This is a genomic window from Epibacterium sp. Ofav1-8, assembly GCF_022348185.1.
Taxonomy (GTDB): Bacteria; Pseudomonadota; Alphaproteobacteria; order Rhodobacterales; family Rhodobacteraceae; genus Epibacterium.
The window spans coordinates 56,208-110,952 of the sequence record NZ_JAKRFD010000005.1 but is presented as its reverse complement, the minus strand read 5'-3'; the positions used below and the strand labels follow the sequence as shown (position 1 = coordinate 110,952).

Here is a 54,745-nt window from a genome sequence, read left to right as displayed (position 1 = left end):
AGTCCTTTGGGGTTGGTGAACCCCGAAAGGGTGAACTGGCCCAGAAGTTCCGCTTCCACCGTATCGCTGAAATAGGCGTAGAGCTCGCCTTCGGCATTGATCGACAGCGATGTCGCGTCCTCCGGCACGGTGACCTCTGGCGAAACCGGGTAACCGTCGCTGGTCACCACCAGACCTTCGGCAGAGCGTTTGAACGAACCGTCGCGGGTATAGGCGGTCTCTCCCGACGGCAGGGTCACTTCGAAGTAGCCGTTGCCGTCAATCGCCAGATCCAGGTCATTCCCGGTCTGCGACAGGGCGCCCTGGTTCAGATAGACCGAAACCGCCGACGGACGTACACCCAGGCCAACCTGGACACCGGTCGGCAAGACCGTGCCGTCAGATGCATTGACGGTGCCGGCGCGTGAGACCTGCTGATAATGCAGGTCAGCGAATTCGGCCCGCCGTGCATTGTAGGCGGTGGTGTTCATATTGGCGAGGTTGTTGGAGATGGTTTCGACGCGCAGCTGTTGCGCGCTCATCCCCGTGGCGGCGATTTTAAGTGCACGCATGATGATCTCCTATGATTTCATAAGGTTGTCGATGGCCGCGCGGATGCGTTTATCCTCGTGGTCAAGAAAGCTCTGTCCCATTTCGTAGGCGCGCTGCACCTCGATCATGCGGGCCAGCTGGTGAATGGTGTTGACGTTGGACCCTTCGAGGAAGCCTTGCAGCACCTGGGCCCCGTCAGCCGGAATGGTCTCGCCTTCGACGCGGAACATCACCCCGTCTTCGCGCAGGATCTGAGCCTCTTCATCCGGCTGGAACAGGCCGATCTGGCCCAACTGCCGACCATCCGCACTCAGCGTGCCGTCGGCGCCAAAGGCAATGGATTCCGCGTCACCAGGGACAAACAACGGCGCTTGTCCGGCATCCAGCACGCGGTAGCCATCCGCCGTAACCAGGTCCCCTGCAGCGTTTGGTGTGAAGTTCCCCGCCCGTGTCAGGCGATTGCCGGCCGGGGTCTCCACCATGAAGAACCCATCCCCTTCGATGGCGAGGTCAAAGCTGCCGTTTGTCTGGCTCAGGGTGCCCTGTTCCAGTGAGGTGTTGCGAATGTTCGCCCGCCCCATCGAAAGGCTTTCCTGACCCGGGGCAGATTTTACATATTCCGAAAAGATCAGACCTTCGGAGCGATACCCGGTGGTGGCGGAGTTCGCGATATTGTTGGCCACGACCTGCATTTCGTTCAGCAGGCCGGATTGGCGCGACAGGGTCGCATAACCGATGGAGCCCATATCCTATCCTCCTTGAATCAGCGGAATGACGTGGCCGCTAAAGAATGCGACCAGCGTTTGTGTCATGATGCCCATCGTCAGCCAGACGACGATGAGCACCCCGGCCAGTTTCGGCACGAAGGTCAGTGACATCTCCTGGATCGAGGTCAGCGCCTGAAACAGGCCAACAACGAGACCAATGACCAATGCGGCTGCCAGGATCGGCATGGCCATGGAAATGGCGGCGAGGATCGCCTGACGCAGCGTGTCGTAAAAGAGACCTTCGGTCATCATGGCTCAGACCGGCATCCGGAGGATTTCCTGGTAGGCCTCGACCACTTTGTTGCGCACCGTTACCGCGGTTTCCACAGCCAGTTCGGTCTGGGCCAGGGCCTGTACCAGCGCGTGCGGATCTGCGCCTTGGGTCATGGCCTGCACGGACACCTGTTCGCTGTTTGCGAGCGTGTTGGTGAAATCCTCAAAGCTTGTCTTGGCCTGCTCCTGGAAGGTGCCGGGAGTGTATTCCGGATCAACCTGTGTGGCAGGGCGGGCGGCTGCATAGCCGGAGGTGGCGTTGATAGCACGAATATCCATTCTGGATCTCCATTCGTTTCAGGTTAGCGACGCAACAGATCCATCAGTGAGGCCGACATTTGCCGGGTCTGATCGAACATTTTCAGGTTTGCTTCGTAGGTCCGCTGCGCCTCACGCGCATCGGCAACTTCGATCATCAGATCGACGTTCGACCCTTCGTAGTGACCGGTTTCATCGGCCATCGGGTGCGAAGGATCATAGACCTTTTCCAGTTCGGTTCTGTCCAGCGACACGCGACCGACCCGGACCTGGCTCACATCCGTCTCCAGATCGCGCACGGCCTGAAAGGAAACCGTCTTGCGGCGGTACCCAGGAGTATCCGCGTTCGAGATGTTTTCCGACACATGGGTCAGACGTGCGGCTTGGGCCCGAAGGGCGCTGGCGGTTACAGCCAGGGATTTGGAAAAATCACTCATGGTTCAAACTCCGTCGATCAGCTGCGACCAAGACTGGCGCGTAGGATGTTCATCGATGACCTGTAGATGGCGAGCGCGCGGTCGTGCTGGCGCTTGGCATCCACACCGTTGAGAATCTGCTCTTCGATCGAAACGGAGTTGTTGTTGGGGTCGACAGACGATTCATTCGTCGTCACCGCCCAGTCAAATCCCGAGCCGTCCACACCATGCATGTGTGAGCCACGGGAGGACATCATGTCCCCCTGCGCTTCACCTGCGGCAAAGACTTCCTTGAAGGGTTTGATATCCTTGGCGTGATACCCGGGGGTATCCGCGTTTGCGATATTTTCCGAGACAAGCGCCTGACGCTTGCCCGCATGAGTCGCCATGGAATAGGCGATATTAAAAACATTCAGTCTTTCGAACACCGGGGCTTCTCCCTCGATCAATTTCAATCAAGGCTTAACCCTGATTCCTTTAGAAATTGTTTTCAGAGGAATGTTGGAGAACCCGCAGATGATGAAATCGATCCAGGCGCTCAGTCAGGAACTGGCCACTACACGTCTCGCGGCCCCGATGGGGCGGGTAACCGGAATTTCCGGCGGCGAGATTGAGGTTTCTGGACTGGAAGGGCAGGCCCGCATCGGCGACCGGCTGCTGTTGCGGCGCGGCAAGAAGGACGATCTGCATGGCGAGGTTCTTGCGATCGGCGGTGACCACATCCGCATGCTGCCCGATACCGCGCCCGAGCGCGCCTCGATCGGCGATGCGGTGCTGCTGTTTCCGACACCGGAGTTTGCACCCGACGACAGTTGGATCGGACGGGTCATCGACCCATTTGGCGAACCGCTGGACGGCAAGCCGATGCTGCGTGGCGTGGACAGTCGCGATATCATGGCAAGCCCACCAAAGGCCGCGGCACGGCGTGGGCTTGGCGCGCGTTTGTCCACCGGGCTTGCGATTCTGAATACCGTTCTCCCGATCGTGAACGGTCAGCGTGTTGGTCTCTTTGCGGGGTCAGGCGTTGGTAAATCCACCTTGATGGCCCAGCTTGCACAGAACATGGAGGCCGATGTCGTCGTCATGGCGCTGATTGGCGAACGTGGCCGCGAGGTCAATCACTTCGTCAAGGAGGTGCTCGGTCCGGAGGGGATGAAACGCGCCGTCGTGGTTGCTGCGACGTCAGACCAATCGGCACTGGTGCGGCGGCGATGTGCCTGGGCGGCGATGTCCGTTGCAGAGCATTTCCGCGATCAGGGGCTAAACGTCTTGTTCATGGCCGATTCCATCACCCGATTTGCAGAAGCGCATCGTGAAATCGCGGTGGCCTCGGGAGAAGCCCCGGCTCTGCGCGGCTTTCCTCCCTCCGTGACGCCGCTGATTACCGGGCTTTGCGAGCGTGCGGGTCCGGGCTCTGATGGGCAGGGTGACATTACGGCGGTCTTCAGTGTGCTTGTCGCAGGGTCCGATATGGATGAGCCGATCGCGGATATTTTGCGAGGTGTCCTGGATGGTCACATCGTTCTTAACCGTGAAATAGCGGAGCGCGGCCGCTTTCCGGCGATCGACGTGTCGCGGTCGGTGTCGCGCAGCCTGCCCGCGGCGGCCAGCAAAGATGAGAACGAAATGATTCTGGCGGTGAGGAAATTCCTCGGTGCCTACGAGCAATCTGAAGTGATGATCCGCGCGGGGCTCTATTCCGAAGGCAACGATCTTGTGCTCGACCAGGCCGTCAAGGTCTGGCCGGAACTTGATAGTTTCTTCGGGCGAGCGGAAGTGGACGGCATCAAAGGCAGCTTCAATCGTCTTGCATTGTTGCTGCGCCGAATCGGATCCGGTCGCTGAGGCTAAATGCCATTGCAGTAACCGATCATGATAAGGCTGGCGGTGTCGCGCCAGCCGTGTCGCTGTCATGTAGATGAAAGCGCGGCCTGCCTCGCCTGTGGGAACAGGATCAGGCGATCAGGCGCTGCGACCTGCCTGCGCGATGGCATATCCCCAAGTAGGAAGAGAGAAAAACGCTCGCGGTACACGCTGGGTCGTCGGAGGCAACACAACGGCGTGCGGAAAGGGCAACGGTCATCACTCGAAGAGCGTATCTAAGTGATGACCATTCGCTCTTTCAAACCTAGCTGCGCAACATCATCAGCGCGGCGTTGCCGGAGCTGTAACCGCTGTTGATCGAATTCATCTGGGCGCGTGTCAGGTACAGGTTCACAAGATCATCCATCTTGTCGCCTGCAATGAATTCGGATGGTTTGTCAGTGCCCAGGACATCCTTGGCCTTGCGTTTGTAAACCTCGACAGCTTGGTCAATATCCATCTGGCCCACTTCCTTGGGCAAGCCGAGTGCGACCTGCATGAAGTCGGTCATGGCCTGTTGCCCCATGATCGTGAACCACTGCGAGCTGGCGCTGGGCCCGTCATCTTCGTCATTCATGGTGCGCAGCTCTTCCAGCGCATCCTCGAACTCCTGCTCCGCATCCGTGTCATCGGTCTGGAACAGAGTGTTCAATTCCCGCTCTGCAATCTGCGTGTAGTAGGTGATGAAGAACTCGCTCTCACCAGCAGCCTCTGCGTTGGTCCGATACGCGTCGCTGAGTGCGCCCATTTGATACGGGCCGGTCAGCTCGTTCAGATCCTCGGTGCCAAACAGTTCGGTCGCCTTGTCTTTGTAGATGGTCAACTGTTCGTCGATGGTCAGGTCGTCAAACACCTCCCCTGCGTCGAGCGCCGAATTTACATCCAGAGCGGTTTGCAGGAACCGGGGGACACCGGTTTGCCCCATGATACTGTACCAGCCGGCATCAATTTCGGCCGCTGCGGCTGCATTTTCCCCGTCCTCATCGACCACATCGGTGGAGTCGAAGGAAAATTCAAAGATGGTCTCAACCGTTCTCAGGTTGGAAGAGATTTCGCTGTTGCGCATGCCGGCGGCAGAGGCTTTTTCCCGATAGACCGCAAGGGTTGCATCGAGCTGATCGCTGCTGGCAAACACGTTGGGATCATCGGTGCCGAATTCCTCGATCGCCTTCTCGCGATAAATTCGCATGGCTTCGCTGGTGGGACGTTCGGCGATGTCATCGGGAAGATCCAGGGCCACCTTCATGAAGTCGGCCAGCGGATCCTGCCGGGAGATAAAGTCCCATTCCTCGTTCAACGCAGCGTCCCGTGATACCAACTGGTCCAGGATATTCTCCGCGAGAGTCGCAGTCTTTGCGATATCTTCGCTCAGATCACCATCCACCGTTGCACGTGTTTTATAGCCGGAGATGATTGTCGCCTTGTTGTCCGCGGAAAAGAACACCGTGGGATCGTCGCTGCCAAACACGATCATCGCCCGATCCCGATAGGTCTGGATCAGTTCGTCCTCTTCCAGCCCCGCAGCGGCAGGCGGCAGTCGCAGCGTCGTGTTGAAGAAATCGGTCAGCACGTCCCGCTGAACGATGTCTTTCCACTGATCCTCAACCGAGGTCACCCCCTGCGGGCCATCTTCAGCGCCGTTGATTTCCTTCAGGGTGAGGTCGAATTCCCGCAGCGCGCGCTCTTTCACGCTCAGCTGGGACACATCGTCCTCGTCCGGCTCGCCAAAGACCTCGAGCATGGCCCGTTTGGCAAACAGGGCCGTGCGCATCGTTTCATCGACTTCGCCCACGGCTTCTTCGAAGGAAGCGGATTGGAACTTGTCCATGACGGCTTGCATGGCCTTTTTGTCGCCGGTCATGGGCGATTGCCCCGGACCAAAGCCGAAGGCCTCGGAGAAATCCACGTAGCGCTCGTCATTCATGGTATTGGCGAGCGCATCATCCGCCGACGTCCCTTCATTCAGCGCGCGCTGAAGCAAGGCCCGGTAGTTGATTTCCTCTTCCAACCCGAACGCCTTGACCGCCACCTGAAGCAGGCGGCGGTCATTGAGCAAGTCATCGCTGGAGGTCACTTTGCCGATATTCTCGGCAAAGTATTCGCTGTCGTTCTTTAACTGTCCGGACTTGATGAAAGCATCGTATTGCCGGTCATAGGTCGATTGCAAAAAGTTCCAGCCCGCGACCCCCGAAGACGGAATATGCGGTGTGAAGCTCATTGCGATCTGACGGCCATCAGCCGCTCCTCGCGAGGCAGCAAGGCCCGCAAGGCCTTGAGGCAGCGATAGTGGTTGTTGCTGATCACCGCCTCCGTGGCCTCCGAAAGCGCCGCACGGCTATCCGGGTCGGTAAAGACCTGGCTCAGCTCTTCGATACGACGCAGCATCGGCAGGCGATCTTCTTCGGGGTCGACGTCGCCGGACAGGACCAGCTGTGCAGCATAGCACACACGGCGCACCGGCGTATTCGCTTGTTCGGGGTGGATCGCATCCCGCAGGCGCAGGATATGCGCATCAGGGGTGACGATCGACAAGCGACTGCGGCGATCTCCGTTTTCGATCACGGCTCCGTTGACCAGGACGCGCTCTTTGGGCGCGAGTTTAAGGACCAATCCACTCATGTTCAGGTCGCTCCGCTTCTGAGGCCACGCATGATGGCCGTGTTGATTTCTACCAGCGGCTGGACCGAAGCCTTGCGGGCGAGGACCTTGCTGCTGTGTTCACGCGTGAAGCGGGCCAGATGAAACAGACGTTGTTTCAACTCGGTTGGCAGTTTGTTGCCGTCCTTGGCCAGATCCGAAGTGAAGAGCGTCCAGAGTTTTCGATTGTCGGAAACAGCTGCGACGAGCTCCTTGAATCCGTCCGAACCCTTGCTGTTTGCCACGATCATCCGATGCGTGATGCGCGCAAGGATCTCATATTCGGTGTTCCGTGCTGTACGGGTCGGGGCTTTTGCCGCCGCGTAGGCGCTCTTCGCCTTTAGAAGGGCATTCACGTGTTATCCTAACGTATTATTGTTCACTGATTCTCAGAGAAGTAAGCTGGTTGGGGCGCTGGAGCGCCCCAACCAAAAGGCGGTTAGCGGAAGAGCTGCAGCAGCGAACCCGGCGCCTCGTTGGCGATGGTCAAGGACTGCACCGCGAGTTCCTGCTGGGTCTGCAGGGCGCTCAATCGAGCCGACGCTTCTTCCATATTGGTGTCGGTCATCGTCGACACACCGAGGGTCATCGAGTCCACCAGGTCGGCCACGAACATGGACTGATCCTCCAGTCGTGCGGCAGACGCACCCAGGGCAGCAGCGCCGGTGATGGCAGCCTGGAGGTAGGTCTCGATTTCACCCAGCGCGGATGCCGCGGAGGTGGTATCGGTGATCGAGGTCAGGCTGGTGCTGAGGTTCAGGCTGGATTCGAAATCAACGGTCGCGATGGTGATTTCCACGGCAGACACGGCGCCGCCGGCGCCAACGCGGTCAAGCGATGCAAGAACGCCCATCTGCGTGGTGGTGTTGCCGTCGATATCGGAGGCCAGGAGGTTCGCACCGTTGAACTGGGCCGCGGAAATGATCGCTTCGACCTGCTCGACCTTGGAGGTGATGTCGGTCTGGATCTTGCCGTGGTCCACGTTCTCGGACTGAGCGGAGACGATCAGCTCTTTGATTTCGGTCAGTTTTTCCACGATCTGTTCGGCACCGGCCGAGGCCACTGCGACGGTCGCTTCGCCAACGGCGAGGCCTTCTTCGATGGCTTCGAAACCGGCGATGTCGGATTCCATGGTCTTGGAGATCGCCCAGACAGCGGAGTTGTCTTTGGCGGTCCCGATTTCTTTACCGGTGGAGATGGCGTTTTGCGTGTCGGTCAGGTCGTCATTCACAGACTTGAGGGTCTGCAGAGCAACCATTGCACCATTGTTCGTCAGAATGCTGGACATAGCATGAGTTCCTTTGATTTAGGGCAATTTAGCCCCTGATTTGGTAATCCCAACCCCGTCACCGGGGCTCTCTCTGTCGTCGTTCTGACCGTGCTTCACCTTTCGGTTTCCGCGCCACCTCGCTTGAGATGCAAGGCGACATTGGCGTATCAGGTGCTAAGAGAGTGCTAATGGTGCAATTTGCATTTTTAAAATTGTCCCGACCTCCGCAGGGCTTACGCGCGCTTCTCCAGTTTCAGACTGCCGCTGGTTGTGTAGCTGGTGCGTTGACCGGACCGGTTATAGACCTCGAGCCCCTTGCGCACCTTGCGCAGCTCCGCCATTCGCGTTGCCACAGCCTTGATCCCCTGCATGGCGCTGCCCAGCAGCGCCTGGTTGCGGGTGACCTTGCCGTGGACGTCGTTGAGGCTCTCCTGTTCCAGGTCGGAAATCCGGTTCAACTGGTCAAACAGCGTTTCCTTGCGCTCCAGAATGTCTTTGAGTTTGCTCAGTTCCCCTTTGGTCAGGGCGGCGCGTTCCTCTTCCAGCAGCGCGTCGAGTGCATCGATAAGGCTTTGCGGGGATTGATCGCTAAGTGTGCTCATTCTTGAGAGTCCTTCAGAGAGTTGTAGATGGATTCGGCCAGGCCGATGCCGCCAGCTTCGGCCATGGCGCGTGCTTGCTCGTTTACGAGGAGGCCGGAAAACTGGTCCTCTCCCGCGCCGCCACCAAAGGCTTCGGGGGATTTGCCGAGACCGGCGGCTTTCAGCATTTCAGATAGAAAGGAGGCTTCGAGGTCGATCGCTGCCTCGCGCAACGCGGCATCCTTCGGATCGGCAGCGTGCTGCAAAGAAGCTGCCGCTGGCGGCAGGGAAACACTTGGTATGGGCATTTTGCCTCAGTCCTCTGTACTGTGTCGAATTCTTCGATTTCTGCACTTTGAACAAAAACCGGTTAAAAATGCCGTAACCGGTTTGCGATATTCATGAGTCACACGAGATAGAACATCCGGTGGATCATGATTGTGAACATCCTTTCGACTCAGGCAGTTGGCTCAGGGCCAGCCGAGTCGCAGCGCTCCGAACCGTCCCGTCGACAAGGTGATTCCTTTGAGTCCGTTCTTGCGCGCGGTACAGATCAGCAAGACAAACCTGCGGAGCAAAGCGAGGCGACGGAAGACACCTCAGCAGAGGTGGAGCAGGCCGGTGCCAGCACGGATCAGCGTGCAGACACCGACGGGCGACGAGAGAGCGCTGATGCTGTTGAAAGTGAGGAGGAGACCCCGGAAGCGGAGTTGGTCGCGCTTACTGATTCTGCTCAGGAAACCAAGTCGACAGTTGCTCCACAGGCGGGCGGCGCGGCTGACGCCTCTGGCAAAGCGGATGCGACGCCCAATCCCGCTGCGGCAGGAGAGGAACAGGCCGCGGCGTCACCTGCTGCGAAACCGGATGGGTCCGCAGGTGCAAAAGCTGACGCCAACGCGTCTGCTGACACATCGCGTGGCACTGGCGGTACCGCTGCACAGCAAAACACCGCAACTCCCGCTACCTCTGAGGCTGGCGGAGTCCAAACCGCCGTTGCTGCGGGTGAAGGCAAAGAGAGCGGAACGGGGCCGCGCGCGGACAAGGCCGATCACCCGATGGCCGCCGTGCGGGCGGATCAAATGGCGGCGCAGGAAACCCGCAATGCAACCTCGGTTCCGCTCGAGCAGCACCGCGATATGCAACGGCGCCAGGTTGCCGGCTTGAGCGGGCAGCCGACGGATATGCCCGCGTCGCCGCCAAAGACACGCAGCGCGCCGCAACAGGAGGCGGCGATACCGGGGCTGATCCCGCAACCGACTGCGGACAAGGATGCGACGCCGCTGCGCCTGCGTGACATGCCGCTCACCGGGCAGCAGGCTCAGTTTACATCAGCCACGCCTCCGATGCGCGCGAATGTGACGCCGGCGTCGGCCCGGACCGCAGCACCGTCGATAACCGGATCAACGCCAGCGGGAGGGGCTCTGCAGTCCCTTTCTGGCACGTCTGTGCTGCAAACACCGTCCTTTGTCGTAACAGGTGTTTTCGGAGCCAGTGACAGTGCGCGCGTCGGAGAGGATGTGCTGACACAACGCGGCGCGGAGAGCTTTGCCCTGCCGCAATTGCTGGCAGAAGCATCTGTACGTTCGGGGGCCGCAAACTATCGCGCCGAAACCCCACGGCATGTGGCGCAGCAATTGGCCGAAGCCGTGGCCACGGCAGGGCGTCGCAACGTGGATGTATCACTCAACCCGCGCGAACTTGGTCACGTGAATATGCGCCTGGTCACGACCGATGTCGGGGTGACCGTGACCATCAACGCGGAACGGCCCGAAACCGAGGACCTGATGCGGCGTCACATTCAGGATCTTGCCCGCGAGTTCAAGGAAATGGGGTTCAGCGATATCTCGTTTCAGTTCGGATCGGATACGCAGGCCGGTGATACCGGAGAGGATGACGGTGCCTCTGCCTCCGGCTCTGGCGGACGCGGTTCGGATGATGACGCGGGCGCAAATATCGACGAGCGGGCAGATCAGCTGCCGTCCCAACAACTCAACATTGCAGCCGATGGGCTGGACATGAGGATATGAAAAAATGACCACACCAGTATCGAGCTTTGGAACCCAGCAAGCCACCGGGGGGAGCGGCAGTGCAGCCGCCAGCCAGTCCGCCACCAGCGCACTGACCTCTGATTTTGAAACCTTCCTGAACCTCATGACCACGCAGGCCAAATATCAGGACCCGCTGGAGCCGATGGATTCCTCCGACTATACGGCGCAGCTGGCACAGTTCTCCTCGGTCGAGCAGCAGGTGCTCACCAATGAGACCCTGTCCAGCATGCTGTCGGCGCTGTCCCTGGGCAATATGTCCCAGCTGACCGGCTGGGTGGGCAAAGAGGTCCGCGCGCAGGCCGCGGCGCATTTTGATGGCTCCACACCGGTGGCGGTTGCACCCAACCCCGCTGCGGTGGCGGATGAGGTCAAGATGGTCATCTATGATGCCGAAGAAAACGAGGTCGGCCGGATCGATCTGCCCGTCTCGGCCGAGCCCTACCAGTGGTCGGGTGAGGACGGCGATGGCAACACACTCCCCGAGGGATCTTACACATTTGTCGTGGAAAGCTACTCCAATGACGAGGTGATCCTGTCCGAGGTTGCAGAGGTCTATGGGCGCGTTGAGGAAACTCAGAACGTCAATGGTGAAGTGGCCTTGATCATGGAGAGCGGAAGCGCCATCCTTGCCTCTGCGGTCACCGCCCTGCGGGATCCCGAAGGAACCTCGGGGAACTCCTGACCAATTGGTGCCGGTCCCTATGGATGCCGGGGAGAAGGGGCGATCCGGATATCGGAGTCCTGATCCTGACACTGGACACCTTGCAGATACAACCAGCCCTGTTTCGTCATCTGGCGCAGCAGGGCTGGTCGCTTTCAGAGCCGGTCCCTTTGCACGGGGGGCGGAGCAACCACGTCTGGCGCGCAGGCGATGTGGTGGTGAAACTCTATCGTCGACAGCGCGCCAACCCGCTGTTTGCAAATGATCCTGAGCGAGAGCGGGCCGCGCTCCTGACGCTGGGCGGGTCCGGCATTGCGCCGCGCTTTCTCGGACACGGCCGGTGGCAGGGTCGGGACTGGCTGATCTATCGCCATGTTTCAGGGACCCCCTGGCGAAATGGCGCCGCTCAGGTGGCGCGTTTCCTCGGCGTGTTGCACCAACAGGCTGGCTTTTCCGGGTTGCCGGCAGGGTGCAACGGCTCGCAGGAACTGGCGGCGCAAACCGGGGCGATACTGGCCGAATGCGCGGCGCCGGACGATCTGTACCAAGTTGCTCCTCGTGGAGCGGTGCCGCCCACCCGACATCTTTGTCTGATCCATGGTGATGCCGTACCCGGAAACTTGGTTGTGCGTGAGACCAGATTGGCGCTCATTGACTGGCAGTGCCCACAACGGGGAGATCCGGCAGAAGACCTCGCGCTGTTCCTGTCCCCGGCGATGCAGTTTCTCTATCGGGGTGCGGTGTTGTCACCGGACGAAGAAACAGAGTTCACCTCCGCGTACCCCGTGCGCGAAGTTGTGGCGCGGTATCATGCCCTCAAACCCTGGTTTCACTGGCGCATGGCGGCCTATTGTCAGTGGCGGGGGGATCTGGAGGCGCGGGATCTGGAGATGGCGGCGCTTCAGTCCATGAGCCCGAGCAGCCCGTAGGCCGGGGGCATCAGCAAGCGCCTCGCACGCCCCAGCGGGAAGCGGGGCAGGCGCTGCATGACCTTTGAATACGGCATGTCCGGTGTGCTTCCCTGCACCAGCTGCGCCAGAAGCGCGCCGGAATAGCTGCCCATCGCAACGCCATTGCCATGATAGCACAGCCCTGCAAACAGGCCGGGATGGTCTGGAACAGCGCCCACAAAAGGGACCAGGTTGCGCGACAGGCACACCATTCCGGACCAGTTATGTGAGGTGTCCACATGCCGCCAGGCCGGAAACAACCGTTCAAAATGGCTGCGCAGCACAGCGCGAATCCTCTTCTCTGCGCGGGGTGAGGACGTCAGCCCGCCGCGCATGCCAAAGAGAAATCGCCCATCCGGCATCAGGCGGAAATAATGCAGCATATGTCGGGTGTCATAGGCCATCTGCGCTGAGGTCCAGCCTTGCCGTGCCTGTTCATCCGGCGTGATGGGGCGCGTGACCATCACCGTGGACTGGGCCGGCATGTAGCGGCCTGCAAGCCAATCGGGCAGGTTTTCGCTGGAATACCCATTGGTCGCGATGACCATCCGTGAGGCGCGCAACCGACCTGTTGGCGTGACAGCGTGCCAGTGTTTGCCGTCATGGTGCAGGCTGATCGCAGGGCTGTTCTGATAGAGATCTGCACCTGCCGTCTGCGCAGCATGTGCCAAACCAAAGAGGTATTTGCGTGGGTTGAGGGCAAAGCCCACAGGTGTGGTGAGGGCACCGTGGAATGCTCCACCAAGACCCTGTGCAGCCAGTTGCGGGGCGTCGATGAACTCGGCCTGTTCATTTTCGGCCTCTCGCATCAGGGCGGCGCGGGCCTTGGCGGAATGCGCCATGACGGTTTCGCCCTGTGAATGTGTATCCGCATCGATCCGATGGCGGGCGATCAACTGTTCCACCAAGTGGACAGCGGCCTCCTCGCCCGCCTGATAGACCTGTGTTTCGGTGCTGCCGTAGACGCGCGCCATGGCGCGCGCGCCAAGTTTGGCGCCGCCGAGGCAACAAAATCCGCCATTGCGCCCTGATGCACCCCACCCGGGTGTTTCGGCCTCCAGAACCGCAACATTCAGCCCGGCCTCCGACATATGCAGCGCAGCTGAAAGCCCGGTGAACCCGCCACCGATGATCGCCACATCAACGGTCTGATCCCCCTGAAGCTCTGGCCAGATGGGCGCAGGGCAGGTCTCATCCCACCAGCAGGTGCTGCGTGGACCTGCCCCATAGGCGTAGTCGGAAAAGATGCGGTGCATCATGCGGTGCGCACCGCTTCCTGTTCTTCGCGCCGCTGCTTGACCAGCGCCCGTTTGCTGACGAGCGATGCGCTGATCACGCCGACAGTTACGATGCCGATCATAATGGTCGAGAGCGCGTTGATCTCCGGGCTGACACCGAGACGCACAGCCGAGAAGATCTTGATCGGCAGGGTCGTGGCGGCCGGACCGGTGGTGAAGGAGGCGATCACCAGGTCATCAAGCGACAGGGTGAAGGCCAACAGCCAGCCGGAGACCACAGCCGGCGCGATAATCGGCAATGTCACCAAGCGGAAAGCCTGCGCCTGCGAGCAGCCCAGATCCAGCGCCGCTTCCTCCAGTGAACGATCAAATGTCGCCAGTCGCGAGGAGACCACAACAGAGACATAGCACATGGAGAAGGTGGTATGTGCCAGCACAATCGTCAGTACGCCGCGGTCCAAGCCGATGCCGATGAACAGCAACAGCAGGGACAGGCCGGTGATCACCTCGGGCATCACCAAAGGCGCGTAGATCATGCCGGAAAACAACGTCCGGCCCATAAAGCGCCCGCCGCGCACCATGACGTAAGCCGCCATGGTTCCAAGCACGGTCGCGATGGTCGAAGAGAATACCGCAACCTTTACCGTGACCCATGCGGCCTGCAGCATGGCCTCGTTCTGCATCAATTCGGCATACCATTTGGTCGAAAAGCCCGCCCAGACCGTCACCAGTTTGCTTTCATTGAAGGAAAACAGGATCAGGATCAGCATCGGGATATAGAGGAAGGCAAAGCCCAGCGTCAGCGAGACCACATTGAATGCGCTCAGACGTTTCATGCGTCGCCCTCCTGTTCTTTTTGCTGATTGCGTTGGAACAGCACGATCGGCACCACGAGGATCAACAGCAGGATCACCGCCACCGCGCTTGCCACCGGCCAGTCGCGATTGGAGAAGAACTCCTCCCACAGCACTTTGCCGATCATCAGCGTGTCAGATCCGCCGAGCAGCGAAGGGATCACGAATTCGCCCATGGCAGGAATAAAGACGAGGAAACAGCCCGCGATGATGCCCCCTTTGGACAGGGGGATGGTCACCAGCCAGAAGGCAGACAGACGCGAACAGCCCAAGTCCTCGGCCGCTTCGATCAGGCTGTCGTCCATCCGTTCCAGCGCCGCATAGATCGGCAGGATCATGAACGGCAGATAGGTGTAGACGATGCCGATATAGACGGCGGTGGTGGTGTTCAGGATCTGTAGGGGTTCGGATACAAGGCCGGTCCACATCAGGAACTGATTGAGGAAGCCTTCGTTCGACAGGATGCCCTTCCACGCATAGACGCGGATCAGGAATGAGGTCCAGAACGGCAGAATCACCAACATCATCAGCGTCGGCCGCCATTCTTCGGGCGCGCGCGCCATGCCATAGGCGATGGGGTAGCCCACGATCAACGTCAGCAGAGTTGAGGTCAGCGCGATCTGAAGGCTGCTGAGATAGGCTTTCCAGTAGAGGTCATCCTCGATGAGCCATGTGAAATTTTCAAAATCCAGCTCAGCAAGAAACGCACCAATGCCTGCGGCCCAGTCGAACTGCGGCAAATAGGGCGGGCGGGCGATGGCCGCATCCGACAACGAGATCTTCAGGACGATGACGAAGGGCACCAGAAACAGTGCCAGAAGCCAGACATAGGGGACTGCGATCAGAAAGAAACGGCGCATCACTCACCCAGCAAGACGCCGCCGGTGGCTGTCCAGGACAGCCAGACGGTGTCTTCCCATGTGTAGGCACGACGCGAAATGCGGCGGGTGTTGGCGGTTTGTGCCTTGATCACATCGCCGGTGGGCAGTTCCACGTGGTAGGTCGAGAGGTTGCCGAGATAGGCGATATCCAGGACCTTGCCCTGGACCACGTTGTCAGCGCCCTCGGGTTTGTCGGCGCTGATGGTCACCTTCTCCGGGCGGATCGCCAGATGCGCGGTTTGGCCATCAGAGATTGTGTTTGGCGATTTAACGACCAAAGGTGCGGCACCCTCGCGCCAGTGCAGCGCGTAGGTGGCTTCGCCGGTTGCGGTGACCGTGCCCTTGATCAGGTTCACGTCGCCAATGAAATCAGCGACATAGACGGAATTGGGCGCCTCGTAGATATCTGCGGGTGTGGCGACCTGCATCACCTTGCCGTTGTCCATCACCGCGACCCGGCTGGCCACTGTCATGGCTTCTTCCTGGTCGTGAGTGACGATCACAAAGGTGGTGCCGGTCTTTTCCTGAATGTCCATCAGTTCGAACTGGGTTTCCTCGCGCAGCTTCTTGTCGAGGGCGCCGAGCGGCTCATCCAGCAGCAACAGTTTGGGTGCTTTTGCGAGACTGCGGGCCAGTGCCACCCGCTGGCGTTGTCCGCCGGAAATCTGATGCGGTTTGCGACGGGCGAATTTTTCCAGCCGGGTCAGGCGCAGCATTTCTTCGACGCGGGCGCTGATCTCGTTGCGGGGCATGCCTTCGCGCTTGAGCCCGAAGGCGATGTTTTCCCAGACGCTGAGGTGAGGAAACAGCGCGTAGGACTGGAACATCATGTTCACGGCGCGCTGGTTTGGGGGAACGGGTGCAATATCTTGCCCGGCAAGGAAGATCTTGCCCTCTGTGGGGGCTTCGAACCCGGCGAGCATCCGCATCATCGTGGTCTTGCCGCAGCCCGACGGCCCCAGTAGCGCAAAGAACTCGCGCTCGAAGATGTCGATGGTCAGGTCGTCGATCGCGGTGAAATCGCCAAAGCGTTTGGTCACGTTCTGGAACTGGATCAGCGGCTTTGCCTGCGGATCCGTCCAGGGTTCAAATACCGGTAATGCCAAAGTGTGCCCCCATTCGGGCGGCTCGAAACCTGCCCGTTATCGTCTGTCAGTCGGGGCAGGGCGCTTGGATGCGCCCTGCCGGAAGGGTCGGCCTGATGGGTCTCAGGTGCCGGATTTCACACGGGTCCACAGGCGCGTCACGACACGCTGGACCTTCTGCGGGTAGGGGCCCTTGATGTAGGTGTTGTCCAACGCCGCGGGGGTCGGATAGATCGCCGGATCTCCGATCACGTCCTCGGCGAGGAACTCCTGCGCGGCTTTGTTGCCGTTGGCGTAGTACACATAGTTCGACGCGGCGGCCATGTTCTCGGCGTCAAGGATGAAGTCCAGGAACTTGTGCGCAGCCTCCGGGTTCGGCGCATCCACCGGGATCGCCATCTGGTCGAACCACATCAGAGCACCCTCAGACGGCGCGTTATAGGTAATATTGACGCCATTGTCGGCCTCGGCAGCACGGTCGCGGGCCTGGAGAATGTCGCCGGACCAGCCGAAGGCCACGCAGATATCACCATTGGCGAGCGCGTTGATGTATTCGGACGAATGGAACTTTTGAACATAGGGACGCACCGCTTCGAGCGCATCGGCCGCTTGTTCCAGGTCATCCTTGTCGTGGCTGTTCGGGTCAAGCCCGAGATAGGTCAGCGCGGCAGGGATCATCTCATCCGGAGCATCGAGGAAATGCACGCCGCATTCGGAGAGCTTTTCCATGTTGGCAGGGTCAAAGACCAGCGCCAGGCTGTCGATCGGGGCGTCCTCGCCCAGGGCTTCGCTCACCTTGCCGGTGTTGGCGCCGATTCCGGTGGTGCCCCACATGTAGTTGATCGAGTAGTCGTTGTTGGGGTCAAACCGGGCGGTGCGGTCCTGGATCACATCCCAGACGTTGCCGTAGTTTTCCAGCTTGTCCTTGTCGATTTTCTGGAACACGCCGGCCTGGATCTGACGTTGCAGGAACGAGCCGGTGGGCACGACGACATCATAGCCGGATCCCCCTGCGAGCATCTTTGTCTCCAGCAATTCGTTTGAATCGAAGACATCGTAGATCAGGTCGATACCGGTTTCCTGCTCGAATTTCTCCAGCAGCGACTCGTCGATATAGTCGGACCAGTTGTAGACGCGCACCTCATCTGCCGAGGCGGCTGCCGCGCTGAGTGCGATGGCGGACACGATGGTGGCCGTTTTGAGTGTCATGAGAATCTCCCCTGTGCATGCCGGCGTCTTTCTGTCCGGCTGTGGGCTATTTTGATCAAGTTTTGCCTCATCCGGCAAGACACTTTATGTTTTCATCTGCATTTCGTTGGTGCAAGCTGCCCGAAAATGAGAAGGATCCAAGTTCGTTGAATGTGCCAAATCCGCCATCCGGGCCCCCGTCGGAAGGGGGGGCAAAACTGCCCGCTCACGAGCAGGTCTACCAGCGTTTGCGGGCGCAGATTTTGTTCGGGGAACTGGCCCCTGGACAGGCGGTCACGATACAGGGGCTGGTGGAGGCGCTGGAGAGCGGCATGACACCGGTGCGCGAAGCGATCCGCAGGCTGATTTCGGACGGGGCCCTGGTGTTTCAGGGCAACCGTCGCGTATCGGTGCCCGAACTTCGGGCCGAGGATATAGATGAGCTGGTTTATGCAAGAAAAACAATAGAGTGTGAGCTGGCGCGTCGCGCGGCAACACGCATGCCTGCGCCCAAGGTGGACAAGTTGGAGGCGTTGGATCTGACATTGGACAAGGCGATCTCCTCCGGGGATGTGGCGGGCTATCTTGAGCTGAACTACCAGTTCCACACCGCCTTGAACGCCCATGCGGGTGCGCCCATCCTTGCTGATCTCGCTGACCGGCTTTGGCTGCGCTTTGGCCCCTCGCTCCGGGTGGTCTGCGGACGCTTCGGAACGCAGAGCTTTCCAGACCGTCACAAGGACATCCTTGAGGGGCTGCGTAAAAAAGATGCGGATCTGGTGGCGCTGGCCATGGAACGGGACGTGTTGCAGGGCATGGAACAGGTCCGGGCGGGGCTGACGCCGATCAACTGATTCGATTGACAGTGTGATTTTTGATCATATTCTGGACGAAAGCTTTCCGTTCAGGAGTGTCCCCAATGACGACGATTACCAATCATCTGCCCACCGCAGAACTGCAAGCGCTGGATGCGGCGCATCACATGCATCCGTTCACCGCAAACGGCGGTCTGGCGCAGAAGGGCGCCCGGGTCATCACGCGCGCCAATGGCGTCACCCTGACCGATAGCGAAGGGCATGAGATTCTCGATGCCATGGCGGGGCTGTGGTGCGTCAACATCGGCTACGGCCGTGATGAGCTGGCCGAGGTGGCGGCGCGCCAGATGCGCGAGCTGCCCTATTACAATACCTTCTTCCAGACGACACATGTGCCTGCCATCGCGCTGGCCGCCAAGATCGCCGAACTGGCGCCGGGGGATCTGAACAATGTGTTCTTCGCCGGTTCCGGGTCCGAGGCCAACGACACCAACATTCGGATGGTGCGGCATTACTGGGCCATGAAGGGCAAGCCGACCAAATCCATCATCATCTCGCGCAAGAACGCCTATCACGGCTCTTCGGTCGGGTCCGGGTCTCTGGGTGGCATGTCGGCGATGCACGCACAGGGTGGCCTGCCGATCCCGGATGTGCACCATATCAACCAACCGAACTGGTGGGCCGAAGGGGGGGATACGAATCCCGAAGAGTTCGGTCTGGCGCGCGCACAGGAGTTGGAAAAAGCCATTCTGGAACTGGGCGAAGACCGTGTGGCGGCCTTTATCGCCGAGCCGGTCCAGGGGGCCGGGGGGGTGATCGTGCCGCCCGCAACCTATTGGCCCGAGATCCAGCGTATTTGCGACAAGTATGACATCCTGCTGATCGCGGATGAGGTGATCTGCGGTTTTGGGCGCACAGGCAACTGGTTCGGCTCCGAAACCATGGGTATCCGACCTGATATCATGACCATAGCCAAGGGGCTGTCCTCGGGCTATGCGCCGATCGGCGGTTCCATCGTCTCGGACGAGGTGGCCGGTGTGATTGCACAGGACGAATTCAACCACGGCTACACCTATTCCGGTCACCCGGTGGCGGCTGCTGTGGCGCTGGAGAACCTCCGCATTCTTGAGGAGGAGAAGGTTCTGGAGCACGTCCGCGACGTCGCCGCGCCCTATCTCAAGGAAAAATGGGAGGCACTGACGGATCACCCGTTGGTCGGCGAAGCCAAGATCGTCGGGATGATGGGCTCCATCGCGCTGACGCCAAACAAGGCGACCCGCGCAGCCTTTGCATCGGACGCGGGAACGGTGGGCTTCATTTGCCGCGAGCGTTGCTTTGCCAACAATCTGGTGATGCGCCATGTGGGCGACCGCATGATTATCTCTCCGCCGCTGGTGATCACAACGGAAGAGATCGACACATTGATTGCGCGCGCAACCAAGTCGCTTGATGAATGCTACGCCGAACTCAAGGCGCAGGATCTGCTTTCCGAAGCGGTTTGATCCGGTTGTTCACCTGATTCGAATCATCAAAAGGGACCGTTAGCGGTCCCTTTTTTGTGCGCATGCAAAAAAAATCATCGCGTCAGCTGTTGTGCTTAGGGGTAAAAATGTCCAAAAATGGCGCAAACAAGCAAGTAAAGGTCGCAAAGCGTCTGGGTTTGCGATCCATTCCTCCGGGAGAGTTGAGAAACCCACCGGGACGCCGAGCCGGAGCCGATTGATCCGGTTGCACAGTGGAGTGCCGCTGTGCTTACACTAATGAACAAAGAGCGGATCAAAGCCGCCGGGATAAGAACATATACGGGGAGCCTGATTTGGCCGATGCGTCGAATACTGACGCGTTCGTTGAATTCGAACGCGTGCAAAAGAGTTATGACGGTGAGACACTCGTCGTCAAAGACTTGAACCTCACCATGCCCAAGGGCGAATTCCTGACCATGCTTGGTCCGTCGGGGTCGGGGAAAACCACTTGCCTTATGATGCTGGCCGGCTTCGAGACCGCCACTCATGGCGATATTCGCCTCGGCGGTGTCTCGATCAACAACATCCCGCCGCACAAGCGTGGCATTGGCATGGTGTTCCAGAACTACGCCCTGTTTCCGCATATGACCATTGCCGAGAACCTGAGCTTTCCGCTCGAGGTGCGTGGAATGGGCAAATCCACACGTGAAGAAAAAGTCAAACGTGCGCTCGACATGGTTGAGATGGGCAGTTTTGGCGGCCGTCGCCCGGCGCAGCTGTCCGGTGGCCAGCAGCAACGTGTTGCGCTTGCCCGTGCCCTGGTGTTCGAGCCGGAACTGGTGCTGATGGACGAGCCGCTCGGCGCGCTCGACAAGCAGCTGCGCGAAAAGATGCAGTTCGAGATCACCCATCTGGCGCACCAGCTCGGGATCACCACGGTCTATGTGACCCACGACCAGACCGAGGCGCTGACCATGTCGGACCGCGTCGCCGTGTTCGACGATGGTCGCATCCAGCAGCTGGCGCCGCCGGATCAGCTCTATGAAGAGCCGGCAAACAGTTTCGTGGCCCAGTTCATCGGCGAGAACAACACGCTGGAAGGCGTGATCAAGGAAATCTCCGATGGCCGCGCCCTGGTGCAGCTCGACGGTGGGGAACTGATCGACGCCATGCCCATCAACGTGTCCGAGGTGGGACAGCGCACACGAGTATCGATCCGCCCGGAACGGGTGGAATACAACAAGGATCGCCTGCAAGAAGGCGTGCACACCCTCAAGGCCGAAGTGCTGGAATTCATCTACATGGGTGACATCTTCCGCACGCGCCTGAAGGTCGCGGGCAACGATGAGTTCATCATCAAGACCCGCAACGCGCCGGATCAGGTTCGCCTTCAGCCCGGACAGCAGATCGAAATCGGCTGGCTGCCCGAGGACTGCCGCGCGCTGGACGCTTGATCGCGACCGGTTGCGCATAGGAACCCCCGGCGGTGCTGAATGGATCGGGGGGCCAAACACATGAATAATCAGTGTCTCAACAAGGAGAATACGAATATGAAACTGCGTAAACTGACGGCACTCGCCGCCACGACCGCTCTCTGCGCGCCGATGGCTTTTGCCGCGGATATGGCGGATGAAATGACCATCGTGTCCTGGGGCGGAGCCTACTCCAACTCTCAGCTCAAGGCCTATCACGAGCCCTACGCCGAAAAGACCGGCGTCAAGATCATCAATGACGAAAGCTCCAACGAGGCCGTCGCCAAGCTGCGTGCAATGAACGAAGCGGGCAATGTGACCTGGGATGTTGTCGACGTTGTGGCCGCGGACGCAATGCGTCTGTGCGACGAAGGTCTGGCGATGGAAATCGATCCCGATGAGCACCTGGCGGCTGCGCCGGACGGCACCTCTGCCGAAGAAGACTTCGGTGAACTGCTGGTGTCCGACTGCTTCATCCCGCAGATCGTCTATTCCACCACCTTCGGCTATCGCACCGATCTGGTCGGTGACACCCCGCCGACAAGCGTTTGCGACGTGTTTGATCTCGAAGCCTATCCGGGCAAGCGTGCGCTGGAGAAGCGTCCGATCAACAACATGGAATGGGCTCTGCTCTGCGACGGCGTCGCCAAGGACGAAGTCTATGACGTGCTGGAAACCGAAGAAGGTCAGGAGCGCGCGCTGGCGAAGCTCGACACCATCAAGGACAGCGTGATCTGGTGGTCCGCCGGTGCCGACACGCCGCAGCTGCTCGCCGATGGCGAAGTTGTGATGGGCTCCACCTACAACGGCCGTCTGTTCTCGGTGATCGAAGAGCAGGATCAGCCGGTGGCGATGCTCTGGGACGCACAGGTGTTCGACCTGGACGGCTGGATCATTCCGGCAGGTCTCTCGGATGAGCGCAAGGCACGTGCCCTGGACTACATCTATTTCGCCACCGACACTCAGCGTCTGGCGGATCAGGCGAAATACATCTCCTACGGCCCGGCGCGTGCCTCTTCCGCACCGCTCGTCGGCAAACATGCCGAGCTTGGCATCGAGATGGCGCCGCATATGCCGACCGATCCGGCAAACGCACAGAACACGTTCCTGTACAACTACGAGTTCTGGGCTGACTATCGCGACGACATCGACGCGAAGTTCCAGGCCTGGCTGGCCAAGTAATCGGATCTGATGATGCCGATGCCGGAGAGCGGTCTGCGCTCTCCGGCTCCCTCTCCGGCGCCGCGTCCCCAGGGCGCCGCCGCGGCGGAGACCTCCACCCCGCAGATTTGAAAAACGCGGGAAGACAACAGGGACAATCATGAGTGACACAACTCAAACCGGCCCGGTCCTAGCGGCTGACGGTACGCCGTTGAAGCGCAGCCTGGCCCGCGCGTTGAGGATGCAGAAAATGCGGGCCTTGATGCTGATCGCGCCGCTTCTGGTCTTCATCCTCCTCACCTTCATTCTCCCGATCGCGGACATGCTGTTCCGCTCGGTCGAGAACCGAATCGTGTCAGACACGCTTTCCGAAACCGTGGTGACCCTGAAAGACTGGGATGCCCTCGGTGACGAGGCTCCGGGCGAAGCGGTGTATGAGAGTCTCTATTACGATCTCTTCGTTGCTGCCGAAGCCAAGGAACACACCAAGCTCGGCACGCGCCTGAACTATGAGGAGACCGGGATTTCCTCTCTGTTCCGGGGCAGCGGGCGCAAGGTTGATGATGTTGGTGAGGACCACGTCAAGGCCATCGAACGCGCCAATGATGGCGCTCTGAAGGATGAGGCGCTCTGGTTTGAAATCATGACCGGGGGCAGCAGCGCCGAGGGCAACACCGGCCTTCTGGACGCGCAGCGGGCCAAGCTCAGCCAGCTGACCGGTGACAGTTTTGCCGGCGACATTGGCTTTGTGCCAGGCGCCGAGATCAGCGCGCTCTTCCCCCGCATGGCGACAGCCTACACGGATTTTGCTCTGTTCACGGCAATCGCGGAAGAGGATGTCGTCGCTGAAGAAGATCCCTGGGAAACCGTTTTTGTGGCCTTTGCCACCGCCGTTCAGTCGGCTGGTGGTGCGGAAAAGCTCGCTAGCTACACGGGCCCGGGCGCAGCCGAGTTGACGGCCGCAGCCGAGGCACTGGCGGAGTTGGAGCCGATTTCCTTCAAGGCCGCCTTTCTCGACATGGATGAGGATTGGGGCGATCTGGGCAACTGGCGCACCATCCAGACCTACAGCCCCAATTACACCAGCGGGTATTTCCTGAACTCCATCGACATGCAGAAAGGCCCCGAAGGCGCAGAGCCGCGGCCCGAGAACCAGCAGATCTATATCACGCTGTTCCAGCGGACTCTGGTCATGTCGCTGGTGATCACCGGGTCCTGCATTCTGCTGGGCTATCCGGTTGCCTGGATTCTGGCCAACCTGCCGACACGATCGGCCAATATCCTGATGATCCTGGTGCTGCTGCCGTTCTGGACCTCGCTTCTGGTCCGGACATCGGCCTGGAAGGTCATGCTGCAGCAACAGGGGGTTATCAATGATGTGCTGGTCTGGCTGGGACTGGTCGATGACGCGGCGCGGCTGGTGATGATCAACAACCAGTTCGGCACTATCGTGGCGATGACCCACATCCTGCTGCCGTTCATGATCCTGCCGATGTATTCGGTGATGCAGACCATCAACCCGTCCTATCTGCGCGCGGCAAAGTCGTTGGGTGCGACCAACTGGACGGCGTTCTGGCGGGTGTATTTCCCGCAGTCGGTCCCGGGGATCGGCGCGGGGTCGATTCTCGTCTTCATTCTGGCGATCGGCTACTACATCACGCCCGAGATCGTGGGCGGCACCAAGGGGGTCTTTATCTCCAACCGGATTGCCTATCATATCTCGTCCTCGCTCAACTGGGGCTTGGCGGCGGCGCTCGGGAGTATCCTTCTGGCGGTCGTGCTGCTGCTCTACTGGGCCTATGACAAGATCGTCGGCATCGACAACGTGAAGCTGGGATAAGACAAATGGCACTGACACCTGTTCAAAACCAAACTCCCGCCTTCACCGCTGCCGTGTCCGCTGCCGCAGGGGGCTTCTTCGGCCTCTTCGTGGGCACGGCGCAGGGATCGGGCCTGCTCGGGCTTGTGATCGGCGCGGTTCTCCTGGGCGCTATGGGCTTTGTGTACTGCAACCTGCTGGCGCAGGAGAAACCCGTGCGTTGGGCCACAGTCGCCGTGTTTGCAATCGCCGGGTTCCTGCTCGGCGGTCTGCCCGCCCTTGTGGTGGGGGCACTGTTCGGCTGGTTCGCGGGCTGGTTCATCTTCTGGCTTGCCACGTCGAGCTATCGCAAGCACCTGCCCCCCTATCTGACGCCCGGTCAGGTTCTGTGGTACTACAGCTTTCGGGTGATCTGCGGCGCGATCTTCGTGTTTCTGATCACGCCGATTCTGGTGGTGATGCCGCTCTCGTTCAACGCCGAGAACTTCTTTACCTTCACACCGGAAATGCTGCGGTTTGACCCGGAAGGCTATTCCCTCAAGCACTACCAGGATTTCTTCAGCAACGATGACTGGCAGCAGGCGCTGTGGAACTCGCTGCGGATTGCGCCTATGGCGACCTTCCTGTCGGTGAGCTTCGGCACGCTTGCGGCGATCGGCCTGAGCCAACCGCATGTGCCGTTCCGCCGGGCAATCATGGCGGTGCTGATCTCGCCGATGATCGTGCCGCTGATCATTTCGGCTGCGGGCATGTATTTCTTCTACAGCCGTATCGGTCTGCAGGGGACGTATTTCGGGGTTGTCCTGGCCCACGCGGCCCTCGGTATCCCCTTCGTCATCATTACGGTGACTGCGACTCTGGTGGGGTTTGATCGCTCCCTGACACGTGCCGCGGCGAATATGGGGGCCGGGCCGATCACCACTTTCTTCCGGGTGCAGATGCCGCTCATCCTGCCTGGCGTGATTTCCGGGGGGCTGTTTGCCTTCATCACCTCCTTTGACGAGGTTGTGGTGGTGCTCTTTGTCGGGTCTGCGGGACAGAAAACACTGCCATGGCAGATGTTTACCGGCCTGCGCGAACAGATCTCGCCCACCATTCTGGCGGTGGCGACGATCCTTGTGGCGATCTCGATCTGTCTGCTGACCACGGTTGAGCTTTTGCGTCGCCGCAGTGAGCGTTTGCGCGGCATGAGCCCGAGCTGATCCACCATATGACAAGAAAAAGCCCCGCCATCGAGCGGGGCTTTTTTGTGTGCAGGAGCTGAGCGCCCTGAGGGGTTATGGGGTGTTAGCGTAGCTTCTCCAGCAGTGTCAGCGAGGCATAGCCGTCCGGCATCAATCCCTTGGCGCTCTGATAGGCGCGCACAGCGGCCACGGTCTTGGGTCCGATGCGCCCGTCGATGCCATCGGTGCTGAAACCGGCGCGTGTCAGACGTTGCTGCAATTCCTTACGCTCGGCAAAGGTCAATGCGCGATCTCCACGCGGCCAGCCGCCCTTGATCTTGTCGCCGCCGCGCAGCCGGTCGCTCAGGTGACCGACGGCGATCACATAGGCATCGGCCGTGTTGTAGCGCTCGATCACAGAGAAATTCTTGAAGATCATGAAGGCAGCACCCTTGCCGCCTGCCGGCAGCAGGATCGAGGCCTCACCATGGTTGGGCACCGGCTGGCCATTCATCGCACGCACACCAAGCCGAGCCCATGCCTCCGGACTTTTCTTGATCCTGCGGTTGGCCAGCGTGAAGTCGAAGGTGTCGGGCAGCGTCACTTCCACCCCCCAGGGCTGTCCGGAGACCCAGCCGAATTTCTTCAGATAGGCCGCGGTCGACGCGAGGGCATCCGTCGGGGTATCGGACCAGATGTCCCGCTTCCCGTCACCGGTGAAATCCACCGCGTAATCGAGGTAGGATGTTGGGATAAACTGCGTGTGTCCCATTGCGCCGGCCCAGCTGCCGGTCATCTCCCGGGGCGCCACATCGCCGGATTGCAGGATCTTCAGCGCGGCAATCAGCTGCTCTTCGAAAAAGGCGCCGCGCCGACCATCAAAGGCGAGCGTTGCCAGGGAACGGATGATGTCCATATCTCCGCGAAAGCTTCCATAGCTGCTTTCCAGACCCCAGACGGCAACCACCACTTCCTTATCGACCCCGTAGTGCGCCTCTATCCGTGCCAGCGTATCCCGGTGGCCTTGAAGGGCCGCCTTGCCATTGCGCACACGACTGTCGGAGGCAGCACGATCAAGATAATCCCAGATCGTTCTGGTGAACTCGGACTGGTTGCGGTCCCGCTCGATGACGGAGGCGTCATAGGTGACGCCGTCGAGTGCGCGGTTCAAAGTCTCCGGCCGAATGCCCTGTGCCTGCGCACGGGAGGCGAAGTCGCTGAGCCAGGTTTTGAAGTGTACGTCTTTTTTTTGGTCCGAGCGGGAGGCTGACAGCGCAGCTTCCGTCGTGGCGGCGACGCTGGTGCGTGCCACCGGACGAAGTGTGGTGGCGGTGGCGAGCTGAATGCGCGCCGCGTGCGCCTCGGGACCGGCGGGGCGCGCCTGTGGCCGCGGCGTCTCCGTGAGGATTTGTTGTTCCGAAACGGCTGCTTGCGCCATCCATGCCGGGAGGGTGAACCCGACACATAGCGCTCTTTTAACCCAACTGCGCATTTTGAACCTCAACACCTGCTCTGTTTATTGACAACAACTGTAGCGTGACTGCGCCGCGGGCAAAAGAACTCAGGCAGGCGTCGCCGCTCCTCAGCGTTCCTCTGCCTGTGGGCCGCCCTCAGCCATAGGCCTGGTTGCGAAGATGGTCGAGTGCGGCGCGGTAGAGCCGAACACGATGCGGGCGAAAGGACGTCTCCGTCACCTCAAGCCCCTGCATGCGATCCAGGCGAAACACCCGAAAGTCCCGACGCAGGAGGCACCATGCAATCAGCACCGAGGAACTGTCGAAATAGACCAGTCCAAGCGGTTTCACCTGTCGCCATGTGCTTGCCCCTTTGGCGTCCACATAATCAAACCCCACCTCCCGCTCGTCCCACGTCGCCTGTCTCAGTTCGGCTGCATCCACCGTCGGGGCGTGCGGCGGGGCAAAGCTATGCGCAGAGAGGACCGCGTGCTGCAATCGGTCGGCCTGGCTCTTGGGCAAGCGGGCGCGCAGTTTTTTCAGGGCAGTGCGGGCCGCATCTGCCAGATCGGGATCGCCCTTCTGCTGAACCTCGCAAAGGCCCAGCACCAGCGCCTCCAGTTCGGTGGCTCCAAACCCGAGCGGGGGCAGCGTTGCATCCTCGACAAGCGTGAAGCCAAATCCCGCGGCCCCGTCGATCACGGCCCCCAAGGCCCGGAGCGCGTCAATATCGCGATGGATGGTCCGACCAGAGACAGCAAGATCCTGGGCGAGCTGTTCAGCCGTCACCGGTGGCGGTAGCTGGCGCAGGGTCTGCATCAGGCGAAAGAGGCGTTCTGTTCTGGTCATACCCTGCGTGTACCTTCCCCTGATGACAAAAACTGACAACAGGCCCGTATAGCACATCCTCATCACATCCCAAATGGAGAGAGACGATGTTGACCCTATTGACCCACGGCGGTGGCGACGGTTTTTACAGCTACAGCATGTTTTGTACCAAAGCGGCGCTGCTGCTGCAGATGTCTGGTGAGGACTGGCAGCGGCAGGATGTGCACGACCCGGCAGAGCTCGCCCGCATGCCGCACAGCAAGCTTCCCGTGGTGCGGGACGAGAACGGTACCCTGTTCCCCGACAGCGAAGGCATCCGTGGTTTCCTCGAAGACCGGGGCGCAGGGTTCGATACGGGCCTCAGTGCTGTGCAAAAAGGTCAGTCACGCGCGCTCATCCGCATGGTGGACGAGTCGCTGTGGTTGCAGCTTATGTGTGCCCGCTGGCTCGAAGATGAAGGCTGGGCGGGGATGTTACAGACGGTTTTCGCCGGTGTACCAGAAGAGCCCGTCAACAGCTTTCGCGCCAAAGTTTTGGACGGTCTGCACTTCACGGGGCATTCGCGGTTCGACCGGGCGGAGCGACTGCAGCGGTTGGAGCAGGATTTAACGGCGATTGAGAATATCCTGGGCGATCAGCGTTTTTTGTTTGGGGATCAGATGACCGCCGCTGATTGCTCTGCCGCGCCGATGATTGAGGCCCTGTCCCGTGCGCCCGCTGCGCCGCAGGTGGTGGCGGTGACACAGCGCCACGGGAACCTCTTGGCCTATGTGTCCCGTGTGATGGAGCAGGGCGCTCTGACGCTCCCGCAGGCGGCGTAGGTTTCGCGCAGTTGATGACCCCTCAGAGGGGCCGGGGAGCTCCCGCGCGTCACCTTTGCATTGAAATGCAAGGGCGCCCCTTGGGCCGGGGGCAGGCCGCGCCGAAGGCGCGGCCTGCCCCCGGCGATCCGCAAAGCGGAGCGCAAAACCTCTGGCGCGAACCCCGGAGGCGCGCGACGTGACCGGGTTATTTGCGTTTTCGGGTCACCTTGCGTTTTACCTTGGCCGCCTTGTGCTTTGATTTTGCGGCCCTGCTGCGAGACACGGTGCGGCCCGCAGGGCTCCGACGGCGACCGCCTTTGCCGGCATCGCCGCGCCCTTTTGGCAGTTCCGCATCTTCAAGGGCCAGCAATTCCAGCTCCAACCCGCCGGTCACCGGTGCAGCCTGGGTCAGACGCACCGTCACCCGTTGACCGATGGCGATGATCAATCCGGTGTCAGACCCCATCAACGTGCCAGCCTGCGCATCAAAATGGAAATACTCCCGTCCGATCGAGCGCACTGGCACCAGCCCATCGGCCCCGGTTTCATCCAGTTTCACAAAGGCGCCAAAGCGGGCAATGCCGGAGATCCGACCGGTGAACTCGTTGCCCACGCGTTCCGCTAGATAGGACGCAAGGTAGCGGTCCGTGGTGTCGCGCTCCGCCAGCATCGAGCGCCGCTCGGTCGCGGAAATATGGGTCGCGGTGTCCTCCAGCCGCTCGACCTCGTCAACCGAAAGCCCGTCCTTGCCCCACCCATGAGCCGTGATCAGCGCGCGGTGCACGATCAGGTCGGCATAGCGGCGGATCGGCGAGGTAAAATGCGCATAGTTGCGCAGCGCGAGACCAAAATGGCCGAAATTCTCCGGGTAGTAATAGGCCTGCTGCATCGATCGCAGCGTGGAGATGTTGATCAGCTCCGCATCATCGGTTCCCGCGGCGGCATTCAGCAATGCGTTCAGGTGCCGCGTTTGCAGCACTTGTCCTTTAGCAAGGTTCAGACCCGCCGCCTGTGCTGTGTCGCGCAGCGCGTCAAGTTTGTCCTGAGCGGGTTCTTCATGCACCCGGAACAACAGCGGCTGGCGCTTCTTGATCAGGGTTTCGGCGGCGGCCACATTGGCCAGCACCATGAATTCTTCGATCAGCCGGTGCGCATCGAGGCGGTCGCGGAAATTGACCGAGGCAACCTTGCCCTTGTCGTCGAGCACGATCTTGCGCTCTGGCAGGTCGAGATCCAGCGGCTGGCGCGCGCCACGGGCGGCTTTGAGCGCTTCATAGGCGGCATAGAGTGGTTTTATGACGTCTTCCAGGAACGGTTCCGTGCGCGCGGTGACGCGACCATCCACGGCGTCTTGCACCTCGCCGTAGTGCAAGGAGGCCTGCGATTTCATCAGGCCGCGCACAAAGCGGTGCGCGATCTTGTTGCCCTCGGCGTCGATCTGCATGCGCACCGCCACACAGGGACGTGGCACACCCTCGTGCAGAGAACAGAGATCGCCTGAAAGCCGGTCCGGCAGCATCGGTACGACCCGATCAGGGAAGTAGCTGGAATTGCCGCGTTTGCGTGCTTCGCGGTCCAGCGCCGAACCGGGCGTCACATAGGCCGCGACATCGGCGATCGCGACCCAGATCACATGGCCACCGGGGTTCTTCGGGTCTTCATCCGCATGGGCAAAGCAGGCGTCGTCGTGGTCGCGGGCATCGGCAGGGTCGATGGTAATCAGCGGCAGGTCGCGCAGATCTTCGCGCCCCTTGAGGCCCATTGGTTTGGCGCTGTCAGCCTCGGCAACAACCGCATCGGGGAAATGGTCGGGAATGCCATGCTGGTGGATTGCGATCAGCGACACCGCCTTGGGGGCGGACGGATCTCCGAGCCGTTCGACGATGCGCGCTTTGGGCAAACCCATGCGGGCCTTTGGTCCGGCAAGCTCGGCCTCGACCAATTCGCCGTCCTTCGCGCCATGCGTGTTTGCTTCGGGCACTTGCCACTCGTTGGAGCCCGCCTTGTCGATGGGAACAATACGCCCGCCTTCGGACCCCTGGCGATAAATACCCAGAATGCGCTTCGGGTTGGTCCCGATGCGACGGATCAGGCGGGCCTCATAGTTGTGATCCTCTTCCTGCACCACGGTCAGGCGCGCAAGGATACGGTCGCCCTCGCCCAGGGCCGGATCAGACGCACGCGGGATCACCATCACGATGGGTTCCACCCCTTCGCCATGCCATTCCAGCGGCTGGGCAAACAGATCGCCATTGTCATCGGGGGCTTTGACCAGCAGCACCGTGACCGGCGGCAAACGATCCGGATCGGTGTAACTGCGCTTGCGCTTTTCCAGATGCCCTTCGGCCTCCAACTCCTTCAGAAGGCGTTTGAGGTCGATCCGCTCAGCGCCCTTGATGCCAAAAGCCTTGGCAATGTCACGTTTGGAGTTCTGGGTCGGGTGGGCGGAGATCCAGTCCAGAATCTCGGCCTTTGTGGGAATACGCGCCATAGATCTGCCGTAGCATGGCGCGCAGGGAACGTCATGCTGAAAACACCAAACGCCAGGCGGCGAAATATGGACCAACCTTTTTACCAGGTGGCACCTGCTGAGTGCCCTATAGCGGTTTTACCATATCCCGGTGATCTATACCCGCATCGAGGTAAACAGGCCCAAAGGCCTCAAAGCCAAGCTTCTCATAAAAGCCAATGGCGTGGATCTGCGCACCGAGCTTGGCCCGGGTGATCCCCTGCCGCTCTCTGGCAACGTCGACGCAAGCCTCGATCAGCCGTGCACCAAGCCCCGTACCCCGCGCGGATTTTACCACACAGACCCGCCCGATCTTGGCAATATCGCCCTGAAACACAATCCGCGCGGTTCCCACGGGTGTGCCATCCTGCGTCGCGAGAAGATGCGTGGCAGAGTCATCGAGCGTATCGCGCTCTTCCTCCGGGGGAACGCCCTGCTCTCGTACAAACACCTCGAAGCGCAGCTCCAGGCAGGTGTCGAGATCTTCCGTTTCCACGATCAACAGGCTCATGCGAAGTAATCCGTCAGAATGCGAGTGTAGATGGCCTTCAGTTGATGGATCTGGGCGACCTCAACATTTTCATCGACCTGATGCATGGTTTTGCCCACGAGACCGAACTCCACCACCGGGCAATGCGCCTTGACGAAACGCGCGTCGGATGTGCCGCCGGTGGTCGATAGTTCTGGCACTTGGTTGGTTTCGGTCTGTACAGCCTGGGCCACCAGATCGGACAGGTCACCCGGGGGTGTGATGAAGCTCTCGCCAGAGATCTTGACGTCCATGTCGACCCTGAGACCGAACTCTTCGGCCACCTTGTCCGCTTCCTCTTGCAGCCAGTTGGTGAGCGAAGCGCCGGAATGCAGGTCGTTGAAGCGGATGTTCACCGCCGCGCGGGCCTGGGCGGGGATCACATTGGTTGCAGGATTGCCGGTGTCAATGGTGACGATCGCCAGGGTGGAGGCGTCGAAATGCTCGGACCCGTCATCAAGCTGATGGCTGCCGAGGCGATCCATCAGGCGCGACAGGCCATTCAAGGGATTGTTGGCACGATGCGGATAGGCCGAATGCCCCTGCACGCCGGTTACCGTGAACCATGCGGTCATCGAGCCACGGCGGCCGATCTTGATCATCTCGCCCATGTGATTGGGGCAGGTGGGTTCACCCACGAGGCAGACGGACATCTTCTCGTCCGCCTGATCCATGTACGCGAGCAGGGCCGTGGTGCCATCCACGGCGTCGCCTTCCTCATCGCCGGTGATGGTCAGAACCACGGCGCCGTCGGGCGGTGTCTCGCGCACAAAGTCGATGGCAGCAGCAGCAAAGGCCGCAACGCCGGATTTCATGTCGGTGGTGCCCCGACCGTACATCACCCCATCGACCACGTCGGCGCCAAAGGGATCGTGGGTCCATGCGGCCTCGTCACCGACGGGAACGACATCGGTGTGGCCGTTAAAGCCGAAGGTCTTGGCATGGCCCTTGTCGCCCCAGCGGGCAAAGAGGTTGCAGACGCCTCCGCGATCCACCCGGGTGCAGGCAAAGCCCGCATCACTCAGCAGTCGTTCCAGCAACACCAATGCGCCGCCCTCGACGGGTGTGACCGAAGGGCAGCGAACGAGGTCCGCGGTCAACTGGACGGGATCGGTGGCGGTCATGCGGGGTCCTCCTGAAATCATCGACAGTGACCTAGCGCGAATTGCGGAGGCGGTGCAATTGTCATCGCGCCTTGCGCGGACCTGTGGCCGAAATGCTCGGGCAGTCGCATCGTGGGCAATCGTGCCCTGACAGGGCGCGCCGCGCGTGCTAGGATGGAGGGAATAACAGACCGAGGCATGGAACGGGACGGCGACAAGATCGCCCGGACGTGCGACGAGCAGGACTACCAAAGCGAACAGAGGCGGACCGTTGGATCACCTGATTCACCGAACCCGATTGTCGCGCTGTGTCATCCTTCTGCGTCGCGTGGCGTCCCTGACCGGGAACATCGGGACTGAAACTGAGGGACGCCCCGGGCACCAATAAGGCCGACGCATGCGCCACCCGCCCGGGGCACGACATAGATGCGCTGCGAGGTGTGGATGGCAGGATACAGACGGCACGATGTTGGTGCTCCGACTTGGGGGCATGCATGAGCTGGCTGGGCCTGTGGCACAATCAAGCGCAGGTGTTTGATCCTGCCGGATTGACACCCGAAGGTGCGCAGCACTGTCTGCTGTTGCGTGAACCGAACGCGCTGCTGGCGACCGGCGCGCTGGTGCTGGAGATCAGCCTGCCGGAACTGCGCAAACCCGAACCGCTGGTCCTGTTCGAACGCGGCGGCGATTGGCCGGTGCGCTTCCAGGTCTCGGCGGTGCCTGGCGGCGGCATCAATCTGGTGCTGGAGCAATATGGCGCCGTGCTGCACAAAACCATGAACCCGACCAGACGGGGCCGCACCGATCAGGTGCGGCTGACCTACAGTTGGGATGCGCCAGCCTTTCGCGGTCAGCTGGCGCTGGAACATCTCGACGGTGGGCGGGCTGACATCATGCCGATCGACGCCCCGCGCCCGTGGCGGCTGGAGGATCTCCGGGCCCTGATGAGCGGCACGCCACAGTGCTACATTGCCCCTGATGTCGACTATATCGCGCTGTCAGATTGCCAGGAGCCGGTTGGCCCGATGCCGGGCCTGACGCCGGAGACGCCGCTGGCGACAGACACCGGGATGCGTCCGGTCCGGGATCTGCGACGGGGCGATCTGCTGCGCTGCGCCAGCGGTGCGCTGGTGCCGGTGCTGCATGTGATCCGCCGGCAGGTGCCTGCGCTGGGCAGCTTTCATCCCGTGCGGGTGCGGTCGCCCTATTTTGGTTTGACGCAGGACATTGTGGTCGCGCCGTTCCAGCGCATGGTGCTGACGGGGTCAGATGTGGACTACCTGTTCGGCTGCGAGGCGGTGCTGGCGCCGGCCGAGACCCTGGCGGGCACGCGCACGGCGCATCCCGAGCCCGCCGCCGGTGCTTTGGCAACCTATATGCAGGTCATCTTGCCGGGGCATGAGGTGCCGATGGCGGCGGGACTGGGGATCGAAAGCCTGTTCCTCGGCCGGATTCGCCGTGATCGACCAGCACTCGCCGCGAGCCTCCTTGCGGATCTGGATCGCAACAGCCTGCCGGAACATGCCCACCCGCGATATCCCGTGGTGCGCGCGTTTGATGCCGCAGTTCTGGCCGAACAGCGTACCGCCTGAGCGCTGGGGCTTGAGAATCACGGCGCAGCCCTTCTAAGGCAGGTCGGACATTGGATTCGAGACCTAGATCATGACCCTGCGTTCCCTTTGGTTCTGCCTGATAACAGTTCTGATGAGCCTGCCCGCGCTTCCGCTGCGTGCGCAGGAGCAGGTTGTTGTCAACACAATCACGCGCCCGCCGTTCTCGATGCAGGTCGGAGGGCAGGACGTCGGCTTCACCATGGACCTGATGCGAGAGGTCGCGCGGCGCCTGACCTGGGATATCAAAATCAACCGTGTCGACAGTTTTGTGCAGATGCTCGAAGAGGTCGAGCGCGGCGAGGCGGACATGGCGGCGGCCAATATCTCGATCACGGCGGGGCGCGAAGCGGTCATGGACTTCAGCCAGCCCATCTTTGAGAGCGGCCTGCAAATCATGCTGCACGAGGATGACATATCAGAGCCGAGCCTGATTGCGGCGCTGTTGTCCTGGGACCTGTTTGCCGCCATCGGCATCGCCTTTGTGATCCTGCTGGTCGGGGGCATGCTGATGTGGGTTTTCGAACGCCGCGCGCAGCCCTACTTTGATCGCCCCTTGAAAGAGGCATGGTTCCCGTCGTTCTGGTGGGCGCTCAACTTGGTTGTGAATGGCGGCTTTGAAGAACGGGTTCCGCGCAGTTTCCTCGGCCGCATCTTTGGCGTGCTGCTGGTGTTGTCCTCGCTGTTCGTGGTCTCCGTTTTCGTGGCCAAGATCACGGCCGCAATGACGGTCGAAGCGATCAACGGATCGGTCAATTCCGTCAACGATCTCTATGGCAAACGCGTCGGGACCATCCAGGGGTCGACCGCAGCGGGCTTTCTGGACCGGCGTGAAATCGACTATGTCGCCTTTCCGGGTCTGGGCGAGCTGCTAAAGGATTTCGAGGCCGGCGAGACCCGCATCGTCGTGTTCGATTCGCCCGTTCTGAACCACTATGTAAAGACCGATGGTGCGGGGATCGGGCATGTGATGGGGCGCAAGTTTCTGACCGAATACTACGGTATCATCTTCCCGCAGGGATCAGACCGGGTCGAGGCGGCCAATCGGGCGCTTTTGTCCATGCAGGAAGACGGCACCTACGAAACGCTCTATCGCAAGTGGTTTGGCAGCCGGTCCTGAGCGCTCAGCAGTACTGGTCCGTCACCGCAGCCGCCCTGAACTTCAGTGCAAGGCGTCCGTGTCGCTGTCGTGCTGCAGTTCGTCCCCAAAAAACGGGGTCATCTGCGCGACGATCACCGCGTTTTCATCCAGCGCGCGCTGCATCAGATCGCGTTCTTCGTCCGCAATCTCGTGGCCCTCGGCTTCACGCTCGGCGAGCGTGCCGTAGCCGGTCACATCCAGCGGGGCGGTATCCGCCTGTTTCAGGATGGCGACGGTTTCGCGCACGGCTTCTGCCTCGTCGACGCCCGACGCATACACCATGAGCGCCGCGCCGGTTGCCCCGTCGGGCAGGCCATCGCCGTCTTTGCGGCCAATCTGGACGAGCAGCGTGTAGACCTGCTGGCGGGAGGGTTTTTTCTGGGTCATGGGCTTGCATTAGCTGGGCCAAGCGGGGAAGGTCAAACCAATTTGCATACAATTGCGCCCAATTCCTGCCCCGGTTTGACCATATTTGAAGCGCATCTAAAGGGCGCGTATGGGGAACCGCGTTTATAATCCTCGGTGTTGCGACCAATCTTGGTGATCATATTATGGCGACTGCTCAAGAACTGCCCGTAAATACAAATGCCTCAGCCGAGGAAATGGCCGAGGCAATGTTCGGCAATGGAATTTCCATTGAATCGGCCAGCTACACCGGCGCTGGCGGGGCCTCCGGTATCTATAGCGATGGCGATACGGTGGCTCCGGATGTGACGCCTTCGGACAGCGGTGTCATCCTGTCGACCGGCAACGCGACCGATTTCACCAACAATTCGGGCACGACCAACACCAACACAACTGCAAGCACAACAACCCAGCATGGCACCGCAGGCGATTCGGATCTGGACGCGATCGCGGGCGGCACCACCTATGACGCGGCAGTGTTCGAGGCGGATTTTGTTCCCGAAGGTTCAACCCTGTCGATGCAGTTTGTGTTCTCTTCAGAGGAATACCTGGAATATGTCGGCTCCGGGTTCAACGATGCCGTTTCGGTCTGGGTCAATGGTGTCGAGGCGCAGCTTGTGGTGGGCGATGGAGACATCACCATCAACAACATCAACGATGGCTCGAACGAGAACCTCTATGTCGACAACCCGGAAGACGAGGACAATTACAACACCGAGATGGACGGCTTCACGGTCACGTTGAAGCTGACGGCCCCCGTCAATCCCGGTGAGGTCAATTCGATCAAGATCGCGATCGCCGATACCGGGGATGCGAGCTATGACTCCAACCTCCTGATCGCTGGCGATTCGATCCAGACCGCGCTGATCGCGGGCGATGACGATGTGTCATTGCAGGAAGGCACCACCACGACGCTGGATGTGCTGGCCAATGATGAGCAGGTCGACGGCACCCAGCTTACCATCACCCACATCAACAACCAGCCCGTGACCGCCGGCAGTTCGGTGACCCTCGCCAATGGCGAGATCGTCACGCTCAACGAAGATGGCACCTTTGACATCACCGGTCAGGATGACGTCGATGATGACGAGACCACGGTCTTTACCTACACGGTCGAAGACGATGACGGGAACTCCGATGTCGCGTTTGTCAATCTGACCACCACCCCGTGCTTTGTGGCGGGCACCCTGATCGAAACCACGCAGGGACCGGTCGCCGTCGAGGCGCTCGAAGTGGGTATGATGGTGCAGACGCGCGATCACGGGGCGCAGCCGATCCGCTGGATCGGGCGCAGTGAGCGGACTGCCTCCGGCAAGGATGCGCCGGTGCGGATCGCCGCCAATGCGCTGGGGCAGCACGATGAGATCGAGCTTTCCCCCAGTCACCGGGTGCTGCTGTGTTCGGCCACGGCCGAGGTCCTGTTTGGTCAGGACGAGGTGCTCGTGCCTGCACATCACATGATCAACGACACAACCATCCGCCGGCGCGCGGATGGGCAGGCCGTGACCTACTTCCACCTGTTGTTCGAGAATCACGAAATTATTCGTGGCAACGGGTTGGAGAGCGAGAGCTACCATCCCGGGGCAGCCAGCCTAAAAGGTCTGGACGCCGATACGCGGGCGGAATTCTTTGATCTCATGGGCGACAGCTGGCGCAGCTACAAGAATATGGCGCGCCCGACCCTGAAATCATACGAATCCCAGGTGCTTCTGGGCGATCTTCAGTAACGGCTGCGCATGCGGTAGCCGGGGTGAAAACTCATCCGGGCGAAGGTCACCGGCTGCGCCTGGAACCAGGTTGCACGCTCCATCTGGAACAAGGGCGCGCCGGGCGCACAGGACATATAGTCTGCGAGGGTGGCATCTGCGGCGCTGGCGAAAAAGCTGACCTCGGCATTGGAGAACGGCACCGCCGCCAGCAGCCATTCCCCCGGGGGTGTTTCCGAAAAATCCGCCGTTTCGCTGTCCGGGACAGCGGCGATATTGATCCAGCGATCCTCGAATTGAAACGGCTGGCCATCGGCGTAATGCATCACGTCCATGTGCAGAACGCGGGCGTCAAAGGGCAGGTCCATTTGTGAGCTGAGCCAACCCGGCGCCGTCTGCACCTTACGAGAGACCAGCGCATATCGATAGGTGGCGTTGCGCTCTTCCACAAGCCGACGGGTGGTGGCGATTTCCAGTTTGGCTTGTTTGATCGGAAGCGTCGCAACCCGCGTGCCGCTCTTGCGCTTGCGATCAATAATGCCGCGGTCTGCGAGTTCGCGCAGTGCACGGTTGACAGTGGCGCGGGCGCAGCCAAACTCTTCTGCCAGATCGGCCTCGGTCGGCAGCAGCGCGCCCTGATCCCAGACCCGGGCTTCGATCCGGCGCATGACCTCGTCACGCACATCCTGAAAGCTGGTTTTCTTCTGTTGTTGCACTTCAGGGCTCCGCGCTGAATAATAACTCTGGCTAAATGCCATTATGTCTGCCTTAAACCGCGCTTGTAAAGGAGAGCCCATGCGCTTTGACGCTGCGCAGATCGAACCGATGTCATGGAAGAACGGTGGCGGCACCACGCGAGAGCTTGCGGTGCGCGAAGGGGCGGGCGGCCTAATCTGGCGTCTGAGCCTTGCGGAGATTGCGCAAAATGGGCCGTTTTCTGCGTTTCCTGGGCTGTGGCGTGTTCATACCATCATCGCAGGCAAAGGACTGTGTTTGCACAGCACAGACGCAGAGCGAGAGGCCAAGCCATTGACGCCGCTGGAGTTTGACGGAGGTTTGGCATTGGAGGCGCAGTTGATTGATGGCCCGTGCCGCGCCGTGAACGTGATCTTTGACCCACGGTACGTGCAGGTGAAGGCTCAGGTGCATCAAGGGGATTTTGCTGGGCAGGCGGGTGATCTGGTCTTTGTGATCGACGGCGCGCTTCACCTTGGCGGGGATCATTTCGTCGCCGCGCAAGGCTGCGCGCTGGAGGCACCGGCCCAAGGTGTAGTCGAGGGCACGGTGCTGCATGTTCAGATCAAAGCTTTGCGAGAAGCGATGTGATTGCCGTGCGGTAGGTTTTGACGATGGCGTCACGGGCGATGTGGCGCCCTTCTTGCACCATGTGACGACCGGCCGCCCAGACATCGGTGACGGTCTGGTCGTCAGCCGCAAAACACAATCCATCCAGAATTTGCGCCTCTGGCAAGCCAAACAGGGCGGGATGGTTGCGGTCAATCGCAACGAGATCCGCAAGCGCGCCAACCTCCAGCCGTCCGGCGCTCCGGCCAAGCGCCTGTGCCCCACCCTTGGCCGCGCCCAGATAGAGCGTTTCACCGACGGAGCCTTCATGGGGAACCAGCACGTTGCGCGCCAGATCGCGGAGGCGTTGCGAGTATTCAAGCGTGCGCAACTCTTCGACCAATGAGATCCGCACGTTGGAATCGGAGCCAACGCCAAAGCGCCCGGCCTCTGCCAGAAACTCCGGTCCATTGAAGGGGCCATCGCCGAGGTTTGCCTCTGTCACGGGGCAGAGGCCCGCCACGGCGTCGGATCTTGCCATGCGCCGGGTTTCCTCGTCCGTCATATGCGTGGCATGGATCAGGCACCATTGGTCATTTACTGGTGCATTCGCGAGCAGCCATTCCACTGGACGTGCGCCGAGCCATGCTTTGATCTCGGCCACCTCACGCGGTTGTTCGGCGATGTGGATGTGGATGGGGTTTTCGGCGGCGACCGGCAACACCGCGGCAAGATCCTCGGGGCAGGTGGCCCGCAAGGAATGCGGCGCGATACCGACGCGCGTGTCGCCCCCGAGCTCTTGCGCCGCACCGCGGGCCTCGGTGACAAGACGCGAGAAACGCTCAACATCATTGCCAAACCGCAGCTGCCCGCCCGCAAGTGGCTGTTTTTCCGCACCGCCGTAGGTGTAGAGAACGGGCAGATGTGTGAGGCCGATGCCGGTTTGTTGAGCGCCCGCCATCACCCGCTGGCTGAGTTCGGTGAGGCTCTCATAGGGGGTACCGCCGGGCTGATGATGGACATAGTGGAATTCACCGACAGAAGCATAGCCAGCCTCCAGCATCTCCATGAAGGTCAGCGCCGCCACGGCTTCGTATTGTTTAGGCGTGAGGTGGTCGAGGAAGCGATACATCAGCTCTCGCCATGTCCAGAAACTGTCCTGCCCACCCGCGCGATACTCCGTGCGGCCAGCCATGGCGCGCTGAAAGCTATGAGAATGCAGGTTCGCAAGCGCCGGCAGCAAGACATCGACGCGCGTATCGCCGGGTGCGGCGGTGGCGGCGCTCTCAATACGTGTGATGCTGCCGCCTTCAACGGTCAGGCGGACATCCTGAACCCAGCCCTCGGGCAGGCAGGCGGTTGCGGCAAAAATTGTCTGCATCTGGCCCTCTTATGTATAGACATAATGAGAATAAGCGCATACCGTTTGTGGAGCAAGAGGATTCTGAGGGGGGCGAGATGCGCGACAAATACGTGTTGAGTGGAGCCAAGCTGGCAACGATGGAGCCGGGCGCGCCATATGGGATGATCGAAGCGGGAGCCGTCGCCATTGATCGCGCTGAAATCGTCTGGTGCGGCCCTGAAGCCTCCCTTCCGGCGGAGTACAAAACTTGGCCGCATGAGGATCTGGGCGGACGGCTGGTGACGCCGGGGCTGATCGATTGCCATACGCATATTGTCTTTGGCGGTGATCGCGCGGGCGAGTTTGAGATGCGCCTCAATGGGGCGAGCTATGAAGAGGTCGCAAAGGCGGGTGGCGGTATCGTATCCACGGTGACGGCGACCCGGTCGGCGGATCTGGAAGCGCTTGTCGCTGGTGCGCTGCCCCGTCTGGATGCGCTGCTTGCTGAGGGGGTGACCTCGGTCGAGGTAAAATCCGGCTATGGGCTGGATCGCGACACCGAACTTAACATGCTGCGCGCGGCGCGCCGTTTGGGCGAACTGCGGGATGTAACGGTCAAGACCACGTTCCTCGGCGCGCATGCGGTCCCGGCGGAATATGCGGGCCGTGCGGATGAATATCTGGATGAGGTCTGCCTGCCGACCTTGCGGGCTGCATATGCCGAGGGACTGGTGGATGCGGTGGATGGCTTTTGCGAGGGCATCGCCTTTTCTGCCGAACAGATCGCGCGTGTCTTTGATGTTGCAGCCGAGCTGGGCCTGCCGGTGAAGCTCCACGCTGAGCAGCTGTCCCATCAAGGGGGCAGCAAGCTGGCGGCAGAACGCGGCGCCTTGTCCGTCGATCACGTGGAATACGCGACCGAGGAAGACGCCCGCGCGATGGCGGTCTCCGGGTCTGTTGCCGTGCTCTTGCCCGGTGCTTTCTACACGATCCGGGAAACGCAATTGCCACCGATGGAGCATTTCCGCACCCATGGCGTGCCCATGGCTTTGGCGACCGATTGTAACCCCGGCTCCTCACCGCTGACTTCGTTGCTCCTGACGCTCAACATGGGCTGCACCCTGTTCCGGCTGACACCCGAAGAGGCATTGGCCGGGGTAACGACTCATGCGGCTCGCGCGCTGGGCCTCTCGGATCGGGGACGTATCGCGCCCGGTCTGCGCGCAGATCTTGTGGTCTGGGACGTCGCCCGCCCGGCAGAACTGGCCTATCGCATTGGATTTAACCCGCTGCATGCCCGCGTCATGGGCGGCAAACTGGAGGTTCGCACATGATCGAGATGATCCCCGGCACCGTAACCCTCTCCACGTTGGAGCAGATCTGGCGCAATGGCACCCCCGCACGTCTGGCACCCTCTGCCCGCGCAGGTGTCGAAGCGGCAGCCGCGATGGTGGCCGAGGCCGCCGCAGGTGAGGCGCCTGTCTATGGCATCAACACCGGATTTGGCAAACTGGCCTCGACCAAGATCGCATCCGAAGATACCGCAACACTTCAGCGAAACCTGATCCTCAGCCATTCCTGCGGCGTCGGTGAGCCATTGGCCGAAGACAAAGTGCGGCTGATGATGGTGTTGAAGCTCTTGTCGCTTGGACGCGGTGCCTCGGGTGTGCGCTGGTTGGTGATCAATCAAATCGAGGAGATGCTGGCGCGTGGGGTGACCCCGGTCGTGCCGTCGCAAGGATCTGTCGGCGCATCGGGCGACCTTGCTCCGCTGGCACATATGACAGCGGCGATGATTGGTGAGGGTGAGGCGACGTTTGAAGGCGAGCGCCTGTCCGGAGCCGAAGCGCTGAAACGCGCGGGGCTGCAGCCTATCGTATTGGGGCCGAAAGAAGGCCTCGGCCTGATCAACGGAACGCAGTTCTCGACCGCTTGCGCGCTGGCTGGGCTGTTTCAGGCGTTGGATCTGGCGCGGGCATCCATGGCAATTGCGTCTTTGACGACCGATGCGATCATGGGCTCCACCGCACCGCTGGTGGCCGACATCCACACGCTGCGTGGTCATGCGGGGCAGATCGATGTGGCGCAGGTGATGCGCGACATCATGGACGGGTCGGAAATTCGGGAAAGCCACCGTGAGGGCGACACCCGCGTCCAAGATCCCTATTGCATCCGCTGCCAGCCGCAGGTGGTGGGCGCGGCACTTGACGTGCTGCGCATGGCCGCGCGCACGCTGGAGATTGAGGCCAACGCAGTGACCGATAACCCGCTGGTGCTGGTCGAGGCTGGTCGGATTGTTTCGGGCGGCAATTTCCACGCCGAATATGTGGGTTTTGCCGCCGATCAGATCGCGCTCGCCGTGGCCGAGATCGGCGCGATCGCGCAGCGCCGGGTCGCCTTGATGGTCGATCCGACCCTGAGCCACGACCTGCCGCCCTTCCTGACGCCCAACCCCGGCCTGAACTCCGGTTTCATGATCGCCGAGGTCACCACCGCGGCGCTGATGAGCGAGAACAAGCATCTGGCAAACCCCTGCGTGACCGATTCCACGCCGACCTCTGCCAACCAGGAAGATCACGTATCGATGGCGGCCCATGGCGCGCTGCGTCTGGCGAAGATGACAGCGAATCTTTCGGTGATCCTTGGGGTGGAAATGCTCTGCGCCGCGCAGGGTGTGGAGGCGCGCGCGCCGCTCAAAACCTCCACCCGCTTGCAGGATTTGCTGACCATGCTGCGCGGTGAAATCCCCAGCCTGGGCGAAGACCGCTACCTCGCGCCTGAGATCGAAGCCGCCAGCGCCATGGTGCGCGCCGGTCGCGTGGCTCAGGCCGCAGGCGTGGAGGTCGCGGTATGATCGAGGTCACGCAAGGTTCCTCGCCGCTGGTCCTTGGCCTGCCGCATACGGGGACCGAGGTGCCTGTAGAGGTTGCCAAGGATCTGAACGAACGTGGTCTTGGTCTTGCCGATACGGATTGGCATATTCACGATCTTTATGCGGATCTGGTGGAGGGTGTGACCACCGTGCGCACCCCCATTCATCGCTATGTGATCGACGTGAACCGTGATCCCGCAGGCGTCAGCCTCTATCCCGGACAGAACACCACCACGCTGGTGCCGCTGACAGACTTTGATGGCAATCCGATCTGGACCCGTGAGCCGGATGAGGCGGAAATCGCCCGCCGCCGCGAGACCTATCACGCGCCCTATCATGCCGCGCTCACGGCAGAGATGGAGCGGGTGGCAGGCATCCACGGCTTTGCCATTCTGTATGATTGCCACTCGATCCGGGGTGACATTCCCTTCCTGTTTGATGGCCGCCTGCCGGATTTCAACGTCGGCACCAACCTCGGCACCACCTGCGCGCGCGATCTTGAAGTGATGGTCTTTAATCACTGTCAGCGTGCGGAAGGGTATTCTTCTGTGCTGAACGGTCGTTTCAAGGGGGGCTGGACCACGCGTCACTATGGCCGTCCCAATGAGGGCTGGCACGCGATCCAGATGGAACTCGCCCAAGCCACCTATTGCGACGAGACCCCGCCTTGGAGCTATGCCCCCGCACGCGCCGACCGGCTGCGCACACATCTGACCCAAATTCTCACCGATCTGACTGAATGGAGGCCCGCATGAACGATCCCCGCAAGAACACCCGCGACATCTATCCGGCCACTGGCACCGAGATCACCGCAAAGTCCTGGCTGACCGAGGCACCAATCCGGATGCTGATGAACAACCTGCACCCCGATGTGGCTGAAAACCCGCATGAATTGGTGGTCTACGGCGGCATCGGCCGCGCCGCGCGCACCTGGAAGGATTTCGACCTGATCGTCGAAACGCTGAAGAATCTGGATGAAGATCAGACCCTGATGGTGCAGTCGGGTAAACCTGTTGGCGTTTTCCAGACCCACAAGGACGCGCCCCGTGTGTTGATTGCAAACTCCAATCTGGTGCCGCATTGGGCCAATTGGGATCACTTCAATGAGCTCGATAAAAAAGGCCTGATGATGTACGGCCAGATGACCGCCGGGTCCTGGATCTACATCGGCACCCAAGGCATCGTGCAGGGCACCTATGAGACATTTGCCGAGGCGGGTCGTCAGCACTATGGGGGTGATCTCACGGGCAAATGGATTCTGACCGGCGGCCTCGGCGGTATGGGCGGCGCGCAGCCGCTGGCGGCTGTTTTTGCGGGTGCCTGCTGTCTGGCGGTGGAGTGTAACCCCGACTCGATCGATTTCCGCCTGCGGACCAAATACCTCGACGAAAAGGCCGAGACGCTGGACGAGGCGCTGGAGATGATCGACCGCTGGACCAAGGCGGGCGAGGCGAAATCCGTGGGCCTCTTGGGCAATGCGGCGGATGTCTTTGCCGAACTGGTGGAGCGCGCCAAAGCGGGCGGCATGCGCCCCGATATCGTCACCGACCAGACCTCCGCGCATGACCCGGTCAATGGCTACCTGCCGCAGGGCTGGACCATGGCACAGTGGAAAGAGAAGCGCGAGACCGACAAGAAGGCAGTCGAGAAAGCCGCGCGTGCCTCGATGCGGGTGCAGGTTGAGGCGATGGTGGCGTTCCACGATATGGGCGTCCCCACGGTCGATTACGGCAACAACATCCGCCAGATGGCGCTGGAAGAGGGCTTTGAGAACGCCTTTGCCTTCCCCGGTTTTGTGCCCGCCTATATCCGCCCGCTGTTCTGCCAGGGTATCGGCCCGTTCCGCTGGTGTGCGCTGTCGGGTGATCCCGAGGACATCAAGAAGACCGACGCCAAGATGAAGGAGCTGTTCCCCGAGAACGAGCACCTGCATCGCTGGCTCGACATGGCAGATGAGCGGATCGCCTTTCAGGGCCTGCCCGCGCGGATCTGCTGGATTGGTCTGGGCGACCGCCACAAGGCAGGCCTCGCGTTCAACGAGATGGTGCGCAATGGCGAGTTGTCCGCACCGGTTGTGATCGGCCGCGACCACCTCGACTCTGGTTCCGTGGCATCGCCGAACCGTGAGACCGAGGCGATGATGGATGGCTCTGACGCGGTGTCGGATTGGCCGCTGTTGAACGCACTGCTGAACACCGCATCGGGTGCGACATGGGTGTCGCTGCACCACGGCGGCGGCGTCGGCATGGGCTTTTCGCAGCATTCCGGCGTGGTGATCTGCTGTGATGGGACCGAGGACGCAGATCGTCGCATCGGTCGCGTTCTGTGGAACGATCCGGCCACTGGTGTCATGCGGCATGCGGATGCGGGATATGACATCGCAAAGGATTGTGCCAAGGAACATGGCCTGAACCTGCCCGGCATCCTTGGCTGACCGTGCGGGCCCACATTACTTGAGAGAGCCTTGACCCAAGGCTCTCTTTGCCGCGAAGCCACGCCTTTCCTTGTTACTCAGGCGGGGCTGGTTGCCTGCGTCGCCACCCACCAGGTGGTGCCGCTCGGGCCCTTGATGCCGCCGCGTATGTCGTCGTTCGGGCGTTTGCGAATGGGTTCCTGCACGACGGTTCCCCCAGCGGCAACAGCGCGATCAAACGTCGCCTGCGCATTGGGCACGTACAGGTGGATATGCGCCTCGTTCTCACTCGCTTCGGGCAAGCCACCGATCATGAGTACGCTGTCGTCGAGGCGAATTTCGGCGTGCATCAGGCTTCCGTCGTCACGATCTAGCCGGCGCAACACAACCGCGCCGAAGGCCGTTTCCAAGAAGGCGATCGTCCCTTCGGCATCGTGACACACCAGATAGGGGCTCAGAGAAGGGTAACCGTCTGGTTTCCAGGATGCTGGCATTGGGGCAACTCCTTCTACATCTCACATCCGGGCGGACTCTGACCGTCCATACAATAATCTATCGCAACTTTTCAAATGTTCCACAAACGCGATTCGTTTGGTAATAAAAAACCAGACAGCCGGCGCTGCCTGGTTTCAATTTTCGGTGTGTTTTGCGCAGATGCCTGAGGGTCAGTCGCGCAGCAGCTCGTTGATCCCGGTTTTGGAGCGGGTCTTTTCGTCCACGCGTTTCACGATCACCGCACAATAGAGGTTGATGCCGTTCTTCGAGGGCATGGAGCCTGCCACGACGACCGAGTAGGGCGGCACTTCGCCATACATCACTTCGCCGGTTTCACGGTCGACGATCTTGGTCGACTGGCCGATGAAGACCCCCATGCCGAGCACGGACCCTTCGCGCACGATCACGCCTTCGACCACTTCGGAGCGCGCGCCGATAAAGCAGTTGTCCTCGATGATGGTCGGGCCCGCCTGCATCGGTTCCAGCACGCCGCCGATGCCAACACCACCGGAGAGATGCACGCCTTTGCCGATCTGCGCGCAGGAGCCGACAGTGGCCCATGTGTCCACCATGGTGCCTTCGTCGACATAAGCGCCGAGGTTCACGAAAGACGGCATCAGCACCACGCCGGGGGCGATATAGGCGGATTTGCGGACGACGCAGTTCGGCACCGCGCGGAAGCCTGCGGATTGCCAGTCAGACGCCTCCCAGCCCTTGAACTTGCTGTCGACCTTGTCCCACCAGCCGGAGCCCTGCGGGCCGCCGGATTGCTCTTCCATGTCCTTCAGGCGAAAGCCCAGCAGCACGGCCTTTTTGGCCCACTGGTTCACGTGCCAGTCGCCGCTGTCCTGCTTTTCCGCCACGCGCAGTTTGCCGCTGTCGAGGGCGGCGAGCGTCGCCTCGATGGCGTCGCGGGTTTCGCCTGTCGTGGCGGGGGTGATGGTATCGCGGGCCTCCCAGGCGGCCTCGATTGCGGTTTCCAGCTGCGCGTTGGACATATGTTCCGGCTCCGGGTTTTGGTTGGATGTTCTGTTGGATTCGGGCGCTTATAGCCGCAAAACCCACCTGCGTCATGCCCTGAACGCGCCTCTAGGTGTGGGCGGAGCGACGCCTGCCGGGTTAGCTGACCCGGCGCAGGTGGCGCCGCAAGAGATCGCAGGCCTGCGCCAGATCCTGCTCCTGCACAGCTGTCATGAGTGCGGCGTGATCGCCATCCGGGCGCGGGGCCCACCGTGTCCGCCAATTGGCGAACATGTGGCGGGCGGCGGTGATGTGCAGATCCTCGATCGAGGCCAGCAGGCGCGGCATCGCGCAGGGCGCCAGCAACGCAAGGTGAAAGCGCCGATTGCAGCGGTCCCAAGTCACCATGTCAGTGGCCGCATCGCAGTCCCGGCGGGCTGCTTCGGCGGTGGAGACGCTCTCGGCATCGTGCCGGGGCATCGCGTGGGTCAGCGCCAGCACTTCCAACGCCACCCGCATCTCGATCACCTCGCGGATCTCGGTGGGTTCCAACGCGGTGACGCGCATCCCCTTGTGTGGGATGGATTTCGCCAAGCCTTTTGCTTCGAGCCGCAAAAACGCCTCGCGCACGGGAACATGGCTGACCTCGTAATCCCGCGCGATATGGTCCTGCCGCAGTTTTTCGCCCGCGGGCAGGTCGCCGGTGACGATCCGCTCCATCAGCGCGCGAAAGATCTTGTCGACTGCGGTTTCACTCATGCCCGTTCGATAGGGGGCCGCGCGCCGCGCCGCAAGGTTTTCTGATGATCAGGTGAAGGAGACATCAAGCTGTGTGGCGGGATCGCTCAGGGGCTCGGGGTCGATATTGCCACCGCACAGCAGGACAGCAACCTTTTCGCCACGGGCGGGCAGATAAGCGCCGCACATCAGGGCCGCGAGCGCGGTCGCGCCTGCCGGTTCCACCAGAAGTCGATGATCGCGCCAGAGGGCATGTTGCGCGGCCTCGATCGCGGCATCGGGGACGATGACGCTGGGCGTGCGAGCGTTCTGGGCGAGGTCGAAACAGATGTCCCCGATACGCCGCGCGCCAAGCGCATTGGCGGCGATACCGCTGACCTCGACATTGGTGGGGGTGCCCGCTGTGAGCGCCGTCTTCAGGGCGCAGGAGGTTGCGGGTTCTACGGCCACCACCTTGCGGTTGCCCTGGAACCAGCCCAATGCGCCGCTGATCAGGCCACCGCCCCCCACTGCGATCAGAACAGTGTCAGCTTCGAGCCCCTGCTCGTCCCATTCTGCAAACAGCGTTCCCTGACCCGCGACCGTTGCCGGGGCGTCATAGGCGTGGATCTGCATGGCTCCGGTCTGCAGCTCCCAATCCTGGGCGGCTTCCAGCGCATTGGCATAGGCTCCCGGGACAATCTCCAAATCTGCACCGGTAGAGCGGATCAGGTCGATCTTGGTCTGCCCGGCAATCTCGGGCACGTAGATCTTGGCAGTGTGACCAAGAGCGCGCGCGGCAAAAGCGACCGCCGCACCATGGTTGCCGCCGGAGGCCGCGACCAGACCGGCTTCCGGTACCGGTTCCGACAGCAGCGTGTTGAAAGCGCCGCGTGCCTTGAAACTGCCGGCGTGTTGCAGATGTTCGAGTTTCAATTCCACCGGGAAGGCAAGGCCGAAGCTCTGGACCGAGACAGTCGGCGTTTTCACCACATGCGCGGCAATCCTGTTGCGCGCGCCGGAAATCAGGGGTGTCCAGTCCATCGTCATACCTCGCCTCAGTGTATTTGCGCCGAACCCTAGGCACGAACCTTTAATTTCGCAACCAGATGCGCAGAGGGGATGGTCGCTTCGTCGCTGGGGGCGTTTTGTCGGGATCATCTGGATTGGCGCGATCACGGCGCTGGTTTGAGTGTTGCTTCCGGGCTATGAGGGGGTCTGACCTTTTTGACCCCAAGACAGGCAAGATTTGATATGAGTGACGACCGCCACAGCCGTTTCCCGGATGCCCGCGCCGACCGCAGCCGTGCGGAACATGTGCCAGTGACACCGCAAACCCAGTCACCGGTCTATCAGCTTGCCTTTGCCGACGAGGGGTTCCTGTGCCGCGAGGAATTGCGCCCGGTGCGCTTGCAGCTGGAACTGTTGAAGCCGCAGTTGATGCTGGATGAGAAAGGCGTTGAAAGCACCGTGGTGATGTTTGGCGGGGCCCGTATCCCGGCGCCGCGTGACAAGGACAAGGCGCGCACCCAAACACTTGCCGACCTGAGCCATTTCTACGACGAAGCCCGCAGCTTCGCGCAGAAGATGACGGAAAAGTCAAAGGCGACCGGCGGGCGCCGTCATGTGGTGGCAACAGGGGGCGGCCCCGGTGTGATGGAGGCTGGCAACCGCGGCGCCGTCGATGCGGGGGGCGAGTCGATCGGCCTCAACATCGTGTTGCCGCATGAGCAGGCGCCAAATGAATACGTGACGCCGGAGCTGTGTTTCAACTTCCACTATTTTGCGATCCGCAAGATGCATTTCCTGATGCGGGCAGAGGCGATCTGCGTCTTTCCCGGCGGGTTTGGCACGCTTGATGAGCTGTTCGAAGCGCTGACACTGATCCAGACCGGACGTATGGAGCCGGTGCCCTTCCTGCTGTTTGGCCGCAGCTTCTGGGAAAAGATCATCAACTGGGAGGCGCTTGCCGACGCTGGTACCATTTCAGAACAGGATCTCGACCTGTTCAAATTCGTCGAAAGCGCAGATGAAGCGATCGCGGTGATCGACGCCTGGAACCCGGTACCGGCCCGGCAGAACCTTCCCGGTCGGGAGCGCTGACGACTTCGCTCCGACCGTCCGATGGAAGCGTCAGCGCCTGCGGTGAACGGCCGCGCGCCGGGCCCAACGGGCCCGGCGCGCGGGTCCGCCCGTAAGGGCGGAAGCTTATGGTCAAATGGGGGTGTCCCTTTTGGGTGGGGTGGGAACGTTTGTGGGAACGTCGGGAGTCGATCAGACCATAAGTCTATGGGGGCATGGCTGCGCGATCAGCTCATGTCAGCAGGCAGCACACCAAGGGCCTCGCCGCGCGGCAGACGCGTCAGCACCTGCATCCCGTCTTCGTCGCGGATGGCATACCCGTAGCCGCGCAGGCGAAACTGCCATTCACGCGGGCTCAAGGCCTTGCGCCGCTCCTCTCGCACCAGCGAGAGAATGCCGTCGTCCATTGTTGCGGTCTGCTGTCCAATCATCTGTCTGCCCCTTGCTCTGCTTGCCGTGCGGAGTTGATGTCCGCGCACTGTTTCTGATTCAGAGATTGTCGGCGGCAAATGGCGCAATTTTTGCTAAAATTGGGAAATAATAAGGCGCGCCCTGATGGGCGCGCCGTTGCAGCGGGGCGAATGATCAGTCGGCCAGGGTCAGGATGTCCGTCGCGATCTCGACAAGGCGCTCCGGGCTCAGGTCCGGCACGGTGGCGTTGCGCATCGGGGCGTCGGACACGGCGGTCGCTGCTATGCCAGTGCCGAGGGCAACGGCAGGAAGTGAGGTCAGAGGCTTCATGCGGGCGCTCTTGTGATCTGAGGCAAGGTCGCCTGTTTGCGATAGCAGCCGCGCCTGCGCCCACCTGTTCAGGACCGATCAATCATGTCGTTCTTTAACAGGATCGGGGTTTGTGGACAGAAATATCCAGTGCCGTGACCACAGCAACATCAAAGAAGGCTGCAGGCCAATCAGCCTTTGGCGACACCTGCCTCGGCCTCGATCTGCTTGCGGCTCTTGCGGGCGCGCTCGGTTGCGGATTTGAGCTGTCCGCAGGCGGCCATGATGTCATCGCCACGGGTTTTGCGAATCGGCGACGCGTAGCCCGCCTGATAGATGATGTTCGCAAAGGCCCGGATACGGTTGTTCGAGGACCGCTTGTAAGGCGCGCCGGGCCACTCGTTAAAGGGAATGAGGTTGATCTTGGCCGGAATATTGTAGCGCTTGATATGGTCCAGCAGCCGATGCGCATCCTCATCGGAATCGTTCACCCCATCCAGCATCACATACTCAAAGGTGATCCGCTCGGAATTCGAGACCTTGGGATAATCCGATAGCGCCTGCAACAGCTCGTCAATGTTCCAACGCCGGTTGATCGGCACCAGCACATCACGCACCTCGTTGGTGGTGGCGTGGAAGGAAATCGCCAGCAGGCAGCCGATCTCCTCGGCGGTGCGCGCGATTTCGGGCACCACCCCGGAGGTCGATAGCGTGATGCGGCGACGCGAGAGCGAAATCCCTTCGGGGTCCATCGCGATCTTCATTGCGTCGCGCACGTTTTCAAAGTTGTAGAGCGGCTCGCCCATGCCCATCAGAACAATGTTGGACAGAAGGCGCGTCTCGTCCTTTGGCGCGCCGGGTGTCGGCCATTCCTCGAGGTCGTCGCGGGCCATCATCACCTGACCGATGATTTCGGCAGGCGTCAGGTTGCGCACCAGTTTCTGTGTGCCCGTGTGACAGAAGGAACAGGTCAGCGTGCAACCAACCTGCGAGGAGATGCACAAAGTGCCGCGATCATCCTCGGGGATATAGACCACCTCGACCTCGTGGCCGCCGTCGATCCGCACCAGATACTTGCGGGTGCCATCAGTGGAGACCTGCTTCGACACCACCTCTGGAATGCGGATATCGAACTTTTCCTCAAGCTGGGCGCGATAGGCCTTGGCGAGATTGGTCATCTCCGCAAAGTCGCGCACGCCCCACTGGTAGATCCATTGCCAGATCTGCCCGACACGCATCTTGGCCTGCTTTTCGGTTGTGCCGTTCTCGATCAGGACCGCACGCATCTGGTCGCGGGTCAGACCGACAAGGTTGATCTTGCCGCCTTCCGGCTCCTTGCGGGGCAGGGTCAGAACATCTTGGGTGATCGGCGCTGAGGCTGTCATGAGACGGGTCTCGCTGGCTTGTGTCAAAACGGGGCTGGATGCGGCTCTATATAGGAGATTGGGCCCAGATCAAAAGGATTCTCGCTCAACCCCGCTATGCGTTGGCCGCGCGCCGCCCCAATGGTCTAACCGAAAACGCCTCCGAGTGCGAGCTGTGCGCCACAAAAGCAAACGGCGAAGCTCGTGCTTCGCCGCCACATTCTTGCAGGATGCCCGGGTCTGTCAGCCGGCGCAGCGTTTTTCCGCGTCTTCGATCGCGGCTGTGAAGCCAAGCAGCGAAAACGTGTCCTTGGTTTGGGTCCCGCGCGAGGAGCGGGCTGTAAGCGTCGCGTCCGTACCACGTTTCATTGCGGTGATGATTTTGGCATCATCGGTTGGCGTTGCGGGCCATGCCCATTCGCCTTCTGTGAACAGTTCGAATTCGGAATCACCAATCTGCATGTTCACCGTGGAGCCCGGTGCAAACGGGTAACCGCCGGTGAATGTGACCTGTCCCTTGTTCTCGCTGTCGGGGCGATAGAACACGAACAGCCGGATTTCACTCCGGCGGACGGCTACAACACGGCCATCACGGGTGTTCACCGTCTCTTTGGGCGCCGAAACGCCAATACACTCTCGCGGAGAGGTTTCCTCGAATACGCTCCAATCCACATGAGCGCCCACGCGATTTTCCGTCGTTTCCTGCTGCGCGGCTGCAGCGGTGGCCATGCCAGCCACCAAGAGCGCGCTTGCCAAGCGACCGAATTTCAATGCCATGCGTCCCGCCTCCAAGACTGTCTTTTTCATTAATGTCCCCGGGCGCCCGCGATGTTTGCCACACCGTCTTAGCCCATGCCTCATGATCCTTGACACAAGCATATTAGCGGAACAAGGGCCATGCGCAAATGCCGGGTTTGGCGGGATTCTGCCGTCTTTTCCTTGAAAACCCGGGGATTTGATTGTCAGCTAGCGTCGAATACACACCAAAGCAAAGAGCCCGCGCCATGACCCGTCCGAATGCACCCGCTCCGTTCACCGAAATCTGGCGGGGCACGCTGCTCGAGAGCCAGCACTTCGGTCATGCCGTGATTTGCAATGGCAAGGGCGAGGTGGTGCGTGCCTGGGGTGATCCGGAGCAGGCGATCTATCCGCGCAGTTCCTGCAAGATGGTGCAGGCGCTGCCCCTTCTGACCTCGGGCGCGGCGGCGCGCTACGGGCTGACATCGCAACAGTTGGCGCTGGCCTGTGCTTCACACAACGGCGCCCGTATTCATGTCGACCGGGTGACCACCTGGCTCGAACAGCTCCAGCTGAGCGAGCGGGATTTACGTTGCGGCGCACAGATGCCACGCGACAAGGAGGTGATGCATGGGCTCATCAAACAGGATGACAGCCCCTGCCAGATCCACAACAATTGCTCGGGCAAACACGCGGGCTTCCTGACGCTCTCGCAGCATCTGGGGGCGGGGGCTGAATATGTGGAGATCGACCATCCGGTTCAGCAGGCCTGTCAGGAGGCCTTCGAGGAAGCCACCGGGGAAACCAGCCCCACCTACGGCATCGACGGCTGTTCCGCCCCGAATTTCGCCTGCACCATCACGGGACTTGCACGGGCCATGGGCTGGTTTGCTTCGGCACACACCCGCGACGGGCGCGCTGATGATGCGGCGGTACAGTTGCGCGAAGCCATGGCACTGCATCCGGAGCTGGTGGCTGGCGAAGGTCGCGCCTGCACGGCCTTGATGCGGGATATGGGGGGCAAGGTCGCTGTCAAAACCGGGGCGGAGGGTGTATTTGTCGCCATCCTCCCCGAGCAAGAGCTGGGGGTCGCGCTGAAGGTCGTGGATGGCACCACGCGCGCGGCGGAGAACGCCATCACCACCTTGCTTGTCAGCCTTGGCGCGCTTGATCGCAACAGCCCCTCGGCCAAGGCCTATATGACGGCGCCAATTACCAATTGGAAAGGCATCCACTGTGGCGACATGCGCCCCGCCGCTGGCCTGCAGTTCTAACTGCCCAGGCTGAGCAGGTTACAGAAGATCCCAGATCAGTTTCAGGGCAAGGGTGACGGTCGTCAGAACCAACAGCGGCTTGATCACCTTTGCGCCCTGTTTTTGGGCCAGCCCCGCACCAACCCGCGCGCCTGCGATCTGGGCGATCCCCATTGCAATGCCGGTGAACCACCACGGTGTTGCCACAACCGCAAAAGCCGCCAGCGCGCCCGCGTTTGATGCGAAGTTTAGCAGCTTTGTGTGGGCGGTCGCCTTGAGCACCCCGTAGCCAGCGAGACCCACAAACGCCAGCATATAGAAACTGCCCGCACCGGGACCGAGTAAACCGTCATACGCTGCACAGAGCGGCACCATGGTGGCCGCAAACACCGCAGGCGACAGACGGCGTGCGCGGTCCACATCGTTCAGGCCTTTCTTGGTTGCAAAAAACACTGCGATCCCGATCAATAGAACGGGCAAGGCATAGCGGATCAGATCGACCGGCAGCACCGACACCAAAAGCGCCCCGCCGATGGAGGCGAAAAACGCGATCACCGCGGGTTTCCATTGTGTCCGAAGGTCCACATGGCCGCCGCGGGCATAGGTGATCGCCGCCGTGGCCGCACCAAACAGCCCCTGGATCTTGTTGGTCGCAAGCGCCGTGACCGGGTTGGCGCCTGCAATGAGCAGGACGGGCACTGTGATGAGCCCGCCGCCACCGGCGACCGCGTCAATAAAACCAGCGGCAAAGCCCGCTGCCATCAACAGCAGCAGCACCTCGAAGGTGACTTCGAACATTCAATTATCCTTTGAAATCGTCCCGGCTGTAGCCCTGCACATACAAAAGAGCCGTCAGATCGCCGTGATTGATGCGGATGTTGCACTCTGCCGCGACCGAGGGTTTGGCGTGGAGCGCCACGCCAGCCCCCGCACGGGTCAACATGCCAAGATCATTGGCCCCATCACCGACCGCAATCACGTCTGCCTCGGAAATACCGAGGCGTGTCGTGATTTGTTCGAGCG

General features: G+C 61.0%; 56 protein-coding genes (2 of these 56 only partly in view). 21 read left to right on the top strand and 35 right to left on the bottom strand.

Annotation, left to right across the window (positions count from 1 at the left end; genetic code table 11):
• The 6 genes in view from flgG to MHM97_RS09675 are tightly spaced (at most 23 nt apart) and all read right to left on the bottom strand, a layout consistent with a single transcriptional unit that may run on beyond the window.
• Positions 1 to 551, bottom strand: partial view of a flagellar basal-body rod protein FlgG gene (flgG, locus tag MHM97_RS09700; protein ID WP_239322166.1) — the 5' portion only. Its footprint begins 235 nt before the window's first position; 551 of the gene's 786 nt are visible here — the first part of the coding sequence; it begins with the start codon at positions 549 to 551; the stop codon falls past the left edge of the window.
• A gap of 9 nt (positions 552 to 560) precedes the next feature.
• Complete coding sequence (locus MHM97_RS09695) at positions 561 to 1,277, bottom strand: flagellar hook-basal body complex protein (RefSeq protein ID WP_239322165.1); 717 nt, start codon at positions 1,275 to 1,277, stop codon at positions 561 to 563.
• A gap of 3 nt (positions 1,278 to 1,280) precedes the next feature.
• Entirely contained in the window at positions 1,281 to 1,550 is a 270-nt protein-coding gene (locus tag MHM97_RS09690; protein WP_239322164.1) for a flagellar biosynthetic protein FliQ, read from the bottom strand.
• Positions 1,551 to 1,553: 3 nt separating this feature from the next.
• Positions 1,554 to 1,850, bottom strand: coding sequence for a flagellar hook-basal body complex protein FliE (gene fliE / locus MHM97_RS09685; protein ID WP_239322163.1), 297 nt, complete (start codon positions 1,848 to 1,850; stop codon positions 1,554 to 1,556).
• Positions 1,851 to 1,873: 23 nt separating this feature from the next.
• The gene (gene flgC, locus MHM97_RS09680) at positions 1,874 to 2,266 is read right to left on the bottom strand and encodes a flagellar basal body rod protein FlgC (protein WP_239322162.1); all 393 of its coding nucleotides are present in this window, start codon (positions 2,264 to 2,266) and stop codon (positions 1,874 to 1,876) included.
• A 17-nt stretch (positions 2,267 to 2,283) separates the two neighbouring features.
• Positions 2,284 to 2,673, bottom strand: coding sequence for a FlgB family protein (locus tag MHM97_RS09675; protein WP_239322161.1), 390 nt, complete (start codon positions 2,671 to 2,673; stop codon positions 2,284 to 2,286).
• Between the two features lie 88 nt (positions 2,674 to 2,761).
• Here MHM97_RS09675 and MHM97_RS09670 point away from each other — a divergent pair, with 88 nt between their 5' ends.
• The gene (locus MHM97_RS09670; RefSeq protein ID WP_239322160.1) at positions 2,762 to 4,090 is read left to right on the top strand and encodes a FliI/YscN family ATPase; all 1,329 of its coding nucleotides are present in this window, start codon (positions 2,762 to 2,764) and stop codon (positions 4,088 to 4,090) included.
• 283 nt (positions 4,091 to 4,373) lie between these two features.
• Here the strand turns inward: MHM97_RS09670 and MHM97_RS09665 are convergent, their stop codons facing one another.
• The 6 genes from MHM97_RS09665 to MHM97_RS09640 all read right to left on the bottom strand — a co-directional run bounded on the left by MHM97_RS09665 (position 4,374) and on the right by MHM97_RS09640 (position 8,904).
• Entirely contained in the window at positions 4,374 to 6,326 is a 1,953-nt protein-coding gene (locus tag MHM97_RS09665) for a DUF1217 domain-containing protein (protein ID WP_239322159.1), read from the bottom strand.
• On the bottom strand, positions 6,323 to 6,727 hold the full coding sequence (gene flbT / locus MHM97_RS09660) for a flagellar biosynthesis repressor FlbT (RefSeq protein ID WP_126136029.1): 405 nt from the start codon (positions 6,725 to 6,727) through the stop codon (positions 6,323 to 6,325). Before flbT ends, MHM97_RS09665 begins: the two co-directional genes overlap by 4 nt.
• A gap of 2 nt (positions 6,728 to 6,729) precedes the next feature.
• Positions 6,730 to 7,101 carry a flagellar biosynthesis regulator FlaF gene (gene flaF, locus MHM97_RS09655; protein WP_239322158.1) on the bottom strand — a complete coding sequence of 124 codons (372 nt, stop codon included), beginning with the start codon at positions 7,099 to 7,101 and terminating at the stop codon, positions 6,730 to 6,732.
• Positions 7,102 to 7,184: 83 nt separating this feature from the next.
• On the bottom strand, positions 7,185 to 8,033 hold the full coding sequence (locus MHM97_RS09650) for a flagellin N-terminal helical domain-containing protein (RefSeq protein WP_239322157.1): 849 nt from the start codon (positions 8,031 to 8,033) through the stop codon (positions 7,185 to 7,187).
• Positions 8,034 to 8,248: 215 nt separating this feature from the next.
• Positions 8,249 to 8,617 (bottom strand): flagellar protein FlgN, encoded by a 369-nt coding sequence (locus MHM97_RS09645; protein ID WP_239322156.1) that lies wholly within the window; start codon positions 8,615 to 8,617, stop codon positions 8,249 to 8,251.
• The gene (locus tag MHM97_RS09640; protein ID WP_239322155.1) at positions 8,614 to 8,904 is read right to left on the bottom strand and encodes a rod-binding protein; all 291 of its coding nucleotides are present in this window, start codon (positions 8,902 to 8,904) and stop codon (positions 8,614 to 8,616) included. The genes MHM97_RS09645 and MHM97_RS09640 overlap by 4 nt, the downstream gene beginning before the upstream one ends.
• 747 nt (positions 8,905 to 9,651) lie before the next feature.
• Here MHM97_RS09640 and MHM97_RS09635 point away from each other — a divergent pair.
• The 3 genes from MHM97_RS09635 to MHM97_RS09625 are packed head-to-tail and all read left to right on the top strand — an operon-like array spanning position 9,652 to position 12,234.
• A complete protein-coding gene (locus MHM97_RS09635; RefSeq protein ID WP_239322154.1) occupies positions 9,652 to 10,623 on the top strand; it encodes a flagellar hook-length control protein FliK in 972 nt (323 codons plus the stop codon).
• Positions 10,624 to 10,627: 4 nt separating this feature from the next.
• Entirely contained in the window at positions 10,628 to 11,326 is a 699-nt protein-coding gene (locus MHM97_RS09630) for a flagellar hook capping FlgD N-terminal domain-containing protein (RefSeq protein ID WP_239322153.1), read from the top strand.
• Positions 11,327 to 11,349: 23 nt separating this feature from the next.
• Positions 11,350 to 12,234, top strand: a complete 885-nt coding sequence (locus MHM97_RS09625; RefSeq protein WP_239322152.1) for a phosphotransferase — start codon at positions 11,350 to 11,352, stop codon at positions 12,232 to 12,234.
• Here MHM97_RS09625 and MHM97_RS09620 read toward each other — a convergent pair.
• The 5 genes from MHM97_RS09620 to MHM97_RS09600 form a co-directional block, all read right to left on the bottom strand.
• The gene (locus tag MHM97_RS09620; RefSeq protein ID WP_239322151.1) at positions 12,207 to 13,514 is read right to left on the bottom strand and encodes an NAD(P)/FAD-dependent oxidoreductase; all 1,308 of its coding nucleotides are present in this window, start codon (positions 13,512 to 13,514) and stop codon (positions 12,207 to 12,209) included. The two genes, MHM97_RS09625 and MHM97_RS09620, sit on opposite strands and share 28 nt — an antisense overlap.
• Complete coding sequence (locus MHM97_RS09615) at positions 13,511 to 14,329, bottom strand: ABC transporter permease (RefSeq protein ID WP_239322150.1); 819 nt, start codon at positions 14,327 to 14,329, stop codon at positions 13,511 to 13,513. Before MHM97_RS09615 ends, MHM97_RS09620 begins: the two co-directional genes overlap by 4 nt.
• Entirely contained in the window at positions 14,326 to 15,207 is an 882-nt protein-coding gene (locus tag MHM97_RS09610) for an ABC transporter permease subunit (RefSeq protein WP_239322149.1), read from the bottom strand. Before MHM97_RS09610 ends, MHM97_RS09615 begins: the two co-directional genes overlap by 4 nt.
• The gene (locus MHM97_RS09605; RefSeq protein WP_239322148.1) at positions 15,207 to 16,334 is read right to left on the bottom strand and encodes an ABC transporter ATP-binding protein; all 1,128 of its coding nucleotides are present in this window, start codon (positions 16,332 to 16,334) and stop codon (positions 15,207 to 15,209) included. The genes MHM97_RS09610 and MHM97_RS09605 overlap by 1 nt, the downstream gene beginning before the upstream one ends.
• 102 nt (positions 16,335 to 16,436) lie before the next feature.
• On the bottom strand, positions 16,437 to 17,522 hold the full coding sequence (locus tag MHM97_RS09600) for a polyamine ABC transporter substrate-binding protein (RefSeq protein ID WP_239322147.1): 1,086 nt from the start codon (positions 17,520 to 17,522) through the stop codon (positions 16,437 to 16,439).
• Between the two features lie 86 nt (positions 17,523 to 17,608).
• Here MHM97_RS09600 and MHM97_RS09595 point away from each other — a divergent pair, with 86 nt between their 5' ends.
• From MHM97_RS09595 to MHM97_RS09570, 6 genes are all read left to right on the top strand, one after another.
• Positions 17,609 to 18,355: a GntR family transcriptional regulator gene (locus MHM97_RS09595; RefSeq protein WP_239322146.1), complete on the top strand. Its 747-nt coding sequence runs from the start codon at positions 17,609 to 17,611 to the stop codon at positions 18,353 to 18,355.
• A 65-nt stretch (positions 18,356 to 18,420) separates the two neighbouring features.
• Positions 18,421 to 19,818, top strand: a complete 1,398-nt coding sequence (locus tag MHM97_RS09590; protein WP_239322145.1) for an aspartate aminotransferase family protein — start codon at positions 18,421 to 18,423, stop codon at positions 19,816 to 19,818.
• Positions 19,819 to 20,132: 314 nt separating this feature from the next.
• Positions 20,133 to 21,233 carry an ABC transporter ATP-binding protein gene (locus tag MHM97_RS09585; protein ID WP_239322144.1) on the top strand — a complete coding sequence of 367 codons (1,101 nt, stop codon included), beginning with the start codon at positions 20,133 to 20,135 and terminating at the stop codon, positions 21,231 to 21,233.
• Positions 21,234 to 21,329: 96 nt separating this feature from the next.
• Positions 21,330 to 22,433 carry an extracellular solute-binding protein gene (locus MHM97_RS09580; protein ID WP_239322143.1) on the top strand — a complete coding sequence of 368 codons (1,104 nt, stop codon included), beginning with the start codon at positions 21,330 to 21,332 and terminating at the stop codon, positions 22,431 to 22,433.
• A gap of 139 nt (positions 22,434 to 22,572) precedes the next feature.
• Positions 22,573 to 24,252 (top strand): ABC transporter permease, encoded by a 1,680-nt coding sequence (locus tag MHM97_RS09575; RefSeq protein WP_239322142.1) that lies wholly within the window; start codon positions 22,573 to 22,575, stop codon positions 24,250 to 24,252.
• A gap of 5 nt (positions 24,253 to 24,257) precedes the next feature.
• Positions 24,258 to 25,433 (top strand): ABC transporter permease, encoded by a 1,176-nt coding sequence (locus tag MHM97_RS09570; protein WP_239322141.1) that lies wholly within the window; start codon positions 24,258 to 24,260, stop codon positions 25,431 to 25,433.
• Positions 25,434 to 25,518: 85 nt separating this feature from the next.
• Here MHM97_RS09570 and MHM97_RS09565 read toward each other — a convergent pair whose 3' ends face one another.
• Entirely contained in the window at positions 25,519 to 26,832 is a 1,314-nt protein-coding gene (locus MHM97_RS09565) for a lytic murein transglycosylase (protein ID WP_370645710.1), read from the bottom strand.
• Positions 26,833 to 27,004: 172 nt separating this feature from the next.
• Complete coding sequence (locus MHM97_RS09560) at positions 27,005 to 27,697, bottom strand: helix-turn-helix transcriptional regulator (protein WP_239322139.1); 693 nt, start codon at positions 27,695 to 27,697, stop codon at positions 27,005 to 27,007.
• 86 nt (positions 27,698 to 27,783) lie between these two features.
• On the opposite strand from MHM97_RS09560, the gene MHM97_RS09555 reads away from it, so the two are divergent.
• Positions 27,784 to 28,497: a glutathione S-transferase family protein gene (locus tag MHM97_RS09555; protein WP_239322138.1), complete on the top strand. Its 714-nt coding sequence runs from the start codon at positions 27,784 to 27,786 to the stop codon at positions 28,495 to 28,497.
• A gap of 187 nt (positions 28,498 to 28,684) precedes the next feature.
• Here the strand turns inward: MHM97_RS09555 and rnr are convergent, their stop codons facing one another.
• The 3 genes from rnr to dapE form a co-directional block, all read right to left on the bottom strand.
• Positions 28,685 to 30,970, bottom strand: a complete 2,286-nt coding sequence (gene rnr, locus MHM97_RS09550; protein ID WP_239322137.1) for a ribonuclease R — start codon at positions 30,968 to 30,970, stop codon at positions 28,685 to 28,687.
• A gap of 106 nt (positions 30,971 to 31,076) precedes the next feature.
• Positions 31,077 to 31,499 carry a GNAT family N-acetyltransferase gene (locus MHM97_RS09545; protein WP_239322136.1) on the bottom strand — a complete coding sequence of 141 codons (423 nt, stop codon included), beginning with the start codon at positions 31,497 to 31,499 and terminating at the stop codon, positions 31,077 to 31,079.
• Positions 31,496 to 32,641, bottom strand: a complete 1,146-nt coding sequence (dapE, locus tag MHM97_RS09540; protein ID WP_239322135.1) for a succinyl-diaminopimelate desuccinylase — start codon at positions 32,639 to 32,641, stop codon at positions 31,496 to 31,498. Before dapE ends, MHM97_RS09545 begins: the two co-directional genes overlap by 4 nt.
• A gap of 473 nt (positions 32,642 to 33,114) precedes the next feature.
• On the opposite strand from dapE, the gene MHM97_RS09535 reads away from it, so the two are divergent.
• Together MHM97_RS09535 and MHM97_RS09530 are read left to right on the top strand one after the other, a co-directional pair.
• The gene (locus tag MHM97_RS09535) at positions 33,115 to 34,212 is read left to right on the top strand and encodes a Hint domain-containing protein (RefSeq protein ID WP_239322134.1); all 1,098 of its coding nucleotides are present in this window, start codon (positions 33,115 to 33,117) and stop codon (positions 34,210 to 34,212) included.
• A 70-nt stretch (positions 34,213 to 34,282) separates the two neighbouring features.
• Entirely contained in the window at positions 34,283 to 35,350 is a 1,068-nt protein-coding gene (locus tag MHM97_RS09530; protein WP_239322133.1) for a transporter substrate-binding domain-containing protein, read from the top strand.
• A gap of 42 nt (positions 35,351 to 35,392) precedes the next feature.
• Here MHM97_RS09530 and MHM97_RS09525 read toward each other — a convergent pair whose 3' ends face one another.
• Positions 35,393 to 35,758, bottom strand: a complete 366-nt coding sequence (locus tag MHM97_RS09525; protein ID WP_239322132.1) for a hypothetical protein — start codon at positions 35,756 to 35,758, stop codon at positions 35,393 to 35,395.
• 164 nt (positions 35,759 to 35,922) lie between these two features.
• On the opposite strand from MHM97_RS09525, the gene MHM97_RS09520 reads away from it, so the two are divergent.
• Positions 35,923 to 37,503 (top strand): choice-of-anchor L domain-containing protein, encoded by a 1,581-nt coding sequence (locus MHM97_RS09520; RefSeq protein ID WP_239322131.1) that lies wholly within the window; start codon positions 35,923 to 35,925, stop codon positions 37,501 to 37,503.
• On the opposite strand, the gene MHM97_RS09515 is transcribed toward MHM97_RS09520, so the two are convergent.
• A complete protein-coding gene (locus MHM97_RS09515) occupies positions 37,497 to 38,240 on the bottom strand; it encodes a GntR family transcriptional regulator (RefSeq protein WP_239322130.1) in 744 nt (247 codons plus the stop codon). The genes MHM97_RS09520 and MHM97_RS09515 overlap by 7 nt on opposite strands.
• Before the next feature lie 37 nt (positions 38,241 to 38,277).
• Here MHM97_RS09515 and MHM97_RS09510 point away from each other — a divergent pair, with 37 nt between their 5' ends.
• On the top strand, positions 38,278 to 38,808 hold the full coding sequence (locus MHM97_RS09510; RefSeq protein ID WP_239322129.1) for a HutD/Ves family protein: 531 nt from the start codon (positions 38,278 to 38,280) through the stop codon (positions 38,806 to 38,808).
• On the opposite strand, the gene MHM97_RS09505 is transcribed toward MHM97_RS09510, so the two are convergent.
• Positions 38,783 to 40,147 carry a formimidoylglutamate deiminase gene (locus MHM97_RS09505; RefSeq protein WP_239322128.1) on the bottom strand — a complete coding sequence of 455 codons (1,365 nt, stop codon included), beginning with the start codon at positions 40,145 to 40,147 and terminating at the stop codon, positions 38,783 to 38,785. The genes MHM97_RS09510 and MHM97_RS09505 overlap by 26 nt on opposite strands.
• 77 nt (positions 40,148 to 40,224) lie before the next feature.
• On the opposite strand from MHM97_RS09505, the gene hutI reads away from it, so the two are divergent.
• The 4 genes from hutI to hutU are packed head-to-tail and all read left to right on the top strand — an operon-like array spanning position 40,225 to position 45,414.
• Complete coding sequence (gene hutI / locus MHM97_RS09500; protein WP_239322127.1) at positions 40,225 to 41,442, top strand: imidazolonepropionase; 1,218 nt, start codon at positions 40,225 to 40,227, stop codon at positions 41,440 to 41,442.
• Positions 41,439 to 42,962, top strand: a complete 1,524-nt coding sequence (gene hutH / locus MHM97_RS09495; RefSeq protein WP_239322126.1) for a histidine ammonia-lyase — start codon at positions 41,439 to 41,441, stop codon at positions 42,960 to 42,962. The genes hutI and hutH overlap by 4 nt, the downstream gene beginning before the upstream one ends.
• Positions 42,959 to 43,735 carry an N-formylglutamate deformylase gene (gene hutG, locus MHM97_RS09490; protein WP_239322125.1) on the top strand — a complete coding sequence of 259 codons (777 nt, stop codon included), beginning with the start codon at positions 42,959 to 42,961 and terminating at the stop codon, positions 43,733 to 43,735. Before hutH ends, hutG begins: the two co-directional genes overlap by 4 nt.
• Complete coding sequence (gene hutU, locus MHM97_RS09485) at positions 43,732 to 45,414, top strand: urocanate hydratase (protein ID WP_239322124.1); 1,683 nt, start codon at positions 43,732 to 43,734, stop codon at positions 45,412 to 45,414. Before hutG ends, hutU begins: the two co-directional genes overlap by 4 nt.
• Positions 45,415 to 45,491: 77 nt before the next feature.
• Here the strand turns inward: hutU and MHM97_RS09480 are convergent, their stop codons facing one another.
• From MHM97_RS09480 to MHM97_RS09465, 4 genes are all read right to left on the bottom strand, one after another.
• On the bottom strand, positions 45,492 to 45,887 hold the full coding sequence (locus MHM97_RS09480) for a VOC family protein (RefSeq protein ID WP_239322123.1): 396 nt from the start codon (positions 45,885 to 45,887) through the stop codon (positions 45,492 to 45,494).
• Positions 45,888 to 46,058: 171 nt separating this feature from the next.
• Positions 46,059 to 46,886 (bottom strand): 2,3,4,5-tetrahydropyridine-2,6-dicarboxylate N-succinyltransferase, encoded by an 828-nt coding sequence (dapD, locus tag MHM97_RS09475; RefSeq protein ID WP_239322122.1) that lies wholly within the window; start codon positions 46,884 to 46,886, stop codon positions 46,059 to 46,061.
• A 121-nt stretch (positions 46,887 to 47,007) separates the two neighbouring features.
• On the bottom strand, positions 47,008 to 47,607 hold the full coding sequence (locus MHM97_RS09470) for a GntR family transcriptional regulator (protein WP_239322121.1): 600 nt from the start codon (positions 47,605 to 47,607) through the stop codon (positions 47,008 to 47,010).
• Between the two features lie 48 nt (positions 47,608 to 47,655).
• Complete coding sequence (locus MHM97_RS09465; protein WP_239322120.1) at positions 47,656 to 48,609, bottom strand: threonine/serine dehydratase; 954 nt, start codon at positions 48,607 to 48,609, stop codon at positions 47,656 to 47,658.
• Positions 48,610 to 48,819: 210 nt separating this feature from the next.
• On the opposite strand from MHM97_RS09465, the gene MHM97_RS09460 reads away from it, so the two are divergent.
• Positions 48,820 to 49,668 (top strand): TIGR00730 family Rossman fold protein, encoded by an 849-nt coding sequence (locus tag MHM97_RS09460; RefSeq protein WP_239322119.1) that lies wholly within the window; start codon positions 48,820 to 48,822, stop codon positions 49,666 to 49,668.
• A 206-nt stretch (positions 49,669 to 49,874) separates the two neighbouring features.
• Here MHM97_RS09460 and MHM97_RS09455 read toward each other — a convergent pair whose 3' ends face one another.
• From MHM97_RS09455 to MHM97_RS09440, 4 genes are all read right to left on the bottom strand, one after another.
• Positions 49,875 to 50,078 carry a hypothetical protein gene (locus MHM97_RS09455; protein WP_239322118.1) on the bottom strand — a complete coding sequence of 68 codons (204 nt, stop codon included), beginning with the start codon at positions 50,076 to 50,078 and terminating at the stop codon, positions 49,875 to 49,877.
• A gap of 154 nt (positions 50,079 to 50,232) precedes the next feature.
• Positions 50,233 to 50,388, bottom strand: coding sequence for a hypothetical protein (locus tag MHM97_RS09450; RefSeq protein ID WP_239322117.1), 156 nt, complete (start codon positions 50,386 to 50,388; stop codon positions 50,233 to 50,235).
• A gap of 170 nt (positions 50,389 to 50,558) precedes the next feature.
• Complete coding sequence (rlmN, locus tag MHM97_RS09445; protein WP_239322116.1) at positions 50,559 to 51,752, bottom strand: 23S rRNA (adenine(2503)-C(2))-methyltransferase RlmN; 1,194 nt, start codon at positions 51,750 to 51,752, stop codon at positions 50,559 to 50,561.
• A gap of 222 nt (positions 51,753 to 51,974) precedes the next feature.
• Positions 51,975 to 52,508, bottom strand: a complete 534-nt coding sequence (locus MHM97_RS09440) for an invasion associated locus B family protein (RefSeq protein ID WP_239322115.1) — start codon at positions 52,506 to 52,508, stop codon at positions 51,975 to 51,977.
• 227 nt (positions 52,509 to 52,735) lie between these two features.
• On the opposite strand from MHM97_RS09440, the gene MHM97_RS09435 reads away from it, so the two are divergent.
• Entirely contained in the window at positions 52,736 to 53,743 is a 1,008-nt protein-coding gene (locus tag MHM97_RS09435) for an asparaginase (protein WP_239322114.1), read from the top strand.
• An 18-nt stretch (positions 53,744 to 53,761) separates the two neighbouring features.
• Here the strand turns inward: MHM97_RS09435 and MHM97_RS09430 are convergent, their stop codons facing one another.
• Together MHM97_RS09430 and serB are read right to left on the bottom strand one after the other, a co-directional pair.
• Entirely contained in the window at positions 53,762 to 54,520 is a 759-nt protein-coding gene (locus tag MHM97_RS09430) for a TSUP family transporter (protein WP_239322113.1), read from the bottom strand.
• 4 nt (positions 54,521 to 54,524) lie between these two features.
• On the bottom strand, positions 54,525 to 54,745 hold the 3' end of the coding sequence (serB, locus tag MHM97_RS09425) for a phosphoserine phosphatase SerB (RefSeq protein WP_239322112.1). It continues 655 nt past the right edge of the window; only the last 221 of its 876 coding nucleotides appear in the window; the start codon falls outside the window, past its right edge; it ends in the stop codon at positions 54,525 to 54,527.

What these genes read in the sequence shown, in the direction of transcription:
- MHM97_RS09610 (WP_239322149.1), bottom strand. Translation starts at nt 15,207, where the DNA reads ATGCGCCGTTTCTTTCTGATCGCAGTCCCCTATGTCTGGCTTCTGGCA.
- flbT (WP_126136029.1), bottom strand. Translation starts at nt 6,727, where the DNA reads ATGAGTGGATTGGTCCTTAAACTCGCGCCCAAAGAGCGCGTCCTGGTC.
- hutU (WP_239322124.1), top strand. Translation starts at nt 43,732, where the DNA reads ATGAACGATCCCCGCAAGAACACCCGCGACATCTATCCGGCCACTGGC.
- MHM97_RS09545 (WP_239322136.1), bottom strand. Translation starts at nt 31,499, where the DNA reads ATGAGCCTGTTGATCGTGGAAACGGAAGATCTCGACACCTGCCTGGAG.
- MHM97_RS09505 (WP_239322128.1), bottom strand. Translation starts at nt 40,147, where the DNA reads ATGCAGACAATTTTTGCCGCAACCGCCTGCCTGCCCGAGGGCTGGGTT.
- MHM97_RS09650 (WP_239322157.1), bottom strand. Translation starts at nt 8,033, where the DNA reads ATGTCCAGCATTCTGACGAACAATGGTGCAATGGTTGCTCTGCAGACC.
- MHM97_RS09460 (WP_239322119.1), top strand. Translation starts at nt 48,820, where the DNA reads ATGAGTGACGACCGCCACAGCCGTTTCCCGGATGCCCGCGCCGACCGC.
- dapE (WP_239322135.1), bottom strand. Translation starts at nt 32,641, where the DNA reads ATGACCGCCACCGATCCCGTCCAGTTGACCGCGGACCTCGTTCGCTGC.
- MHM97_RS09570 (WP_239322141.1), top strand. Translation starts at nt 24,258, where the DNA reads ATGGCACTGACACCTGTTCAAAACCAAACTCCCGCCTTCACCGCTGCC.
- MHM97_RS09440 (WP_239322115.1), bottom strand. Translation starts at nt 52,508, where the DNA reads ATGGCATTGAAATTCGGTCGCTTGGCAAGCGCGCTCTTGGTGGCTGGC.
- MHM97_RS09630 (WP_239322153.1), top strand. Translation starts at nt 10,628, where the DNA reads ATGACCACACCAGTATCGAGCTTTGGAACCCAGCAAGCCACCGGGGGG.
- MHM97_RS09645 (WP_239322156.1), bottom strand. Translation starts at nt 8,617, where the DNA reads ATGAGCACACTTAGCGATCAATCCCCGCAAAGCCTTATCGATGCACTC.
- MHM97_RS09665 (WP_239322159.1), bottom strand. Translation starts at nt 6,326, where the DNA reads ATGAGCTTCACACCGCATATTCCGTCTTCGGGGGTCGCGGGCTGGAAC.
- MHM97_RS09555 (WP_239322138.1), top strand. Translation starts at nt 27,784, where the DNA reads ATGTTGACCCTATTGACCCACGGCGGTGGCGACGGTTTTTACAGCTAC.
- rnr (WP_239322137.1), bottom strand. Translation starts at nt 30,970, where the DNA reads ATGGCGCGTATTCCCACAAAGGCCGAGATTCTGGACTGGATCTCCGCC.
- MHM97_RS09435 (WP_239322114.1), top strand. Translation starts at nt 52,736, where the DNA reads ATGACCCGTCCGAATGCACCCGCTCCGTTCACCGAAATCTGGCGGGGC.
- MHM97_RS09430 (WP_239322113.1), bottom strand. Translation starts at nt 54,520, where the DNA reads ATGTTCGAAGTCACCTTCGAGGTGCTGCTGCTGTTGATGGCAGCGGGC.
- MHM97_RS09690 (WP_239322164.1), bottom strand. Translation starts at nt 1,550, where the DNA reads ATGATGACCGAAGGTCTCTTTTACGACACGCTGCGTCAGGCGATCCTC.
- MHM97_RS09560 (WP_239322139.1), bottom strand. Translation starts at nt 27,697, where the DNA reads ATGACCAGAACAGAACGCCTCTTTCGCCTGATGCAGACCCTGCGCCAG.
- MHM97_RS09625 (WP_239322152.1), top strand. Translation starts at nt 11,350, where the DNA reads ATGCCGGGGAGAAGGGGCGATCCGGATATCGGAGTCCTGATCCTGACA.
- MHM97_RS09565 (WP_370645710.1), bottom strand. Translation starts at nt 26,832, where the DNA reads ATGGCGCAAGCAGCCGTTTCGGAACAACAAATCCTCACGGAGACGCCG.
- hutH (WP_239322126.1), top strand. Translation starts at nt 41,439, where the DNA reads ATGATCGAGATGATCCCCGGCACCGTAACCCTCTCCACGTTGGAGCAG.
- MHM97_RS09635 (WP_239322154.1), top strand. Translation starts at nt 9,652, where the DNA reads ATGGCCGCCGTGCGGGCGGATCAAATGGCGGCGCAGGAAACCCGCAAT.
- MHM97_RS09600 (WP_239322147.1), bottom strand. Translation starts at nt 17,522, where the DNA reads ATGACACTCAAAACGGCCACCATCGTGTCCGCCATCGCACTCAGCGCG.
- dapD (WP_239322122.1), bottom strand. Translation starts at nt 46,886, where the DNA reads ATGTCCAACGCGCAGCTGGAAACCGCAATCGAGGCCGCCTGGGAGGCC.
- MHM97_RS09525 (WP_239322132.1), bottom strand. Translation starts at nt 35,758, where the DNA reads ATGACCCAGAAAAAACCCTCCCGCCAGCAGGTCTACACGCTGCTCGTC.
- MHM97_RS09515 (WP_239322130.1), bottom strand. Translation starts at nt 38,240, where the DNA reads ATGGCATTTAGCCAGAGTTATTATTCAGCGCGGAGCCCTGAAGTGCAA.
- MHM97_RS09695 (WP_239322165.1), bottom strand. Translation starts at nt 1,277, where the DNA reads ATGGGCTCCATCGGTTATGCGACCCTGTCGCGCCAATCCGGCCTGCTG.
- hutG (WP_239322125.1), top strand. Translation starts at nt 42,959, where the DNA reads ATGATCGAGGTCACGCAAGGTTCCTCGCCGCTGGTCCTTGGCCTGCCG.
- MHM97_RS09450 (WP_239322117.1), bottom strand. Translation starts at nt 50,388, where the DNA reads ATGAAGCCTCTGACCTCACTTCCTGCCGTTGCCCTCGGCACTGGCATA.
- MHM97_RS09480 (WP_239322123.1), bottom strand. Translation starts at nt 45,887, where the DNA reads ATGCCAGCATCCTGGAAACCAGACGGTTACCCTTCTCTGAGCCCCTAT.
- rlmN (WP_239322116.1), bottom strand. Translation starts at nt 51,752, where the DNA reads ATGACAGCCTCAGCGCCGATCACCCAAGATGTTCTGACCCTGCCCCGC.
- MHM97_RS09615 (WP_239322150.1), bottom strand. Translation starts at nt 14,329, where the DNA reads ATGAAACGTCTGAGCGCATTCAATGTGGTCTCGCTGACGCTGGGCTTT.
- MHM97_RS09670 (WP_239322160.1), top strand. Translation starts at nt 2,762, where the DNA reads ATGATGAAATCGATCCAGGCGCTCAGTCAGGAACTGGCCACTACACGT.
- hutI (WP_239322127.1), top strand. Translation starts at nt 40,225, where the DNA reads ATGCGCGACAAATACGTGTTGAGTGGAGCCAAGCTGGCAACGATGGAG.
- fliE (WP_239322163.1), bottom strand. Translation starts at nt 1,850, where the DNA reads ATGGATATTCGTGCTATCAACGCCACCTCCGGCTATGCAGCCGCCCGC.
- MHM97_RS09575 (WP_239322142.1), top strand. Translation starts at nt 22,573, where the DNA reads ATGAGTGACACAACTCAAACCGGCCCGGTCCTAGCGGCTGACGGTACG.
- MHM97_RS09520 (WP_239322131.1), top strand. Translation starts at nt 35,923, where the DNA reads ATGGCGACTGCTCAAGAACTGCCCGTAAATACAAATGCCTCAGCCGAG.
- MHM97_RS09455 (WP_239322118.1), bottom strand. Translation starts at nt 50,078, where the DNA reads ATGATTGGACAGCAGACCGCAACAATGGACGACGGCATTCTCTCGCTG.
- MHM97_RS09580 (WP_239322143.1), top strand. Translation starts at nt 21,330, where the DNA reads ATGAAACTGCGTAAACTGACGGCACTCGCCGCCACGACCGCTCTCTGC.
- MHM97_RS09620 (WP_239322151.1), bottom strand. Translation starts at nt 13,514, where the DNA reads ATGATGCACCGCATCTTTTCCGACTACGCCTATGGGGCAGGTCCACGC.
- MHM97_RS09470 (WP_239322121.1), bottom strand. Translation starts at nt 47,607, where the DNA reads ATGAGTGAAACCGCAGTCGACAAGATCTTTCGCGCGCTGATGGAGCGG.
- MHM97_RS09590 (WP_239322145.1), top strand. Translation starts at nt 18,421, where the DNA reads ATGACGACGATTACCAATCATCTGCCCACCGCAGAACTGCAAGCGCTG.
- MHM97_RS09595 (WP_239322146.1), top strand. Translation starts at nt 17,609, where the DNA reads ATGTTTTCATCTGCATTTCGTTGGTGCAAGCTGCCCGAAAATGAGAAG.
- flgC (WP_239322162.1), bottom strand. Translation starts at nt 2,266, where the DNA reads ATGAGTGATTTTTCCAAATCCCTGGCTGTAACCGCCAGCGCCCTTCGG.
- MHM97_RS09535 (WP_239322134.1), top strand. Translation starts at nt 33,115, where the DNA reads ATGAGCTGGCTGGGCCTGTGGCACAATCAAGCGCAGGTGTTTGATCCT.
- MHM97_RS09640 (WP_239322155.1), bottom strand. Translation starts at nt 8,904, where the DNA reads ATGCCCATACCAAGTGTTTCCCTGCCGCCAGCGGCAGCTTCTTTGCAG.
- MHM97_RS09510 (WP_239322129.1), top strand. Translation starts at nt 38,278, where the DNA reads ATGCGCTTTGACGCTGCGCAGATCGAACCGATGTCATGGAAGAACGGT.
- MHM97_RS09530 (WP_239322133.1), top strand. Translation starts at nt 34,283, where the DNA reads ATGACCCTGCGTTCCCTTTGGTTCTGCCTGATAACAGTTCTGATGAGC.
- MHM97_RS09465 (WP_239322120.1), bottom strand. Translation starts at nt 48,609, where the DNA reads ATGGACTGGACACCCCTGATTTCCGGCGCGCGCAACAGGATTGCCGCG.